Genomic DNA, 43,387 nt, shown 5'->3' with positions numbered 1-43,387 from the left:
GGTCGCCGGTGGGGACGGTGAGGGCGACGTGGCTGCCGGGGGCGAGGGGGGCGACGAGCGCGTCCACCAGGGTCTGGGCGTCCTCGACGAACTGGAGCATCGCGATCACGGTGAGGGCGACCGGACGGGTGAGGTCGAGGGTCTCGTGGAGGACGGGATCGCCGAACAGCGCGTCCGGCGAGCGCATGTCGGCCTGGACGTAGGCGGTGCGGCCCTCGGGCGTGCTCGTCAGCAGCGCACGCGCGTGGGCGAGGACGACCGGGTCGTTGTCGACGTAGAGGACGCGCGCGTCGGGCGCCGTCTCCTGGACGACCTCGTGCAGGTTCGGCGAGGCCGGGATGCCGGCGCCGACGTCGAGGAACTGCCGGACGCCGAGGCCCGCGAAGTGGCGGGCCATCCGCCGCATGCAGGCGCGGTTGGCGAGCATCGAGGTGCGCAGCCCCGGCCAGCCCTCCAGCGCCTTCGCGGCGGTCTCGCGGTCGGCGGGGAAGTTCACCGAGCCGCCGACGATGTAGTTGTAGACCCGGGCGGAGTGCGGACGGTCCGTCCGCAGGTCTGGCTCGTCCGGCATGGGTGTTCCGCCCTTCGCTCGCGGCTCTCGTCCAGCGGTGGACTATAGCCCCGGAGCGTGAAGGGGTACCGCGCCGTGGCGGCCCGGTCGCCTTGCGGCGAGTGTGGCCGGGCCGCCACGGCGCTCAGGGCGGCGACCATCGCGGGCCGCCCTGCGTTCGCGGTGTCAGGACGAGACGGCGCACCGGCCGCGGTCGGCGCGGCGCGGGCCATCGGCCGTCGGGCGGATGTCGAAGTCGAAGATCTCGGTCGGCAGGTAGAGCGAGCAGCAGGCGTTCGGGATGTCGACCACGCCGCTGACCCGGCCCTCGATCGGCGCGGCGCCGAGCAGCAGGTACGCCTGCTCGCCGCTGTAGCCGAACGTCTTGAGGTACTCGATGGCGTTCAGGCAGGCGTTGCGGTACGCGATGGTGGCGTCGTTGTAGTAGTTGGTGTTGGTGTCGTGGTCCACCGAGATGCCGATGAACGACACGAACTCCGAGTAGCGCGGCTCGACGTTGCCGGGCATGAAGATCGGGTTGGTCGTCACGCCGTACTTCTCCATGCCGCCCTTGATGAGGTCGACGTGGAAGTCGATGAAGCCGCCCATCTCGATGGCGCCGCAGAAGGTGATCTCCCCGTCACCCTGGCTGAAGTGCAGGTCGCCGCCGGACAGCAGGCCGCCGGCCACGTGCACCGGGTAGAACACGCGCGCGCCGCGGGTGAAGTTCTTGATGTCGTGGTTGCCGCCGTTCTCTCGCGGCGGGACGGTGCGGGCGCCCTCGGCGGCGACCTGGGCCAGCGCGTCCCCGGTGAGCGGGCCGGCGAGCGTCCCGGCCGGGAGGGGCGGCAGCGCGAGCGGCGGCACGCGCGTCGGGTCGGTGTCGATGAGCGCCTGCTCGCGGGCGTTCCACCTGGCCAGCAGGTCCGCGGACGGCGCCGTGCCGAACAGGCCGGGGTGCGTGATCCCGGTGAACCTGACCCCGGGGATGTGCCGCGAGGTGGCCTGCTGGCCGTGGAAGTCCCAGATGGCCTTGTAGGCGTCGGGGTAGTAGTCGGTCAGGAAGCCGCCACCGTTCTGCTTGGCGAAGATGCCCGTGTAGCCCCAGCCCTGCCCGGGCTTCGGGCCGGTCTCCTGCGGGACGGGACCGAGGTCGAGGATGTCGACCACGAGCAGGTCCCCGGGCTCGGCGCCCTCGACGGCGATGGGCCCGCTCAGCATGTGGCAGGGCTGCAGGTCGACGTCGCGCACGTCGTTCGCGGAGTCGTTGTTGCCGATCTGGCCGTCCGTCCACTCCCGGCATTCCACGCGGAACTCCGACCCTGGACGGACGGTCGCCGCCGCGGGGATGTCCGGGTGCCACCGGTTGTGGCCGGGAACGTTCTGGTCGCGCATCGACCGGGCCTGGTCGACGCTGAACACGACTTCTGGCATGAATGCCCTCCCAGAGTTGTTGCGTTGAACTTTGAGGATCTTTTTGCGGATCGGCGGTCGCGGCTCAGGCGGGGCCCGCCGGTTCGGCCGGGGCGGCCGCTCCCGTGCGCCGGGTCAGCGGCCACAGCGCGACGACGATGACGACGGTGCAGACAGCCCAGATCACGGCGTACTTGCCCGCGCTCGAGTAGTTGTCGGTCAGCAGCAGGAACGCGGGCAGCGTCGTCGTGCCCAGCGCGTTGGCGAGGGTCACCCATCCGGTGTAGTCGTTCAGCTCCGCCCGCTTCAGCCCCAGGAGGAGGAAGAACAGGAACCACAGGAAGGACCACGAGAGCCAGATGACCCCGAACGGGTAGTCCTTGACGTCGAAGAAGTTCACCGCCGAGAAGACGATCGCCGAGAAGGACACGAACAGCGAGAACCAGCCGACGCCGGTGGAGTCGATGCCGGCCAGGGTGCCGATGCCGACGTACAGGTAGGTGAAGCCGAACAGGTAGATGCCGGCCGCGAAGCTGATCGCCGCGGTGTCGGTGCCCGCCTGGACCAGCAGGATCGTCGGGAACACGACCTGCATCGCGCCGACGAACAGGTTCATGATCGCGGCGGCGCGCGGCTCGACGCGTCCGAGCAGCATCACCGCGTTGACGAAGAGGACGGCGCCGACGTACAGCAGACCCACGCTTGCCATGAGATCCCCCTAGGGCCGTGGTAGCAGCGCGTGGCGCGGATCGGACGGCGGGGCCGGCCGGCGCTCCGCCCGGGGCGCCGTCACCACCTGCGGCTCGTGCCGGCTGGCCTCCTGGGCGTCCAGCGCCCGCGTGAGCGAGGCGCCCGGACGGGTGAGCGACGGGGCGGTGTACACGCGGCGGGCGTCGCCGTCGCACTTGGCGCAGCGCTCCTCGGGGCGTGCCCGGCCCATCGGCAGCGCGAGGTCGAAGGGGCCGCAGCGCGCGCAGCGGTATTGATAGGTCACCATGACGGGCCTCCCGGCTGCCCAGAATGCTTACTTTCTGAAGAAAGTATTTCTTCCGGAAGCATCCGTCAATGACGTGATGTGGGTCTTCCCGATCCGAGGGCGCCAAACCGGGTCGCGGCGCGGATTCGGCACCGCGGCCGCGGCCCGGGTCACGGAGTGCGGGCCGGAGCCGTCTGATGACGTCCTGTTATGAGATGTCGGCGGCCCTCGCGAGCCGTGTGCGAGCGCCCGCCGCGGCCGGTCCGCGCGAGCGGGGAACGGGCGTCCGGTCCTCGCGGGACGGTGGTCGACGGCGCGGTCGTTCGGGCCCTAAGTACTGTCGATCAAAATATTTCTAAAATGAACGGTGTCCGGGCCCGCCGAGGGTCCGGCGCGCCCGGACACCGTCCGGAAGGGGTCAGCCGACGGGCTTCGGCATGATCGGAAGCGTGATCGAGGACGGGTGCTCGGCGTCGTGGAAGATCGTCTGATCGGCGACCCTCGTCCTGGTGTCGGTGCCGAACGTCTTCCCGGTGTTCGGGTTGCGGTCGAACATCGGGAAGTTGCTGCTGGAGATCTCCAGGCGGATGCGGTGGCCCGCCTTGAACACGTTGCTGGTGGGCCACAGCTTGATCGTGTACTCGTACACCTTCCCGGGACGGATCAGCGACGGGCGCTCCAGGGACACCCGGTACCGGGCCCGCTGGATCCCGTCCCGGATCATCATCGAGCCGCCGTCCGGGTGGACGTCGGTGAGCTTCGCCGTCCAGTCGGTGTCGCGCGCCGAGGACGACGCGTACAGCTTCACCGAGATCGGGCCGGTGACCTCGGTGTCCTTCTCCAGCGGCGGCGTGCTGTAGACGAGGACGTCGCGCCGCTGCTCGATGAGCCGCTGGTCCTGGACGCCGCCGGGCACCGAGCTCTGGAACCGTCCGCCGAAGCTCGGCACCGGGTTCTCCGGGTCGTACCGGTAGCGGTCGGCCGCCTCCTTCGCCGGCCGCCCGGTGCTGAGCGTGCCGCCGCCGGTCAGCGTGTTCGCGTCACCGTTGCTGTGCAGGTAGTACGTGGTGTACGCGGTGCCGGGGATCGGCCAGGCGTCCGCCGTGCGCCACTTGTTCGCGCCCATCACGAAGATCTTCACGGCGGGGTCCTTGTCCACGCCGTTGCGCTCGCCCTTCAGCCAGTGGTCGAACCAGCGGAGCTGGACCTCCTCGATCGAGACGACGGCGTCCGGCCCGAAGTCCATCGCGCCCGCCCTGCGGCCCGAGCTTCCGTGGCCCCACGGGCCGATGAGCATCTTCGCGCCCTCCCGGGCCGCCGGGGACCCGCCCTTGGCGCGCATCCCCGCGAAGTTCTCGACCGTCCCGTTGAGGAAGATGTCGTACCAGCCTCCGTAGTTCAGCGCCGGGACCGTGACCTGCGGGTACCGGTCGCGGATGCTCCACCGCTTCCAGTAGGCGTCGTTGCTGGGGTGCTTGACCCAGTCGTAGTAGTAGGGCGCGACGCGCTCGTCCTCGGGGTACAACGGCGGGAACTTGTTCAGCGGCAGGGACCAGTACCACTTCCGGAACAGGTCCCGGGACGCCTGGCTCATCTCAGCGCTCAGCTTCGCCCCGTCGGGCAGGCGGTCGACCGCGCTGTTGGCCAGCGAGAACAGCGGCCAGTCCTGGGTGAACGACTGGTACATCGCGCCGCCCTCGTACGTCCACCCGTCGTAGGCGTCGGACGAGGTGAACGCCGGGACGATGGTGACCAGGTGCGGCGGACGGAGCGTCGCCGGAAGCCACTGCGTCAGCCCCGGATAGGAGAAGCCGTACATGCCGACCTTGCCGTTCGAGTGCGGCAGCCGCGCCGCCCACTCGATGGTGTCGTAGCCGTCGGTGGCCTCGTCGCGGTAGGGGTAGAAGGTGCCGTCCGACTTGTACTGCCCGCGGACGTCCTGCGCGACGACCATGTAGCACGCGGCCGCGTAGAAGTCGGGGTCGGCGTAGAAGATGTTCTCCGCGCGCTCCTTGTTGTAGGGCAGCCGTATCAGGATGACCGGGGAGCTCTCCTTCCCCTTCGGGGTGAACACGTTGGAGCGCAGGACCGTGCCGTCCCGCATGGTGGTGGGGACGTCCTTCTGGACGGTGAACTCGCACTTCTCGCCCGCCGCCGCCGTGCCGCCGGCCGCGCTGGCGCCGGGGGCGGCCGCCGCGCCGGCCAGCACCACGACCGCCGCCCCGAGGGACAGCTTCCGGCCCGGGCCCGCTCCGGCCGCTCCGCCGACACGTCTGATACGCCGTCTTGATCTCATCCCCGCATCCCTTCGGTCGATCACTCGACGTCGTCGGGCGGAGCATCACATGATCACGTGACCTGGTCAGGAGGGCGGGACGGCGGCTGCGGCGAACAGCCGGCCAGGCGCGTCGAGCATCGGGGGCGGCTGCGGCGAGCGGTCGGGAACGCACGATGAACCGTGCGATTTGCGTGGATTGTCCTGATCTGCCGGATGAGCGGCGGCCGGAAGCGGAGATTCGACCCCGAACGACCGCCCGTCGCAGAGATCCGACCGCTCATCGATCCACGACGCCGGTCGCCGCTCGCAGGTGGCCGCTGGCCGAACACGGCGGCACCGGACTCTATCCGGTTTCAAAACACCAATTTAATCTTCGATCCATCTGCGATCATGATGCGCGCGCATCTCATCCGGCGGAAGTAAAGGCGCTTCTGCCCTCGTCGGCCCCAGAGACAGATCCGTACCCCGCTCGTCACGCCACCCTTCCGGACAGGAGAGCGTCCGGCACATTGCCGTTTTCCCGGTGGCGTGGCCGACTTCCCGCGACCATGGCGCCCCCATTCCCTTGACGGCGCCGCCCATTCCCCCGCGCGAGAGAGAAGGTCGGCATGGAGCCGAAGAAACTCCGATGGTTCGCGATTCTCGCGGCCGCGGCGGCGGCGATGATGTTCACCGCCCCGCCGTCCGCGGCCCGCACCTCCCCCGCGTCCTCGACACTGTCCAAAACGGCCGAGGCGGCCGAATGCGCGCCGGGCACCACCGTCGACACCGACAAGGGACCCGTGTGCGGGACGGTCTCCAACGGCGTCGCGTCCTGGCTCGGAATCCGGTACGCCGCCGCGCCGGTCGGCGACCTGCGCTGGGCGCCGCCCGCGCCCGCACCCGCCTGGACCTCGACGTTCCCGGCCACCGAGCGGGGCACCAACTGCCCGCAGGCGGACGGTCTCGGCGCCGGGTCGACCAACGAGGACTGCCTGAACCTGAACGTCAGGGCTCCGGAGAACGCCGGTTCCAAGCGGCTGCCGGTCATGGTCCAGATCCACGGCGGCGGATTCAGGTTCGGCACCCCCGCCGACGGAAGCCATCTCGTCCGGTCCGGGAACGTCATCTCCGTGGAGCTGCATTACCGGCTGGGCATCTTCGGATTCATGGCGCACAAGGACCTCGGCCGCAACTCGGGCAACTACGCGTTCCAGGACCAGCAGGCCGCGCTTCGCTGGGTGCAGCGGAACATCACCAAATTCGGCGGCGATCCGGGCAACGTGACCATTTTCGGGGCGTCCGCCGGCGGGTCGAGCGTCTGCGCCAACGCCGTTTCCCCCACCGCGAAGGGACTCTTCCACAAGGGAATCGCGCAAAGCGGCGAATACAACTCGCTGCTCGGCACCACCAACACGTCATGGCAGCCGCAGGACTGCAAGTCCGAACTGCCCACCGCGGACGAGGCGCACCGGATCAATGAGCGGTTCGCGGCCGCCGTCGGCTGCGGCGACGCCGCCGACACCGCCGCCTGCCTGCGCCAGGTGCCGGTGAAGACGCTGCTCGACAAGTCCGGCAACGGGATGGGCCCCGACCAGGGCACGATCGCGCCGGTCGTCGACGGCAAGACCCTCACCATGTCGATGGCGAAGGCGTTCGCCACCGGCCGCGTCAACGACGTCACGCTCATGCACGGCGTGGACCGCGACGAGACCCAGCTGGCCTCCGCCAACACGCCCGCCGACTACCAGCGGATGGTGCGGGAGCAGTACGGCCGCTACGCCCCCCAGGTGTTCGCCCGGTACCCGCTCGACCGGTTCCCCGACCCCTCGGCGTTCATCGCCTACCGGACGCTCGTCGCCGACTCCAACTCGGTCTGCCCGTCCCTGCTCAACCACCGGCGGATGTCACGCCACATGACCGTGTACGCCTACCAGTCCGACAACGCGGACGCCCCGCCCGCGAGCTTCCTCGACCAGACCAAGCCGAACGGCGCGTTCCACGTCCTGCTGAACCAGTTCCTGTCGCCCAGACCGGGCGCGCAGCTGACCCCGAACCAGCAGGCGTTCGGCGCGCAGATCACCGCCCAGTGGACGGGCTTCGCCCGCACCGGCAGCCCCACCGTGAAGGGCGCGCCGCTGTGGCCGAAGTTCACCACCCGCAACCCGGACGTCATGTCCCTGGCCCCGGCCGGCGACAGTGAGCTGACCCGCGAGATCGCGCGTCAGCACCACTGCGACTTCTGGGACAAGCTCACCCCCTACAACCGCTGACCTTCGACCCGGGTCGGGTGCCGGCGTCCTGCCGGCACCCGATCCGCTCATGCGGTCTTCCTGGCCACTCCGCCCCAGGCGTCCACGACCGCCGAAGGGGCGAACGGATTGTGTTCGGGACGCCACCGGTGAATCTGCACGACGCCCGGATCGACCGGTTCCAGGCCGTCGAGGAAACGGGTGATCTGCTCGGGGCTGCGCAGGTGGTAGGGGACGGATCCGCCCTCGTTGTAAAGGCGGATGGCCTCCACGTAGGCGAGGTCGGTATCGGTGCCGTCGTAGACCGCCAGGAAACTTTCCGGCGGCAGTTCGGCCGTGAGCCTGCCGATGATCGAACGGGCGAGCCCGTCGTCCTCGGTGATCGGGACGTGCCCCATGACGCCCATCAGCATCAGGGCGATCGGACGGTCGAAGTCGAGTTTCGTGCGGGCGACGTCGAGAATGGCCTCCGGCTCGTTCACATCGGCGTCGATGTAGTCGGTGCCCTCCACGTGGTTGCTCCTCAGCAGGACCCGTGCATGGGCGAGGACCAGCGGGTCGTTGTCGACGTAGACGATCCGGGACTCGGGGGCCACCCGCTGCGCGACCTCGTGGGTGTTGTCGTGGCTCGGCAGCCCGGTGCCGATGTCGAGGAACTGCCGGATCCCCTCGTCGCCGGCCAGGTGGCGGACGACCCTGGAGATGAAGTACCGGGAGACGCGGGCCATGTCCTTGATGGCCGGATAGATCGCGGCGAACTGCTCGCCGGCCTCCTGGTCGATGGGATAGTTGTCCTTTCCGCCCATCCAGTAGTTCCAGATGCGGGCGGAGTGCGGCACGGACGCGTCGATCCCCGCCAGCAGATCCTTTTCGGCCTCGCGCCAGGAGAACGAGTCATCGCCGGAACTCATCGCAGCCTCCATCGATGCGGCCCGCCGCCTTCACCGGGGGAAGCGGGGAAGCGGGGGCCTCACGGGAATCCATTCCGCGGCCAGGAAATCAAGGGTGCGCCGGGGTGGCAACCCGCTGGACCGCCACTTTCCACAGGTCACTTCTCGGAGCAAAGGCGGCGCAGCATGTCACGGGTCTCGCCGGGAGTTGCGGCCTCGATGCTGAGCCGGTCGAGTACCTGGCCGAAATGCAGCATGTCCGCGGGTCCGGTGGGGTAATCGGCGCCGCCGAGACGTTCGAGATAGATCACATCGGGCAGCCGTTCCTCGGCGAAGCGAAGCGCGGTGATCGGCCCGCCCGCCGCGGCGTACCCGCCTTTGCTCAGCGGCATCACCTGTATTCCGACATTCGGCAGGCAGGAGACCTTCAGCAGGTACTCCAGCTGAGCGCGCATCGTGGCGGGACCGCCGTATTCGCGGCTCAGCATCGCCTCGTCCAGGATGGCCCACAAACGCGGCGGGTTGGGGCCCAGCAGCCTCTTCTGCCGCAGCATTCGCAATTCGACACGGCGCTTGATCTGCGCCTCGGGAGCCGTGCCGTGTTCCAGGCGGATGACCGCCTCGGCATATTCCGGCGTTTGCAGCAGGCCGGGAACGAATTGGATCTCATACGCCTGGATCAGCCGTGCCGCCCGCTCCAGGTCCAGGTAGAGCTCCGCCCACCCGGGCACCACGTCCCGGTACCGGTGCCACCAGCCCGCCGTCTTGAACCGCCGCGCCAGGGCGTGCAGCCCGGCGTGCTCCTCCATCACCTGGCCATGCCCCTGCGGCCCGCCAGGCGAGCGGCTTCCGGGGCGGCGGGGCTCCGGCCGGACATCCCGGACGCCCGGCAGCGGGACGCGCCACGGCGCCCCTGACGCCGCCGCCTCACGCGGCTCCCCGCGCACCGCCGCGCCATCCCGGATTTCGCCGGTCGCGGGGCGTTCTCCGGTCGCGGAAAGCTCGCCGGTCGCGGGGAGTTCGCCGGTGGAGGACGGCTCCTCCCGTGGACGTCCGTGGAACCGGCGCCACGCCTCCTCGTACCTGGCCTTCCACTCGTCCAGCGTGCCCAGACCGTCCGGGGCGACCCCGTTCTGGGACGCGATCACCCGCAGGACGGTCACCAGGGACGCCACCCACGGCCATTTGGGCAGCGTCTTTCCTTTCCGCGACAGGATCCGCTGGAGCGTGGACCGCTTGAGCTCCTCCACCCGCAGCGTGCGTCCCTGCACCGGAGTGGCGAACTTCCGCGACAGCGCCTCCACCTCCGCGTAGCTCGGCGGCCCGGCCTTGATCCAGATGTCGTTGAGGCCCGCGAGGAAACGCGCGAGAACGACCGCCGGGTCATCACTGGACGATTCCATGATCCATTTCCGCTCGGCGCCGATCGGTGAGCCACGACGGAATCATGATCCGTCTTCCGTCCATCGTCCTGGATAACGGTACACATTGACCACTTGCGGCAGGATCGGGAATTCCGGCCTATCGTCACCCCGCAAACACGGACAAAGAGGGCAATTGCGATAAACATCAGAATTTTGAGCCGCATCCCAACTCATCCCACCCACACGCGCGTAACCGCGCCCCACCGCCACAGTGGTGCCCGCACTTCGAGCGAAGGAGAAAATGACCATGCTGCGGGACGCCGCTCCGCCACTGCCGCTGCCGATGCGCCCCCCGGGCGATCACGGACGACCAGGGGAACCCCGCTGGTCGTCCACCGACACGACGGTGCTGGCGATGTCGTTGTTCACCACCTGGGCCGCCCGCACCGGACGCGTCCTGCGCAATGCCCCGATCAGCGAGCTGACGCCCGCCGAACTGATCGAATTCTGGGCCGACGATCAATTGGAGGATATGCGGCCCGGTCCTTTCTCCGCCTTCCGCGCGCGCACGACGCTGATCGCCGTCGACGTCGTCGGCTTCGGGCGGCGCTGCCGGGACACCGCGTCCCAGCGGCGCGTCCGGCGCGAGATGTACGAGCGGCTCGGCGAGGCGTTCGCCGTCGCGGGGCTGCCGTGGCGGGACTGGCCCCGCGAGGACCGCGGCGACGGGGCCTTGATCGTCGCGCCCGCCGGCGTCGATCCCGTCCACTGCCTCGACCGGCTGGCGCACCACCTGGCGGTCATCCTGCGCCGCCACAACCGGTTCGCGGGCGACGCCGCCCTGCTGCGGCTGCGCATGGCCGTCCACCACGGCTACGTGGAACGCGACGCCTACGGCGTCTTCAGTCCCGCCACCATGCACCTGTTCCGGCTCCTTGAGGCGCGCTCATTCAAGGACGCGCTCCAGGCCGCCGGCACGGACCTCGGAGTGATCACGTCCGACACGTTGTACACCGAGGCCGTGCTGCGCGGCGGCGGCCCCGCCACCCTCTCCGGCTACCGGCCGCTCCAGGTGAGCTGCAAGGAGGTCCGCCGCGCCAAGTCCTGGCTCTGGCTGCCATCCGGCCTGGTCACGGGCCTGGAAGATCGTTAGAATCGGCGGGATGCGCTTCGCGATCTCGATTCCGCAGGACCTCCCCGACGGTGAGTTCGACCCGGCCGCCTTCCGCGCTTTCCTGCGGCGCGCCGAAGCGCTCGGCTTCGACGGCGCCTGGACGCAGGAGCAGGTCCTGGGGTCGGCGGCCCGGTCGAGCCCCCTCGAAACGATGACCTACGCCGCCGCGTGCACCGAGCGGATCCGGCTCGGCTGCGCGGTGTTCGTCAGCACCCTGCACAATCCCCTCCACCTGGCCAAGAGCCTCAGCACGCTGGACCAGCTCAGCCGGGGCCGCGTGGACGTCGGCGTCGGGGTCGGCAACGCCGGTCCGGCGCTCGCGGCGTTCGCCGTCGACCCGGACAGCCGCGTCGCCCGGTTCACCGAGGGGGTGGAGCTGATGAAGGCGTGCTGGACGCGTCCCAGCATCACCTTCGACGGGCGCTTCTGGCGGCTCGACGGAGCCGCGATGGAGCCCAAGCCGTTCCAGAAGCCCCATCCCCCGCTCTGGTTCGGCGCCCGGCATCCGAACGCGCTGCGGCGCGCCGTCCGGCATGGCGACGGCTTCTTCGGCGCGGGGTCCGCCACGACCGCGCAGTTCGCCGACCAGGTGCGGACCGTCCGGGAGGCGCTCGCGGAGCAGGGGCGCGACGCGGCGGGCTTCCAGATCGCCAAGCGCATCTACATCGGGGTGGACGACGACACGGCCCGCGCGCGGGAGCGGACGGCCGCCACCCTGCGGCGGTTCTACGCGCGGGACGACCTGCTCTCCGTCGCCGTCTTCGGCTCCGCCGACGAATGCGTGCGCGGGGTCCGCGAGGTGATGGACGCGGGCGCCGAGATGGTCCTGTTCACCCCGCTGTTCGACGACGCCGAGCAGATGGAGCGGCTCGCCGCCGAGGTCATGCCCCGGCTGCTCTGAACGGCGCGGCCGGGGAACCCGTGACGGGTTCCCCGGCCGCTCATTCGGCGTTACCGCGAATGCTTGCGCAGGAACCTGCGCAGGGTGGGGTTGTAGACGTCCGGCCGCTCCCAGTGCGGCGCGTGCCCGCACTCGTCGGCGACGAACGTCTCCACGTTACGGAAATGGCTCGCCATGACCCGCTGCACGGACGGCGGGCTGTAGAGGTCGCCGTCCCCCCACAGCAGCAGGGTGGGCACCCTCAGCCGCTCCACGTCGGCCCAGGTGGGGCTGGTGGCGTAGGGCTGCCCGACGTCGCTGGTCGAGGCCCGGTCGTGGATCTCCTCCCAGGCGTGCATCCCCTCCGGGTTGAGCGCCCGGTAGGACGGCCCCAACTCGATGAAGGACGCCGGCATGTCGTTGAAGCCGGTGGGCCGGAGCCGCCGCAGCATGGCGACGTAGTCCGGGTTCGTCACGCTGGTCAGGCTGCCGCTGATGGAGAGGCTGAGCAGCCTCGCCTCACGGGTCAGCGCGTAGTCGAGCGCCACTCCTCCGCCGTAGGCCACACCGACCAGGTGGAACCGGTCGATGCCAAGGAACTGGACGAGCGAGTGCAGGTCGTCCGCGCCGGTTCCGGGGTTGGCCGGGTCCGGTGCGCTCGACCCGAACTTGCCGCGCATGGAGAAGCCGATGACGCGGTATCCGGCCTTGGCGAAGTAGGGCTGCTGGTAGGGCCAGATCTCCCCGCTGCCGCTGCCGGGGTGCATCAGGATGATCGGTGTCCCGCGGCCTCCGGTGTCCCAGTACCAGAGGCGCCCGCCGGGGACGGGTGCGTACCCCTCGCGGGCCGGGACCTGCTCGGGAACGGGGATGATCGTGAGTGGGGGCTGGTCCGGCCCGCCCGCGGCGGCGGCCGCCCCGCCGCCGGCGAACACCGCGCCACTGGCGGCCAGCACCGTGGCACCTCCCAGCAGTCCTCTGCGCCCGATTCTCGGAGCGGACGTTACCCGCTCGGCTCTGTCGTCGTTGCTCGTCACTCAAGACCTCCCAGATCTTGATATCGGCTGACTTTCCCCCGAGCTCGTGGGTGGCGGGAACTGGCGGGCGGGAGCTGGGTGACGGGGAGCTACCAGGCGGGGAGCGGCGCCGCGGCGGGCCGGACGGGACGGTCGCCGGCGGGACGCACCTCGGGGAGCCGGCCGAGCGTGGCGGCGTACTCCTCGACGAGCAGCCGGACGATCCGCGCGGCGGGCAGGACGGCGTCCACCAGACCGGCCGACTGGCCCATCTCGACCTTGCCGCCCGCGACGTCGCCGTCGACGGCCGCGTGCCTCAGGCTGGACGCGGTGAACGCGGCCCGGCGCCGTTCCAGGTCCGTGCCGGCGTTCTCCATCTCCGCCATGCGGTCGGCGAAGTCGTTGGCGAGGACGCGGATCATGCCGAGGCCGCGCCCGACGGTGCGGGTGTCGCCGGTCCCGGCGGCGAGGACGGCCTCCTTGTAGGCGGGGTGGACGTTCGACTCGGCGCTGGCGATGAACCTCGTGCCGAACTGCGCGGCGCCCGCGCCCAGGGACAGCGCCGCGGCCAGCCCGGCCCCGTCGGCGAACCCGCCCGAGGCGACGATCGGCGCCGCCGGGAACCGCCGGGCCACCGCCCTGACCGTGACCAGCGTGGACACGAGCCCGGCGGGCGGGTGCCCGCCGGCCTCGGCGCCGACGACGATGAGGCCGTCCACGCCCGCGTCGATCGCCTTGGCCGCGTGCTCCTCGGTGGCGACGACGTGCAGGCAGATCGTCCCGAGGTCCTGGAAGCGCCGCAGGTAGCGTCGCGGGCCGCCCTGGGACGCGATCAGGATCGGGATCCGCCTGGCCGCGAGCAGGTCCATGACCTCGTCCGCGCCCTTGCGGTACAGCGGCAGGTTCACCGCGTAGGGGCGGTCGGTGCCCGCCGCGACCTCGGCGACGGCCCGGTCGAGGTCGGGCAGCCGCATCGGGCCCGCGCCGATCACCCCGAGCCCGCCCGCGTTCGACACCGCGAGCGGCAGCGCCGAGTTCGACGAGGCCCACGACATCCCCGCCTGGACGATCGGCAGGTCGCAGCCCAGCAGCCGCGTCACGGCCGTCTCTATGCGCGCGCCGCCGGTCATCCCGTCTCCACCGAGTCGAGAAGCCGCCGCGCGTGCTCGGCGAGATGCCGCTTCTGCACCTTGGAACTGGCCGTCATCCCGAACTCCTCGAAGCCCGTGACCACCCGGACGTGGTGCGGCACCTTGAAGCGGGCGAGCCGCTCGCGCGTCCAGGCGATGATCTCCTCCGGCTCGGCCGTGCAGCCCTCCGCGAGGACGACGAACGCGAACGGCACCTCCATGAGGCGCTCGTCGGGGACGCCGACCACCGCCGCCTGCTTGATCTTGGGGTGGCCGTGCAGGACGTCCTCGACCTCGGTCGGCGCGACGTTCTCGCCGCCGACGCGGATCAGCTCCTTGGCCCGCCCGACGAACTCGAGGCGGCCGTCGGCGCCGAGCCTGCCGAGGTCGCCGGTGCGCAGCCAGCCGTCCGGCGACAGCGCCTCCGCGGTCTCCTCGGGCATGGCGTAGTAGCCGCGCATCACGTTCCAGCCCCGGACGAAGATCTCCCCGACGTCCCCGGCCGGGAGGTCGCGCCCGGTCCCGGGGTCGTGGACGCGGACCTCGACGCCGGGCTCGGGCAGCATCCGGCCGCCCGCGCGGACGTCCTCGGGCTCCCACCACGCCGACTGCGCCACGTTCGGCGACGCCTCCGACAGGCCGTAGCCGACAACGCACTCGGACGCGCCGAGCTCGTCGATGATCCGCCGGACGACGGCGGGCGACGCGGCGGCCCACGCGCCCCGCAGGCTGAGGCGCCGCCTGGACCGGTCCGGATGGTTCAGCAGCATCAGGGCGATCGTGTCGTTGCCGGAGAAGTGGGTGCAGCGCTCCTCCTCGATCAGCCGCAGCGCCTCCCCGGCCTCGAACCGGTCCATGGTCACCACCGTGGCGGCGTGCTGGACGCAGGCCAGGACCGTCAAGGTGCTGCCGGCGGCGTGGAAGAAGGGCCGGACGCTGTGGAACCGGTCGCCCGCGCGCAGCCCGAGCCGCTCGCCGGAGAAGAACGCGTCACCGCACATGTTGAGCTGGGTCAGCAGCACGCCCTTCGGGTGGGACGTCGTCCCGGACGTGTACTGGATCAGCAGCACGTCGTCAGGCGTCCCGCACGGCTCGACCGGGCCCGTCGCACCCGCCTTGAAGTCGTCCCAGGATCGCGCGGCGGCGGGGAGGTCCGAGCCGAGGACGACCACGGACCGCAGGTCGGGCAGGGCGGCGTCCGGCAGCTCGGCGTCGACGGCGGGGCAGATCTCCCGCAGCATGGCGATGAAGTCGATTTTCAGGAACCGGTCGGCGACGAACAGCGTCGAGGACCGCGACTGCCGCAGCGCGTAGGCGATCTCCGGCGGGCGCCACCGGGTGTTGATCGGGACGGTCACCGCGCCCAGCGACCCGATGGCCAGGAAGAGCGCGACCCATTCCGGGCCGTTGCCCAGGCAGACGGCCACATGGTCGCCGCGCCGGACGCCCGCCGCCGACAGCGCGGCGCGGACGGCGGCGACCTCGGCGTCCAGCGCGCCGTAGGTGATGCGGCCGTGCGAGGCGACGACCGCCTCGACGTCCGGCCCGATGGCCGCCGCCCGGCGCAGCGCGTCGTGGACGGTCAGCGGGCACACCCCGTCCAGCACGCCGTACGAGCCCGTCGAGCCCGTCGATCCGGCCGATCCCGTCGGTCCCATCGGTCAGCTCCCCTCCTGCGCCGCCGCCCGGCTCCGGCTCTCGCGCATGGCGGTGGCGAAGTCCTCGACGCCGCCGCGCCAGCCGCCGTCCGCGAGGCAGCGCTCGATCGCCGCCATCTCGATCCGGATCCCCTTGGGCAGGTCGGTCTCCGAGCCGAGGTCGATCGCCTGCTTGGTCAGCGACATCGCCAGCCGGGGCGCGCTCGCGATCGTCGCGCCGATCTCCTCGCCGGTGGCCAGCAGCGCGGCGGCCGGGACCGTCCGAGCCACCAGGCCCACGGCCGCGGCCTCGTCGACCGCCATCGTCCGGGCCGTGAACAGCAGTTCCTTGGCGCGGCGCTTGCCGATGACGCGCTGCAGCCGCTGTGTGGCACCGACCGTGCCCCAATGCGGCTCGGGGAAACGGAACGTGGTGTCGTCGGCGGCGACGACGAAGTCGCACGACATGGCGATCTCGCCGCCCGAGCCGACGACCGCGCCGTGCACCAGCGCGACCACGGGCTTCGAGCACCGCTCGATGGCCTCGTACGCGGCGAACGAGGCGAGGCGGCGGCGCCGCACCCACGCCTCGTCGCGCCCCTCGCGCTCCTTGAGGTCGGCCCCGGCGCAGAACGCGGGCCCGTCCGCCCGCAGCAGGACGGCCCCGACGCCGTCGTCGGCGTCCAGGCGCGCGAACGCCTCGCTCAGCCCGTGGCACATGGGGAGGTTCAGCGCGTTGCGCGCCTCCGGCCTGTTGAGCACGACGTGCGCGACACCGTCGGCCTCGTGCACCAGCACCGGATCTTCGTCGCTCACCGCTAGATGGTCCCTTCTTCGCGTAGCCGGGCCAGCTCGGCCTCGTCCAGTCCGAGCAGCCCGGACAGCACGGCGTCGGTGTCGGCTCCGAGCAGCGGCGGGACGCCCGGCTCGGGGTATTCGGTCTCGTCGAGGCGCAGCGGCGTCCGCAGGGCGGAGAACCGGCCCTCGGTGGGGTGGTCGAACTGGCCGACCATGCGCCGGGCGTCGATGTGCGGGTCGCTGAGCGCCTCGCGCGCGGACTTCACCTCGCCCGCGGGGACGTCGACCGCCCGCAGCGCCTCCGCCAGCTGGTCCCGGGGCCAGCCGGCGACGGCGGCGGCGAGTTCGGCCTTCACCCGCTCCCGCTGCGCGAGCCGGCCCTCGTTCGAGGCGAGCGCCGGGTCGGCGGCCAACTCGTGCAGGCCGAGCACCCCGCACAGGGGGGCCCAGTGCTGGTCGCTGCCGCTGATGTGCAGCCAGCCGCCGTCCGCGCACCGGAACGCCTCGGACGGGACGCGGCCCGGATGCGCCGTGCCGGTGCGTCCGGGGTCGTCGTCGAGCGCGAAGATCCGGGCGGCGGCGAGGGCCAGCAGGCTCGCCTGGACGTCCATCATCGCCAGGTCGACGTGCCCGCCCCGCCCGCTGTTGCGCCGCTCCATGAGCCCGGTCAGGGCGGAGATGACGATCCACAGCCCGGACGTCATGTCGGAGACGGGGATGCCGACCTTGGCGGGCGGCGTGTCCGGGTGGCCGGTCAGCGACATGATCCCGGACAGCGCCTGGAAGACGGTGTCGTACCCCTTCCGGTCGGCGTACGGCCCGGACTGCCCGAAACCGGTGCTGGAGATGTAGATCAGGCCCGGGTTGAGCGCCTCCAGCGCCTCGTAGCCGAGCCCGTGCTTGTCCATCGTGCCGGGCATGAAGTTCTCCACCAGCACGTCGGCGCGGGCGGCCAGGCCGCGGGCGATCTCCTGCCCGCGCGGGGTCCGCAGGTTGAGCGTGACCGACCGCTTGCCCCGGTTGAAGGCGAAGAAGTAGGCGCTCTCGCCGCCCGGCAGCCGCGGCTCGAAGCTCCGGGACTCGTCGCCGCCGCCCGGCCGCTCGATCTTGATCACCTCGGCGCCGAGGTCGGCGAGGATCTGGGTGGCGAGCGGCCCGGCGAGGACCCGGCTGAAGTCCACCACGGTGACGCCCTCCAGGGGCCTCATGAGCCCGCCCCCCGGAACCCGCGCATGATCGTGTTGACGTCGCCGCCGGTTCGCATGGCCTCCGCGAACGGGAGGTCGGCGACGCGGTAGAACAGGTCCTTCGCGGCGGCCATGGCGAGAGGGCTCACCTCGGCCCAGCCGGCCGCGATCTCCAGGCCGGCCTTCTCGGCGTCCGCGGGGGCGGCGACCCGGTTGGCAAGGCCGAGCTCGGCCAGCTCCCGAGCGTCCAGGACGCGTCCGGTGCTGATCAGCTCGAAGGCGAGCTTGCGGCCGAGGTTGCGCTGCAGCCCGGTCATCACGATCGCGGGGACGATCGAGTGCCGCACCTCCGGGTAGCCGAACTTCGCGTCCGTGGCCGCGACCATCATGTCGCAGCCGATCGCGAGCCCCGCCCCGCCGCCCATGGCCGGGCCGCGCACCACCGAGACGATCGGCTTGGTGAGCTGCTGCAGCATCATCTGGGCGCGGGTGGTCAGCTCGGCGCGGCGGATGACGGCGTGCTGGTCGGCGGGCGTCAGATCGGCGAACTCCCCCAGGTCGGCGCCGGAGCAGAAGCCCCGTCCCGCGCCGGTGAGGACGACGGCGCGGACCGCGTCGTCGGCGTCGGCGGCGCGCAGCGCGTCGTACAGGGCCCGGGTCAGCTCCGTGTTGAGCGCGTTGAGCTTGGCCGGACGGTTCAGCCGCAGCACCCGGACCGCGCCGTGATCCTCGACGATCAGCACCTCGGACTCGGACTCAGGCATTCCGTATCACCTCTCCGCCGATCAGGCCGAACCCGGCCCGGGCCACCATGCTGTGCAGGGGGCGTCCGAGCGCCCGCTCGCACCGCTCCGACGCCGCCATGACCTTGCCGAGGTCGAGCCCGGTCGCGACGCCCTCGGACTCCAGCAGGTTCACCAGGTCCTCGGTGCAGACGTTGCCGGTCATGCCGCCGCCGTACTCGATCTGGGCGGGATGCCCGCCGACGCCGCCGAGCGAGCTGTCGAAGTCGCGGCAGCCGGCCTCCAGCGCCGCGACGCAGTTCGCGAGCCCGCTGCCGCGGGTGTTGTGGAAATGGGCGACGACCCGCGGCGCGGACCCGCCCGCCGGGATCCGGCGGAACATGTCCCTGACGGCGGACGGCGTCGCCAGGCCGGTGGTGTCGCCGAGGGTGATCATGTCGACGCCGAGATCGGCGAACCGGGCCGCGTCGGCCGCGACCACGCCGGGGTCGACCGCGCCCTCGAAGGGGCAGCCGAACGCCACGGAGATCACGCCGACGAGCCGGAACCGCCCGGCGGCGAGCCGCACCATTTCGGTCACCCGCTCCCACTGGCGTTCCCGCGTGGTGCGCATGTTGCGTTCCGTGTGCGACTCGGTGGCCGACACGAGCAGGCTCAGCTCGGTGGCGCCGTGCCCGGCGTCGAGATCGGCGATGGCGCGTTCCACCGCCCGGGGATTCGGACAGGTAGCCTTGTACGCCACGCCGGCGGGACGGGGCAGCCCCGCGAGCACCTCGCTCGCGTCGCGGAAGGCCGGAACGCGCTCGGGGTGGCTGTAGCTGGTCGCTTCGATCCGCGCGAAACCCGCGTCGGCGAAGGAGCCGATCAGGTCGAGCTTCACATCCGTCGGGACGTGGGCCGTCTCGTGCTGGAGCCCGTCGCGGGCGAAGCACTCGCAGATCGTGGCGCGGTCGGCCATGCGCGTCCGCCTCCTAGGGGAGCGTCGATGTCGTCAGGGCGAACAGGTCGTCACAGCAGGAATATAACCTACTGTTGACAACATCAACACCCGGACTCGACCGCGGCCCCACGGCGGCGGGGACCGGATCAGCGCTCCGAGCGCTCCAGGGCCTTGGCCAGCGTGGCGAGCTTGCGCAGCGCCGAGTCGAGAACTTCCTGCTCAAGAGGGGTCAGGCAGACGAGGAAGGCGTTGTTGCGCTCGTTGGCGGCGGCGATGAGCCCCTGGTAGAGGGACTGTCCGCTGCGGGTCAGGGTGAGCTGGGTCGTGCGGCCCGGCCCCGGCTCCCGCTCGACCAGGCCGGCCGCCGCGAGCTTGGTCGCGACCCGGCTCATCTGGGCCTTGTCCAGTCCGGCCAGCCGGGCCAGCCGGTTGACGGTCAGCGGCTCGTCCGCCCCGAGGAGCGCGATGGTCCGCCACTCCTGCAGGCTGACGTCGAATTCCCGCCGGTAGCGGAGTGCGGCGCTGCGGGAGAGCGCGTTCGCCACCCGGTGCAGCCGGTACGACAGCAACTCCCTGATGGGGATGAGTTCGGAGTCCTCGGCGGCGGGGTCCGCTGAGCGGGACGGTAGGGCGTTCATGCCCCCACTGTAAGACCGCGCGGAACCGGGCACGTTCCCTCTGGTCAGGTGTTGACAAATACAACACCCAAGGACGAGACTGACGCGAAATCGATTACGGTCGGCGTAACCGAAGGCACAGGGAGGTCCGCAACATGTCCGCAGACCCGTCAGCCACACTGCTCATCAACGGGGTGTGGCAATCGGGAGCCGCGACCTTCGACGTGACGGATCCCGCGACGCTCACCGTCGTCGCCCAGGCCGCCGACGCCGGGCCGCAGGAGGCGCTCGCCGCCCTCGCCGCCGCCGACGCGGCCGCCGAGACGTGGCGCCGGACGACCGCCGAGGAGCGGTCGGCCGCGCTGCGCGCCGGAGCGGGCCGGATCCGCACCCAGGCCGACGCCCTCGCGGCCCTGATGACCAGCGAGAACGGCAAGCCGCTCGGGGAGGCCCGGGGCGAGGTCCTGGGCTCGGCCCGGATGCTCGAATGGGCCGCCGAGGAGGCGCGCCGGACCAACGGCCGGGTGGCGCCGGACGCCGCCGGCGGCCCCGGGATGGTGCTGCGGTCCCCGGTCGGCCCGGCCCTGGCGATCACGCCCTGGAACTTCCCCGCGAGCATGCTCGTCCGCAAGGTCGGCCTCGCGCTCGCCGCCGGCTGCCCCGTGATCGTCAAGCCCGCGGAGCAGACCCCGCTGGTCGGCACCGAGCTGGTCCGGCTGATCGCCGAGGCCGGGGCGCTGCCCGCCGGGGTCCTCCAGTCGCTCACCACGACCCGCCCGGCGGAGGTGGCGGGCGCGCTGCTGGCCGACCGCCGGCTGCGCAAGGTCAGCTTCACCGGCTCCACCGAGGTCGGGCTGAGCCTGCTCGCCTCCACCCGCGACCACCTGCGCCGGACGTCCCTGGAGATGGGCGGCCACTCCCCCGCCATCGTCTTCGACGACGCCGACCTGCCCGCCGCCGCGGCGTCCGCCGCTGCCGCCAAGTTCGCCAACGCCGGGCAGAGCTGCATCGCGATCAACCGGCTGTTCGTGCACCGGTCGGTGCACGACGAGTTCCTGGCCCTCCTCCTGGAGAAGGTGGCGGCGCTGCGGCTCGGGCACGGCGCCGCCGAGGGCACCACCACCGGCCCGCTGATCGACTTCGCCGGCCTGGACAAGGTCGAGCGGCACGTCGTGGACGCGGTGAAGCGGGGCGCCGAGGTGGCCGCCGGCGGGCGCCGCTGGGTACCGGGCGACCCCGCGCTCACCGGCGCCTTCTACGAGCCGACCGTCCTGACGGGCGCGGACGACACCATGCTGATCAGCACGGAGGAGACGTTCGGCCCCGTCCTGCCCCTCTACGCCTTCGACGATGACGACGAGGCGATCGAGCGGGCCAACGCCACCGACTACGGCCTCGCCGCCTACGTGTTCGGTTCCGGGCTGGCCCGAGTGTGGCGGGCCGTCGACCGGCTGAGCTTCGGGGTGGTGGCGGTGAACGAGGCGTTCCCCGTCCGGCCCGAGCTGCCGTTCGGCGGCATGAAGAACAGCGGTCTGGAGCGCGAGGGCGGCAGCGAGGGCATCGATGCCTACCTGGAGTCCAAGTCCGTGGCGATCAAACTCTGAGGGCGACACCAATGGCGATCGAACAGCAGGCGACCACGACGATGACCGGGCGGGAGGACGACCGCGCCCGGCGGCTCGCCGACCTGGACGCCAGGACGATCATCCACCCGCACAGCGTCATCGGGGCACCGGCCGAGCCGCTGGTCCTCGACCGCGGTGAGGGCGCCGTGGTCTGGGACGTCCAGGGCAAGCCCTACATCGACGGCACCTGCGGCCTGTGGCAGTGCCCGGTCGGCCACGGCCGCCCGGAGCTCGCGGAGGCGGCCGCCGAGCAGATGGCGAAGCTGGAGTTCTACTCGTCCTTCGGGGACTACTCCAACGAGCCGTCCATCCGGCTGGCCGAACGCCTGCTGGAGCTGGCGCCCCCGAACATGCGCAGGGTCTTCTTCACCAACGGCGGGTCGGAGGGCAACGAGACCGCGATCAAGCTGGCGCGGCTCGCCCACCACCACGCCGGGCGGCCCGAGCGCTTCGTGATCCTCGCGCGCACCGGCGGTTACCACGGGATGGGCGGCGGCTCGCTCGCCGCCACCGGCATCGACCGGCTGCGCGCGGGCTACGGCCCGCTGATGCCGGGGATCGAGTTCCTCGCCAAGCCGCACGCCATGCGCGGCGCGGACGTCACCGACGCGCTGGTCGCCGAGCTGGAGGAGCGGATCGAGCGCGTCGGCGCCGACAGGATCGCCGCGTTCGTCGGCGAGCCGGTGCTCGGCGTCGGCGGCATGGTGCCGCCCCCGGCCGACTACTGGCCGCGGGTGCAGGAGGTGCTGCGCCGCCACGACATCCTGCTGATCCTGGACGAGGTCGTCACGGCGTTCGGCCGGATCGGGCACTGGTTCGGCTGCGAGCGCTACGGCATCGAACCGGACATCATCGTCACCGCTAAGGGCCTGTCCAGCGGGTATATCCCCATGGGCGCGGTCCTCGCGGGCGAACGCGTGCTGGACCTGGCCGACGGCGCCTCGTTCCTGCACGGGTTCACCTACAACGGCCACCCGGTCGGCGCCGCGGTGGCCCTGGCCAACATAGGGATCCTGGAGCGCGAAGGGCTGCTGGGACGGGCCGACCGGCTCGGCCGCAGGCTGCTCGACGCGCTGAAGCCGCTCGAACGGCTGGACCACGTCCTGGAGGTGCGCGGCGTCGGGATGATGCTCGGCGTCGAACTGGACCCGGCCGCGAACGCGGCCGGGGTACAGGCCGCCGCGCGCGCCGACGGCGTGATCGTCCGGGCGTCCGGCGACACCATCGTCCTCTCACCGCCACTGGTGATCGACGAACAACAGCTGGACACGCTCGCCCGTGTCCTGACCAAGCACGTCGCGGCGGCCTGACGGGGCAGGACACGCGAGGCCCGTACACGACCTGCGGAGGAAATCGTGCGGCTCAACATAAGCAAGACCGGCAGGACGGCCAGATTCGCGGCCGCCGGCCTGGCCGTGACCCTGGCGGCCACGGCCTGCAGCATCGGCAACGCGAGCGATGACAAAGGCAACACGCTGACGTTCGTCTCGACGGGCGCGCCGTTCCAGGACTACCAGGCGGAGGCGTGGCAGAAGCCGTTCACCGCCGAGACCGGGGTGAAGTTCCGCAACGACGGCCCGGTCGACGAGGCCAAGATGAAGACGATGGTCGAGGCCAAGAAGGTGACCTGGGACGTCGTCGACACCAGCGCCGCCGCGACCGCGCAGTACTGCGGCAAGTACCTGGAGAAGCTCGACTTCTCGATCATCGACAAGAGCAAGTTCCCGCCGGGGACGGTCAACGACTGCGGCGTGCCCGCGTTCTTCTACAGCACGATCTTCATGTACAGCACGGAGAAGTTCGGCTCCAACCCGCCGACCAGCATCGCCGACTTCTTCGACGTGAAGAAGTACCCCGGCAAGCGGGTCGTCCCGCCGGAGATCTCGGTCGGCCTCCTCGAGGCCGCGCTGCTGGGCGACGGCGTCCCGCAGGACAAGCTCTACCCGCTGGACCTGGACCGGGCCTTCAAGAAGCTCGACCAGATCAAGTCGGTCACCACGTTCGCGAAGACCTACGGGCAGATGCAGCAGATGATGGTCGACAAGCAGATCGACATGGGTCTGATGCTCAACGCCCGCGCCTACCAGGCGCTGAAGGCCGGTGCCCCGTTCAAGCCCGTCTGGGACAAGACGATCGTGAACTGGGACGACCTGGTGATCCCCAAGGGCTCCAAGAACAAGGAGAACGCGATGAAGTTCATCGCGTCCGCGTCCGGGGACGAGCAGTCCGCCAAGATGGCGCAGCTGGCGTCGGTGCTGCCGATCAAGGAGAGCATCCAGCCGAAGTTCGACCAGTACCAGCAGCAGCTCAACGCGTACGCGCCGGAGCGCAAGAACAGCATCGTGCGGTCCGACTCCGTCTGGTGGGGCCAGAACTTCGACCGGGTCACCGAACGCTACACCGCGTGGCTCTCCGGGTGATCCGCCGATGAGCGCCCCGACCACCTCGGCGCCGCCGCCGGCGGCGGTCACCAACGGGGCCGGCCTCGCCGGCCGGCCCCGGCGGCGGGCGGCGGGCTGGTTCATCCTGCCCGCCACCGCGCTGCTGCTGGTGTTCTTCTGCTACCCGCTCGGCAACATCATCTGGCGCAGCTTCACCGACCCGTCCGCCGGGCTGGGCAACTACACCAAGCTGCTGGACGACGGCGTCTCCGTCACCGTGCTGACCCGGACGCTCGTCACCGCGCTGATCGTGGGCGCCTGCACCCTCGTCATCGCCTACCCGTACGCGTACGCGATGACCAGGGTCACCCCGCGCACCCGGAACCTGATGACGGTGGTGGTCCTGCTGCCGTTCTGGACGTCGATGATGGCCCGCAACTTCGCCTGGTACATGCTGGAGCAGCGCGGCGGCCTGATCGACGACGCGTTCTCCGCGATCGGCATCGGCGGCGTCGTCCTGCTCGGCTCGGTCGCCGGGGTGGCGGTGGCGATGGTGCAGGTCATGCTGCCGTTCGCGGTGCTCCCGCTGTACAGCGGGATGGAGGGCATCGACAAGCGGCTGCTGGACGCGGCGACCAGCCTCGGCGCGCCGCGCTGGCGGGCGTTCGCCCGGGTGTACCTGCCGCTGTCGCTGCCGGCCGTGCTGTCGGGGTTCACGCTCGTGTTCATCCTGACGCTCGGGTTCTACGTCACCCCGGCGCTGCTGGGCTCGCCGCAGCAGTCGCTCGTCCCGCAGCTGATCGCGACGCGGGTGACCGACCTGCTCGACTTCGGCGGCGCGGGCGCGCTGGGCACGGTGCTGCTGGCGATCACGCTGCTGGCGCTGTTCGTGGTGTCGAGGTTCGCCAACCTCTCGTCCACGACCGAGAAGGCGGTGACCAATGAGTGAGAGCGCACTGAAGCCCGGCGTGCGGGCCGGGCGGGACGGCGGTCTCGGCTGGGGCCTGAAGATCGTCGTCGGCCTGATCGGGCTGCTGCTGATCGCGCCGACCGCGGTGGTCATCCCGATGAGCTTCTCCTCCGGGACCACGTTCCAGTTCCCGCCGGAGGGCTGGTCGCTGCGCTGGTACGAGTCGTTCTTCACCTCCGAGCGGTGGATGCGCTCGCTGCTGACGTCGGTGCAGATCGGGCTGCTCGTCGCGGTGACGGCGACCGTCCTCGGCGTCGCGGTGGCGTTCGGCCTGAACCGGGCGGGCTTCCGCGGGCGCGGCGCGATCCGCTCGCTGATGCTGGCGCCGCTGATCGTGCCGAGCATCGTGGTCGCGGTCGCGATCTACGGCGTGTTCCTGAAGTGGCAGCTCAACGGCACCGCCCTCGGGTACGTCGTCGCGCACACCGTGATGGCGCTGCCGTTCGTGGTGACGGTCATGTCGACCAGCCTGGCCGGCTACGACCGGACGCTCGACACCGCCGCCGCGACGCTCGGCGCCACCGCCTGGACGACGTTCTTCCGGATCACCGTGCCGCTCGTCGCACCGGGCGTGCTGTCGGGGTTCGTGTTCGCGTTCGTCATGTCGCTGGACGAGGTCGTCATCGCGCTGTTCCTGCAGACGCCCGACATCCAGACGCTGCCCGTCCAGATGTACAACTCGATCACGCTGGAGATCGACCCCACCATCGCCGCGGCGTCCAGCCTGATGGTGGTGGCGACCAGCATCGTCCTGCTGATGCCGCAGTTCGTTCGCCGCAAGCGGAGCACATCATGAGCCAATCCGACAACAGCAGCAGCCCCGGGATCCGGATCGCGGGCGTCTCGAAGGTCTACTCGGGCACGTCCCGGCCGGCCGTGGACGACGTCTCCCTCGACATCGCGGACGGCGAGTTCATCACCCTGCTGGGCCCGTCGGGGTCGGGCAAGACGACGATGCTGTCGATGCTCGCCGGGTTCGTCTCGGTGTCCGGCGGGAAGATCGAGATCGACGGGCGGGACGTGTCCCGGCAGAAGCCCCACAAGCGGAACCTCGGCGTGGTGTTCCAGCAGTACGCGCTGTTCCCGCACATGACCGTCACGAAGAACATCGCGTTCCCGCTCCAGCAGCGGAGGATGTCGAAGGCGCAGATCGCCGCCAAGGTGGGCGAGGCGCTGAAGCTCGTCCACCTGGAGGAGTACGCGGACCGGCTGCCGAGCCAGCTGTCCGGCGGGCAGCAGCAGCGCGTCGCGCTCGCCCGCGCCGTCGTGTACCACCCGCGCGCCCTGCTGATGGACGAGCCGCTCGGCGCCCTGGACCGCAAGCTCCGCGACGAGCTGCAGCGCGAGATCGCCAGGATGCACCGGGAGCTGGGCATGACGTTCATCTTCGTCACCCACGACCAGCACGAGGCGCTCACCCTGTCCGACCGCATCGCGGTGTTCAACGAGGGCCGGGTGGAGCAGGTCGGCACCCCGTCCGAGCTGTACGAGCGGCCGGAGACGCTGTTCGTCGCGCAGTTCCTGGGCGAGTCGACGTGTTTCCGCGGCACCGTCGACGTTTCCGCGGGGGTGCTGCGGTGCGGCGGCTTCACGCCGCGGGCCCCGCGGCTGGACGCCCGGCTCGACGGCAGCGACGGGGTCGCCGTCATCCGTCCCGAGCGGCTCGAACTGCACACCGACGCGGCCGCCGTGCCGGCCGGGCACAACCAGGTGCGCGGCACCGTCACCGAGATCGTCTACGTCGGCAACCACCACCAGGTGGGGCTGCGGTTCCCGGACGGCACGAGCGGCTCGGCCATGCGCCTCGCCGGCCGGTCCCTCCCGGCGGTGCCGGGCGAGGAGGTCACGGTGAGCTGGGACCCGGAGCACCAGTCGATCGTGGCCGACCCCGCCGACGAGCCGACCTCGGGCCGCGCCGCCGAGCCCCTGGGCGCCCCCGCCGGTACCTGACCCCGACCACGAGGAGCTGGCTTTTCCTATGGGAGTCCCCACCGAGGACGCCAAACCCGATCAGCGCTTCGAGCGGATCACCGCGGGCGTCCCGGAACTCGCCGACGAGCGGCTACGGGAGATCCTGCGCGACCGTTACGGGCTCGACGCCGCGTCCCTGCGGCGGCTCGCCGGGGAGACGGACCAGAACACCCACGTCGTGGACGCCACCGGCGCCGAGTACGTCCTCAAGGTCAGCGGCCCCGCCGACCGCCGGGCGATCGAGTTCCAGACGGCGCTGCTCGCGCACCTCGCGGAGCAGGACCTGGGCGTGGTCATGCCCCGGGCCGTCGCGGACGTGTCGGGCGCGCCGGTCACATCGGTGTCCGACGGCGGGCGCGAGCTGCCGGTCCGGTTGCTGACCTGGGTTCCGGGCACGCCGCTGGCGGAGGTGGGGCGCCGGTCGGCCGAGCTGCTGGCGGACGTGGGCGCGGCGGCCGGGCGGCTGACCGCGGCCACGGCGGCGTTCGTCCACCCCGATCCCCCGGCGCCGCACTACTGGGAGTTCCCGCACGCGGGCGCGGTGCTGGCCGCGTCGATCGGGCACGTCGGCGACGCCGCGCTGCGGGCCGCCGCCGTCGCGATCCGCGACCGGTACCTGCCGCTGCTGGACGAGAAGTTGCCCGGGTTGCCGGTGGCGATCGTCCATCACGATCTCAACGCGTTCAACATCCTGGTCCGGCGGGACGGCGGGCGGCGCCGCGTCGCCGGCGTGATCGACTTCGGGGACGCGCTGCCGACCGCGCGGATCGCGGACCTGGCGGTGCTGGCGTCCAGCGTGATGCGCGGCACCGCGAGCCCCCTGCACGTCCTGGCGACGCTCGCCGTCGCCTACCACGACGCCCGCCCGCTGGCCGAGGCCGAGCTGGACCTGCTGTTCCCGCTGGTCGCGGTGCGGTCCGCGACGGTCGCGGTCACCGCCGCGCGGCTCGACGCGGAACGGCGGCACGGCGACCCGCGGCACCGGTCGGCCGCCGCCGCGGACCTCGTGCGCACGCTCTCGGAGATCCCGGCGGACGTGGGACGCGCCGCCGTCAGGCACGCCTGCGGGCTGCCCGCGCACCCCGCCGGGCCCGCGGTCACGGCCTGGCTGGCGGAGAACGCGGCGTCCGCGGTGGCCCCGGTCGAGGGCTCGCTCGCCCCGGTCGACCTCAGCGCCTCGTCCGCGATCTACGACGGCGCCGATCCGCGCGATCACGACGCGCTCCGCGCCGCCGCCGGGGCGGAGATCCTGCGCCGCCGTCCGGGCGTGCCGGTGGGACGGTACGGCGAGCCGCGCTTCCTGGCCCCGCGCCGCCGCCGCGGCACAGGGCCGGACGAGCCCGCCAACGTCCACCTCGGAATCGACCTGTTCGCCGGTGCGGGCACGGCCGTCCGCACGCCCCTGCCCGGCCGGGTCGAGGCGGCGGACATCGCCGGAGTCGACCTGGTCCTCCTGCACGAGCCCGTCGAAGGCGTCCGGTTCAGGACGCTCTACACGGGCCTGACCGACCCGGCGTCTGCCGGCGACGAGATCGCGGCAGGCGGTCGGATCGGGCGGATCGCGCCGGGCGGTGCGCTGCCTCCGCACGTCCGCGTCCAGGTGGCCGCCGCGCCGCTCGACGGGTGGACGGGCGTTCCCGCCGCCGTCCCCGACTCGGAGACGGCGATGTGGCAGGGCCTCTTCCCGGACCCGACGCCGCTGCTCGGCGCCCAGAACGCGGTCGCCCCATGGACGTCCGGGATCGGCAAGGCGCTGGAGGGCCGCCGCACCCATCTGCCGGACAGCCACCCGATGTACTTCAAGCGGCCGATCTCCATGGTCAGGGCCCGGGACTGCCGCTTCTACGACGAGGAGGGCCGCTCCTACCTGGACGCCCTCAACAACGTGACCCTCGTCGGGCACAGCCATCCCCGGCTCGTGGAGACGGCGTCACGCCAGCTCGGGCGGCTGAACACCAACACCAGGTTCGTGTACGACACGCTCACCGAGTACGCCGAGCGGCTCACCGCGACGCTCCCGGACGGCCTGGACGTCGTCTACTTCGTCAACTCCGGCAGCGAGGCCAACGACCTGGCGCTGCGCATGTCCCGCTACCTGACGAAGCGGGACGACGTCGTCATCATCGACGACGCCTACCACGGCTACACCTCGGTCGTCTCCGACGTGAGCCCGTCCCGCTACAAGCACTACGGCAAGCCGGACACCACGCACCCGACCCCGAACCCCGACCGGTACCGCGGCGCGTACGGCTACGACGACCCGGACGCCGGCGCCAAGTACGCCCAGCACGTGATCGACGCGTTCGACCGGCTCGCCGCCGAGGGCCGCGCCCCCGCCGCGTACCTGTTCGAGGCGCTGCTCGCGGGCGGCGGCCAGGTGGTGCTGCCGCCCGGCTACCTCGCGCCGATCTTCGCCGCGGCGGCCGAGCGCGGCGTGCTGACGATCGCCGACGAGGTGCAGGTCGGGTTCGCGCGGCTGGGCGAGGCGTTCTGGGGCTTCCAGACGCAGGGCCCGGACGTCGTCCCCGACTTCGTGACGATGGGCAAGGCCATGGGCAACGGCTTCCCGATGGCGGCCATGGTCACCACCCGCGAGATCTCCCGGGCGTTCGACCCGACCGGGCGGTTCTTCTCGACCTACGGCGGCAACCCCGTCGCCTGCGCGGTCGGCCTGGAGCTGCTGAACATCGTCGAGGACGAGGGCCTGCAGCACAACGCGCTGGTCGTCGGGCAGTACCTGCGCGACCGGCTGGCGGGGCTCGCCGAACGGCACCCGCTGATCGGGGACGTCCGCGGCCAGGGCTTCTACAGCGGCGTCGAGTTCGTCCTCGACCGCGCGACGAAGGAGCCCGCCTCGGACGAGACGCTGATCATCTGCGAGCGGCTCAAGGACGAGGGCGTCCTGGTGTATCCGACGGGCCCGGCCTGGAACATCCTCAAGCTCAAGCCGCCGCTGACGTTCACCCGGGCGGACGCCGACGAGTTCACCGACACACTTGACGACATTCTCGAAACGGGCTGGTGACATGGCTGAACATGCCGACAAGGTGCTGCTCGGCGGCAAGGTCCTCACCGTCGACGCCGGGTTCGCGGTCGAATCCGCCGTCGCGGTGGCCGGGGACCGGATCGTGGCGGTCGGCGACGACGACCACGTCCGGGCGCTCGCGGGGCCGTCCACCGAGGTGATCGACCTCGCCGGGCGGACGGTGCTGCCGGGGATCAACGACGCGCACCTGCATCTCGCGCTGTTCGGCCTGTCGGGGCCGCCGTTCTCGGTCGACCTGAACGGCATCGACTCGCTCGGCGCGCTGACCGAGGCGCTCGCGGGCGGGCCGCCCGGACCCGGCGGCAGCCGGTGGCTGATCGGCGAAGGCTGGCGGGAGGCGAACATCCCCGAGTTCGACGCCGACGTCCCCGGCCCGCACCGCTCCCTCATCGACGAGGTCACCGGGGACCGGCCGACCGTCCTGCACCACGCCTCCCGCCACTCGGTGCTCGTGAACAGCGCCGCGCTGCGGATCGTCGGCATCACCCGCGACACCCCGGACCCGGTGGGCGGGCAGATCGTCCGCGGCCCGGACGGCGAGCCGACCGGCCTGCTGCTCGAAGGGGCGAAGGGGCTGATCGACAAGCACGTCCCGGACCACTCCGAGAAGGAGCGGCTGGACGCGATCGAGACCGCGATGCGGAAGCTGAACGCGCTCGGCATCACCAGCGTCACCGACCCGATCGTCTGGCCCGAGCTGCTGCGCGACTACACCACCCTGCGCAGGGACGGCCGGATGACGGTCCGGGTGAACACGCTGATGCACTGGGACTGGCCTTCCCCTGCCAGCTCGTCCGACCGGCTGGAGAAGGCGCTCGCCTACGCGGGCCTGTCGACCGGGCTGGGCGACGACTGGCTCCGGGTCGGCGGCTGCAAGCTGTTCGCCGACGGCGTGCCCACGCAGTGCACCGCGTGGCTGCACGACCCGTACCCGTCCGGCGACCACGGCCACCTCATCACCCCCGGCGACGACGACGAGGCCCGCTACGAGGAACTCCTCCGCATGATCGAGCTGGCGCACCGGAACCGGCTCCAGGTCCAGGTGCACGTCACCGGCGACCGGGCGGCCGACGCCGCCACCGACGGGATCATCCGCGCGCTCAAGGCCGACCCGTGGCCGAGGGCCCGGCACGCGCTCCTGCACGGCACGCTCCTCTCCGAGGACTCCTACGCCCGCCTCGCCGAGCACGACATCAGCGTGATCACCAGCTCGCTGATGAAGTCGCACAGCGGCGCGTCCATGACGCGCGCCATCGGTGAGGAAAGGTGGTCCCGCGCGTTCCCTGCCGGTGCGCTGCTCGCCGCGGGGGTGCACGTCGCCGACAGCTCGGACGCGCCGGTCACCTATCCCGACTGGCGGCGCGGCATCGCCACGTTCGCGGGCGCGGCCCCCGGACCGTACTCGGACGTGCCGGCCGACCTGCGCCTCACCCGCGAGCAGGCGATCCGGCTCTGGACGACCGCCCCCGCCTACATCGAGAACGCCGAGGACCGCAAGGGCACCATCACCCCGGGCAGCCTCGCGGACCTCGTCGTCCTGGACGGGGACGTCCTCACCGCCGACGACGACGCGTTGCAGCAGATCACGCCCACCCTCACCCTCGCGGGCGGACGGGTCGTCCACTCCGCCTGAGCCGTTCCTCACGTCCGGGTCTCTTCTGGTTCTCATTCCTGCCCTGAACGAAACGCATGGGCCGCGGAGTACTGACCAGTGAGACCTGAGCGTGAGGAGCCCTATGAGTTACCCACGGCAAGCCGACCCTTGGTACGAGGACGCTCGATACGACCGGTACGACGACTCCCGGTTCGGGCTGGGCGAGCCGCGCGGCACCGGCTTCCTGTCGCCTCCGCCTCCCCGTACGTGGCCGCAGGACGATCCGTTCAGGCGTCCGGCGCCGACGGCCCCGTGGACGGTGCCGGCCTACGAGGAGCCGGGCCGGGACCGGGGCCGCGGCGCCGGGCGGGCGGTCGTCGCGGCCGTGCTCGCCGCTCTGCTCGCCGGTGGCCTGGCCGGGGCCGTCGCGGGACGGGTGACCGCCGGGGTCCCGGCTCCGGCGGCGCTGCCGCAGGCCGAGGCCGGGCCGGTGAACGGCGGGGCCGGGGACCTCAGCGAGGTGGCGGCGCGGGTGCGGGCGAGCGTGGTGTCGATCGAGGTGCGGTCGGGGGGCGCGAGCGGCACCGGGTCCGGGTTCGTGATCGACCGGCAGGGGCACGTGCTGACCAACGCGCACGTCGTCGACGGCGGCGGCGCGGTCACCGTGGTGCTGGCCGACCGGCGCCGCATCCAGGCGCGGGTGGCGGGCTCCGACCGCGCCCTCGACCTCGCCGTGCTGGCGATCCCCGCCGGTGCCAGCCCCGCGCCGCTGGCGTTCGGCCGCTTCTCCGACGTCCGGGTCGGTGACCAGGTCCTCGCGCTCGGCTCCCCGCTCGGCCTCCAGGGGACGGTCACCAGCGGCATCGTCAGCGCGCTGAACCGCAGGGTGCGCATCGGCCAGGGCGGCGTCGGGAACGCGCTGCAGACCGACGCGTCCATCAACCCCGGGAACTCCGGCGGGCCGCTGGTCAACACGCGCGGCGAGGTCGTCGGCGTGAACACCGCCATCGCGACGCTGATGCGGGACGGCGGCGGGTCGATCGGCATCGGCTTCGCGATCCCCGCCGACCGGGCGCGGGACGGCGCCCGCCACCTCGCCCGCTGACCGGTACCGATCCCCTCAACCCTCGCGAATCAGGCCAGATCGTGTAAGCATGGCGAGTCGACGGCCCCGACGCGGGAGGACGCGGGAGAACGTGATGCGCGGCGACGGCAGCACCACATCGCGGATCCCCGGACCGCCCCTGGAGGACGACGGCGCCGCCGCGATCGTGGCGGCGGGCGGGCTGCACACCTACCAGCTGAAGCTGCACGCCGAGTACGGGCCGGTCGTCCGGTTCCCGCTGCCCGGCGCGGACGTGGCGGTGTCGGTCGCCGACCCGGTGCTGCTGGAGGCCACGGCGAAGATCGACAAGCGGCCGGAGGAGCTGTTCGCGTTCCTGGCGCCGCTCCAGGAGTCGGGGAACCTGCAGACGATGCCGGCCGCCGAGCACGGCCCGTGGCGCCGGGTGATGCTGTCGGTGCTGGCCGGCCGTCCCTCGCACGAGGCGCACTTCGCGCGGTTCACCGCGCTGACGTCCGAGCTGGCCGGCCGCTGGGCCGCGCGCGCCGCCTCCGGCGAGGCCGTGGCGCTCCAGAAGGACCTGAGCGAGCTGTCGCTCCGCATGATCTGCGAGTACGCGCTCGGCAGCGGCCTGGAGTCGGAGGAGTCCGCCGGACGGGTCGTGTCCGCGTTCGAGGACGTCCTCACCGAGTACCTGGCGCGGCTGTACCACGCCGACGTGCCGGGGGACGCGGAGGAGCGCCGTGTCCGCGCCGACGAGGCGCTGGCCTACCTGCGCGCCACCGTCGACCGCGTCCTCGCCGCGCACGGGACGCATGGGACGTCCGGGGCGGCGGCCGATCGCAGCGACATGATCGCGGCGCTGGTCGAGGCGGGCGAGCCGCCCGCGCGGATCCGCGACTCGGTGCTGATGACCATGCTGGCCGCCCATCACACCACCGGCGTCGCCATCTCCTGGACGCTGTACCTGCTGGCCCGGCACCCGGACGCCGCCGCACGCGCCGCCGCCGAGCTGGACCGCGTCCTCGGCGGCCGCGCCGCGCCGGACTACGGCGACCTCAGGGAGCTGCCCTACCTGGAGAGGGTGGTCAAGGAGGCGATGCGGCTCTACCCGCCGGGCCCGTACGGCGCGCGGGAGACCACCGAGGACCTCGTGCTCGGCGAGTACACCGTCCCCGCGGGCACGACGATCTTCTACCCGTTCTGGGCCGTCCACATGAACCCCGGCTACTGGCCCGAGCCCGAGCGGTTCGACCCCGGCCGGTTCACCCCGGAGGCGTCCGCCGGGCGTCCGAGGCTCGCCTACATCCCGTTCGGGCTCGGCCCGCGCGGCTGCGAGGGGGCCGCGCTCGCCATGGTCGAGGCGGAGCTCGTGCTGGCCATTCTGCTGAAGCGTTTCCGGTTCCACCTGGTCCCCGAGCAGACGGTGACGCCTATCGAACGCTTCGTACTGTGGGCCGCCGAGGACATCCGCATGATCCTCAGGCCCCGCCCCAGCGCATGATCAGGACCAAAACCTGACGGCGAAATCCCGATACACGACAGAGTCAAGTCAGATATCACTTCGTATCGAACGACGATGCAATGATCAGGGCAGCCAGGTTTCCACACGGTCTCGACCGGAGGACCCCCAATGAGACCCAGCAAAGCCCTTAAGACGGCGCTGAAGGTGACGGCGTCGATCATCCTCGCCGGAGCCGGACTGACCGCGGCGAACACGGCGACGGCGGCCCCGTCCGCCGCCCCGCCGCCGTGCTCGGACGGCACCCTTGTGCAGACCGACAGCGGGCCCGTCTGCGGCCTCGACGGCGACGGGATCAAGAATTGGCTCGGCGTCCCCTACGCCGCCCCGCCCGTCGGCGCCCTCCGCTGGGAGGCACCGGCGCGACATCCCGGATGGACGGCACCGGTGCAGGCGACCGAACCGGGCAGCGCGTGCCCGCAGCCGGCCGACTTCCGCCCCGGCTCGACCGATGAGAACTGCCTGAAGCTGGACGTCCGCGTGCCGGAGGAGGCCGGCAGCGGACCGCTTCCCGTCATGGTGCAGTTCCACGGCGGCGGGTTCCGGCTCGGGACCCCGTCCAACGGGACCCGGCTCGCCAAGGTCGGCAAGGTCGTCCAGGTCGAGGTGCGGTACCGGCTCGGCATCATCGGGTTCCTGTCCCACTCCGCCCTGGGCGCGAACGCCGGGAACTACGGGATCGAGGACCAGCAGGCCGCGCTCGGCTGGGTCAAGCGCAACATCGCCAAGTTCGGCGGCGACCCGGGCAACGTCACCATCTTCGGCCCGTCCGCCGGAGGGTCGAGCGTGTGCGCCAACATGGCCTCGCCCACCGGCAGCGGGCTGTTCCACAAGGGCATCATCGAGAGCGGCGAGTACAACTCGCTGCGCGGCGTCCACGCCACCTGGCAGGCCCAGGACTGCGCGACCAAGCTGCCGACGCAGGCCGAGGCGCAGCAGGCCGGAGCGCGCTTCGCCGCGGCCGTCGGCTGCGGGAACGCCCCGGACGTCGCCGCCTGCCTGCGCCAGGTGCCGGTGCAGACCCTGCTCGACCAGGCCGGCAACGGGCTCGGCCCCGACAGCGGCACGCTCGCGCCCATCGTGGACGGCAAGACCCTGACCATGTCGCCCGGGCAGGCGTTCGCCACCGGGCAGTTCAACAAGGTCCCGGTCATCCACGGCGTGGCGAGGGACGAGTCGCAGATCCGTCCCGCCGAGACGCCCGCGGAGTTCGAGGCGCAGGTCCGCGGCCAGTACGGGGAGTTCGCGCCCAAGGTGCTGAAGCGCTACCCGCTGTCGCAGTACCCGGCGCCGGCGGCGTTCATCGCGGCGCGGACCGTCCTCGCCGACTCGACGTCGGTCTGCCCGGCGCTGCTGAACGACCGGCGCCTCGCGAAGCACACCACGGTGTACGCCTACCGGTTCGACGACACCAACCCGCCGCCGCTGCCCTTCGTCGACGCGACGAGGCCGGCCGGCGCGTTCCATGTCGGCGAGTTCAGCTACCTGTACCACGGCACGTTCCCCAACCAGCCCCCGCTGGACCCCAACCAGCTGGCCCTGCAGGACCAGCTCACGTCCCAATGGACGGGGTTCGCCCGCACCGGTGACCCGAACGTGAACGGCACCCCGCGCTGGGCGCCGTTCACCGCCGAGAAGGAGGCCCAGATGTCGCTGCTGCCCGCCGGGACCAGCCGCATGACCCGCGAGATCTCGGGGCCGCACCACTGCAACTTCTGGATCAAGCTCGCGCCGTTCACGAGCTGACCCGGTGCCGCCGGACGCTCCCGCCCTGCGCGGGGGCGTCCGGCGCCCGGTCACGGGGGTTCGCTAGTCGTAGGACGCGAGGGTGCGCGCGTGGACGCCGAGCACATGGGCCAGCAGCGCGGGGGCGCGTGAACCGTCGCCGGCGTCCGGGAGGACCTCGGGGGTGAGCGTCCAGTCGGTGCCGACCCACGAGTCGGCGATACTGCCCTCGCTGGACGGCAGGTTGTTGCAGTACTGCCGGACCCGTATCGCGCGGACCGTCTCGGCCGCCGGGGTGTCGGTCTCGACCATCAGCACCGGGACGCCGACCAGCGGGCCGTCCTCCACCAGGCGCAGCAGGTGGTGCGCGTCCTCGCCGTCGAGCGCGGCCCCGGCGTCGAGGATCACCGCGAGCCGCACCGGCGGCCCCTCCGCCAGCCCGGACGGCAGCTCGCCGTCCTGCCCGCCGCCGACCTGCCGCAGGTCCACCAGGTCGAGCAGGCGCCGGAGCCGCTCGGCCGCCGCGGGCCCGGTCGCCACGCCGCCGCCGAGCAGCCGGGTGCTGATCACCGGGTCGAACCCGTGCAGCCAGCCGGCGCCCGACAGGCCCGCCGCGTCGATCACCTCGAGGCCGACGAGCCCGGGCGGGACGGCGGCCAGGAACCGGGTCACCAGCGACCAGGCGTAGGCGGCGGAGTCGCCGGGCATCGTGCCCTGCGAGATCCACACGGCGCGCCGCCACGGCAGCCGCAGGATCAGCGGCACCCGGAGGTCGGGCAGCTCGGCGGTGGACAGCCGGCCCGCCAGCATCCCCTCGGTCAGGTCCACGCTCGGCTGCCAGGTCAGCCAGGACGGCGAGTCGAACGGCGCGACCTCGGCGGTGACCTGCGGCTCCACCCGGGCCAGCTCGTCGCGGAGCTGCCCGGCGTCGGCGCTCAGCCGCTGGTTGGCGGCCGCCATGAGCTGCTCGAAGCGGCCGTGCGGGGCCCGTCCGGCGATCTCCTCGTTGCGGAGGGTCAGCGCGTGCTCGGTGGACGCGCGGAAGGAGGCGAGCGAGCGGCTGGCGTCCTCCCAGACCAGCCAGCACCGTTCGAGGTAGCCGACCTCGTTCCCGGACGGCGGCTGCGCCGCCTGCGGCGTCGGCATCCCCTGCGGCGGCGGCGTCCCCTGCGGCGCCGTCCCCTGCGGCGGCGTCCCCTGCGGCGGCGTCCGCGGGGGCGGGGCTCCGACGGCGGGGCCGGGCGGTGGAGCGGCCATGGCGGGCTCCGGCGCGCCCGTACCGCTCGCGTCATCGGCGTCGCCCGGGTCGTCCACCTCGACGCCGTGCGCTTCGACCAGTTCGGCCAGCCCGCCGGCGTAGCCCTGCCCGACGGCGCGGACCTTCCACCGGTCGTCGCGCCGGTAGACCTCGAGCCCGATGATCGCCTTCTCCGGGCCCAGGCCCTGGACGGCGAACACCGCCAGCGGGGCGCCGCCGTCCCCGGTGAGCCGCACCTGCGGCGGCGGCATCGCCCCGAACGTCGACGCCCCGGTCAGGCTGACCGCGATCAGCACCGCGTGGGCGTCGGCGGGGACGGCGTCGAGGTCGAGGTCGACGCGCTGGCGTCCGCCGCCGTCCGCCCAGCGCACGCCGGGCGCCTCGGGGGCGTTGAAGAACACCAGGTCGGAGTCGGTGCGCACGCGCATGTCCGGGCCCACGAGCAGGGCGCTGACGTCCACCGGCACGGCGCAGGACACGGAGGCGGTCACCCGCCGGGCGGGCAGCGGCGCGTTGGCGCCGCGGGAGAGGTCGGTCATCGGGCGGTCAGGCGTGGTTGGCGATCACCGGCAGCATGTCCTCGAACGTGCGGCCGTGGCACGGCTCGCCGATCGCGTTCATCTTCCAGCCGTCGCCGTGCCGGTAGATCCGGGACATCACCATGGCCGTGTGGGCGCCGCCGCCGGTCAGCGTGTACCGGGCCATCTCGCCGCCGTCCATCTCGTTGACCAGCCGGCAGAACGCGTTCTCCACCTCGTTGAACGTCTGCCCGTTGAAGGAGCTGACGGTGAACACCAGCGACGTGACGTGCACCGGTAGCCGGCTCAGGTCGACGATGACGGACTCGTCGTCGCCGTCGCCCGCCCCGGTCAGGTTGTCGCCGGTGTGCCGGACGGACCCGTCGTCGCTGGTCAGCTTGCCGAAATAGACCACGTCCGCCAGGGCGCTGTCGGCGAAGATGACGCAGGACGCGTCGAGGTCGATGTCCCGCTCCCGCGAGCCGAAGAAGCCCTTCTTCTTCACCGCGTCCCAGCCCAGCCCCATCCGGACCATGCTCAGCGCACCGCCGGGCTTCTCCAGCGAGATCCGCTGGCCCTTCACCATCGAGACGGTCACAGCCGTCGCCTCCTTGATGTCCCTCGCCGCGCCGCGAGGCGCTCCGGCCTGAAGACACCCCGGCCACCCCGCGGGGGTGGCCGGAGCACGAGCAAAGCCTCGCAGCCTATCAGCCTCGTTGTCACCCGTTCCGGGACGATCCGGCGGGGCCGCGGCCCGGCACGGCGGCGCCGGCCCACCGTCCGAGCCCCTCGCGAAGCCCCGCTGGGACGGGTGGGCCGGCGCGTGACCGGCTAGATGACCGGTGTTCCCGGTGGCCCGCTACATGACCTGGCGCATGGCGGGCGGGACGTCAGCCGAAGTCGACGTCGATGCACTGGTAGAAGGCGTTACCGGTGTCGGCGATGTCCCAGACGGCGAGCAGGATGTGCCTGCCCTGCCGCTGCGGGAGCGCTCCGCTGTGGACGGTCGGGTTGGACGGCTGCCGCCCGCCCAGGTTCGCGGTGATGAACGGCGCGAGGTCCAGGGTGTCGCGGGTGATGGGCCTGGTGGTGTCCCAGCCGTCCTTGGTGAGGAAGTAGCGGAACGACGTGGTGGAGTGCGGGGCGGTGAAGCGCCACGAGATGCTGAGGTTCTGGCCCGCCGTCACCTTCGTCGCGGGCCAGCCGGTGCCGCCGCGCTGGTCGTCGAGCGGCGCCCAGCGCCCGTCGGCGGCGGCGCAGATCTTGCCGTCGGCCGGTCCGCGCGCCGGGAACCCCTTCGGGCCCTCGACGCCGTCCGGGTCCCACTGGACCTGGCCGCAGTTCTGGACCTTCCCCTGTCCGCACAGGTAGCTGCGGCTCGGCGGGGCGGTGGAGTATCCGTGCGACCACGCCGGCACGGTGAGCGCCAGCGGCAGCCCGGCGGTCACGGCCGCGGCCACGGCGATGCTGGTCTTCCTTGGCATCCTGCTTCTCCTTGGCGGGAGGTACGGCGTACGCGGCGTACCTGGAGGCGGAGGCGGGCCGGCCCGGTGACCGACCCAAAAGGAAACTTTCCTTTCAGTAAGGTGAACCCTGCGCGGCCTTCCGTCAACCCCGCCGTCACGGACGCGAGTCTTTCTGGCACGCAATGCATACTGCGGACGCCGGGGCTCGGCATACCCTGCAACCCTCTCCCCAGACGTCCCGGCCCGCCGGCCGCGCGCCCGCCCAGAGGCGGAGCGGAAACCCCGATTTTCCCGTCATTCGCCTATCGCATTAGCGATTCCGGTGCGAATTCGTGTGCTATCCTGTTGGCTGCAAATCATTGAAACAGCGTATGGCTTGTTGGTTGGCGTGTGGAGGCTGGCGGTGCGTTCAGGCAGGATTCTCAGGTTCGACGAAGTCCGCGGTTACGGATTCATCGTTCCGGACGGCGGCGGCGAGGACGTGTTCGTCCACGCGAACGAGCTTCTCGACGACAAGGCGGCGTTCTCGCCCGGCACGGCGGTCGAGTTCGAGGTGACCGAGGGCGAGCGCGGCCTCAAGGCGTTCGCGGTGCGCGCGGTGAGCTCGCCGTCCAACGGCTCCGCGTCCGCGGTCGACCGGGCCCCCGCGGGCGACGCGGGCGACTCCCCCGACGACATGCTGTGCGACGTCCTGTCGCGCAAGGAGCTCAGCCGGGAGATCGTCGACGTGCTGCTCGCCGAGGCGCCCGATCTCACCGGCGCCCAGATCGTCAAGATCCGCGGGAGCATCGTCGAGATCGCCCACAAGCACGGCTGGATCGACGACTGACCGCCGTCCCGCAAAGCGGATTTCCCTTTTCACCCGTCCATTCCCGAAGAATGGACCGGGCGTGGATTACGGGCCGCGGCATCCGGTATTTCCGGACGGCGCGTTCAGGCGCCGCCGAGTGCGGTGCGGACGGCCGCGGGGATCATGACCGCGCTCGGGCACGTGACGACGTCGCGTATGCGGATATGGCCGCCGTCGGCGTCACCTGACCCCAGGGCGAGCGCCGTGACGGCGCCGCCGCGCGGGTCGGCGACGCGCCGGAAGATGCGCACCGACTCCTCGAAGCACTCGATGGCGCTGGACGGCCGCCGCGCGCCGAGGTAGGCGACGGCGAGCCGGTTCAGGCTCCACGCCTGGCCGACCAGGTCACCGAGCCGGCGCTGCACGGCCAGGGCCTCGCGGTGGTGGCCGATGGCCTCGCCGAAGCGGTCCGCGTCGCCGCAGGCCATGCCGAGGCCGTTGAGCATGAACGCGACACCGCGCCAGTCGTCGAGCGTGCGCGCCGCGCCGAGCCCGATCTCGTACGCGGTGACCCACCCGTCCCGGCTCCGGCCGAGGCGGAAGAACGTCAGCAGGACGGCCGGAAGCCGCCACGCGACCGCGTGATGGCCGTGCTCGGCCGCCGCCTTGATCACGGCGGAGAAGTTGCTCGACTCGGCGTCGAGCCAGGCCAGCGCCTCCGTGCGCGTGCCGAAGGCGGGCACGGGGACCCTCCCGCCGCGCCCGGCGGGAAGCTCGATCGGGACGCCGCGGTCATGGGTGTTCAGCACCAGGTCCGCGGAATGGGCGGCGCGGAGATACCAGCCGAGCACGCGCGCGGCCGCCGCGTCGCGCTCGTCGGCCGGCTCGTGCTCGTGCGCCTTCCGCCTGGCGTGGACGCGCAGCAGCGGGTGCATCCGGTAGCGGCCCGGGGACGCCTGCTGGAGGAGGTTCTCGTCCAGGAGGGCTTCGAGCAGCGCCTCGGCCCGCTCGCCGGGCAGGCCGGTCAGCGCGCCGGCGGAGGACGGGGTGAAGTCCGCGCCGGGATGCAGGCCGAGCAGCCGGAACATGCGCTGCTGGTCGCGGGCCAGCGCGCGGTAGGACAGGTCGAACGACGCGCTGATGGAGCGGTTGCGGAACTCCAGCTCGTCCGGCAGCCGCCCCTCGTCCTCCAGGCGGGCGGCGAACTCGGCGAGCGTCCAGGCGGGACGGATCTGCAGCCGGCGCGCCGCCATGGTCACGGCCATCGGGAGCTGCCCGCACCGCTCGGCGATCCGCGCGGCGGCGGCGGGGTCGGCCATGACCCGCTCGCGGCCCGCGATCCGGCCGAGCAGGTCGCGGGACTCCGGCGGCGCGAACACGGCCAGCCGCAGCCGGTGGACGCCGTCCAGCCCGGCCAGGCTCCGCCGGCTGGTGATCAGCACCAGGCCGGTCGGGTCGCCCGGGAGCAGCGGCTCCACCTGGGCCTCGTCGGTGGCGTTGTCGAGGATCACCAGGGCGCGGCGGCCGTGCAGCCGGTCCCGGTACAGCGCGGCCCTCGACTCCAGGTCGGGCGGGATCCGCGCGGCGGGGACGCCGAGCTGCCGCAGGAACGTCTCCAGCACCTCGGCCGGGTCGGCGGCGGGGACCTCGGGGTCCATGGCGCGCAGGTCGGCCCACAGCTGCACCGCGCCGAAACGGCCGCGGGAGCCGATCTGGTGCGCGGCGCGGACGGCGAGGCGGGTCTTGCCGGCCCCGGCCATGCCCTCGATGGCGATCACCGTCAGCGCGGTGTCGCCGCGGCCGCCCGCGCCGTCGGCGAGACGGTTCAGGGCGTGCAGCTCCGCCTCCCGGCCGGTGAACTCGACGATGTCCATGGGGAACTGGCGCAGCGTGCCCGTCGCGGCGGGCGCCGGGCCGGGCGCCGCGCCCGGGGGCCGTCCGGCCCCCTCGCCGCCGTCACCCGCCGGGACGTAGCCGGGCCGGGGCGGCGAGCTGTCCAGCGCCGGGTCGCCGTTGAGGATCCGCCGTTCCAGCGACCGCAGCCGGGGCCCGGGGTCGATGCCCAGATCGTCGGCGAGATGCCGGCGGACCTGCGCGTACGCGTCGAGCGCGTCGGCGGACCGGCCCATCCGGTACAGGACGAGCATCAGCCGCTCCCACAGCCGCTCACGGAGCGGATGGCGCGCCACGAGCCGCCGCAGGTCGGGGACGAGCGCGTCCGAGCGGCCGAGCAGCAGGCACGCGTCGGCGTACTGCTCCATGAGGAGGAGCCTTCGCTCTTCCAGCCGCTCCACGTCGGCCTGCAGCGGGGCGCCCAGCGGCATCGCTTCGAGCGGCCGCCCCCGGTAGTGGCGCGACGCCTCGGCGAAGTCCTGCGCGGCCTGCTCCGCCCGGCCGGCGAGCAGCGCCTTCTCTCCCCTGGCGAACGCCTCCTCGAACCGGAACAGGTCGAGCTCGCCCGGCTCGACGCGGAGCAGGTAGCCGGGCGACCGGGTGACGAGGCGGTCCGCGGGCTCGCCCGCGGCGCGCAGCATCCGGCGCAGCGCGGCGATGTATCCCCGGACGTTCGCCCTCGCGGACGGGGGCGAGGTCCACCAGACGGCGTCCACCAGCCGATCGATCGGGACGACCTGGTTGGACGCCAGCAGCAGCGCGGCGAGCACCGCCTGCTGCTGCGGCCCGCCCGCACCGAGGGGACGGCCGTCCACGGCTATTTCCAGCGGTCCAAGGATGCGGAATTCCATCTGATCCCCTAACCGGCCCTGTCAGGAGCGATCACTCGTACCGCTCTTCGGGTTCCGGTCCCACCGTCGAGGATGACATCGGTCCTATACGGAAAATATACGGCACCCATGCGCCTTCCAGGGCAACCTGGTTAGCACGGATGATCAGCCAGGACCGGCAATAGTCACATTGCGAACACAAAACGTCATGACGGGGACTTCGGTATGGCGGGATACCACCGGGAACGTGTCGGGGGCTTGACCGGGAGGGAGCCGGATACGGGCGGCGGGCGGCCGGATCCGGCCGGAAAAGGAGCCGGGCGGGGCTCCTCCATTGCCCGTTGTGCGGGGGTTGCCCCTTGGGCAGGGGCCGGAGGACGGTGCGCGCGGAGCGGCGATGCCCGCGCGGCACCCAGGGCCCGGTAACCGCCCGGCTTCAGGCCACGCGACCCGTCCCCCCAGGTCACGGGGGACAGGGACATGCGCTCCGCCTCCGTAGCCCAACGGTAGAGGCATACTCCTTAAAAGAGTAGAAGTGTCGGTTCAAATCCGACCGGGGGCACAGAACTTCACCGTCGAGCGCATCATGACGGACATCTTCCTGTTTCGAGCGGACGGTCAGCGATCCAGGGCGCCCGGATGGCACCGGGGCGTCCGGCGCGTCCTGTTTTCGCCCGCCGCGCCCGCTTCCACTCCCGCGGCGGCGACGGTCGCGGCCGAGTCGAGTTCGGTTCACCCGCCATTACCCGGCCCGTATCCCAAATCCACCAGATGATCAGCTGAGCCGCCGGATAGGGGCGGCGGAGGCGAGAAAATGTGAAACTCATTCGGGTCAGGGTGGCCGGTCGCGCCGGCGCCCGGTGAGCCGGCTCCTCGCGCAGCCCTGCTCACTCCCTACCCCTCCCCTACGC

General features: G+C 72.0%; 34 protein-coding genes and 1 tRNA gene. 16 read left to right on the top strand and 19 right to left on the bottom strand.

Annotated features, from left to right (window positions below; genetic code table 11):
- From ETD83_RS11740 to ETD83_RS11720, 5 genes are all read right to left on the bottom strand, one after another.
- On the bottom strand, nucleotides 1-571 hold a 571-nt coding region (locus tag ETD83_RS11740), incomplete at its 3' end, for an SAM-dependent methyltransferase (protein ID WP_138645119.1).
- 165 nt (nucleotides 572-736) lie between these two features.
- Entirely contained in the window at nucleotides 737-1,984 is a 1,248-nt protein-coding gene (gene fmdA, locus ETD83_RS11735; RefSeq protein ID WP_138645118.1) for a formamidase, read from the bottom strand.
- 64 nt (nucleotides 1,985-2,048) lie between these two features.
- Complete coding sequence (locus ETD83_RS11730; RefSeq protein WP_138645117.1) at nucleotides 2,049-2,672, bottom strand: AmiS/UreI family transporter; 624 nt, start codon at nucleotides 2,670-2,672, stop codon at nucleotides 2,049-2,051.
- Nucleotides 2,673-2,681: 9 nt separating this feature from the next.
- A complete protein-coding gene (locus ETD83_RS11725) occupies nucleotides 2,682-2,960 on the bottom strand; it encodes a zinc ribbon domain-containing protein (RefSeq protein ID WP_138645116.1) in 279 nt (92 codons plus the stop codon).
- 397 nt (nucleotides 2,961-3,357) lie between these two features.
- Nucleotides 3,358-5,235: a CocE/NonD family hydrolase gene (locus ETD83_RS11720; protein ID WP_138645115.1), complete on the bottom strand. Its 1,878-nt coding sequence runs from the start codon at nucleotides 5,233-5,235 to the stop codon at nucleotides 3,358-3,360.
- Between the two features lie 590 nt (nucleotides 5,236-5,825).
- Here ETD83_RS11720 and ETD83_RS11715 point away from each other — a divergent pair.
- Nucleotides 5,826-7,469 (top strand): carboxylesterase/lipase family protein, encoded by a 1,644-nt coding sequence (locus ETD83_RS11715; protein ID WP_138645114.1) that lies wholly within the window; start codon nucleotides 5,826-5,828, stop codon nucleotides 7,467-7,469.
- Nucleotides 7,470-7,516: 47 nt separating this feature from the next.
- Here ETD83_RS11715 and ETD83_RS11710 read toward each other — a convergent pair whose 3' ends face one another.
- The gene (locus tag ETD83_RS11710) at nucleotides 7,517-8,359 is read right to left on the bottom strand and encodes an SAM-dependent methyltransferase (RefSeq protein ID WP_138645113.1); all 843 of its coding nucleotides are present in this window, start codon (nucleotides 8,357-8,359) and stop codon (nucleotides 7,517-7,519) included.
- Nucleotides 8,360-8,496: 137 nt separating this feature from the next.
- Nucleotides 8,497-9,741 carry a DUF5753 domain-containing protein gene (locus tag ETD83_RS11705; RefSeq protein WP_138645112.1) on the bottom strand — a complete coding sequence of 415 codons (1,245 nt, stop codon included), beginning with the start codon at nucleotides 9,739-9,741 and terminating at the stop codon, nucleotides 8,497-8,499.
- Nucleotides 9,742-10,003: 262 nt separating this feature from the next.
- Here ETD83_RS11705 and ETD83_RS11700 point away from each other — a divergent pair, with 262 nt between their 5' ends.
- A complete protein-coding gene (locus ETD83_RS11700; protein WP_138645111.1) occupies nucleotides 10,004-10,855 on the top strand; it encodes a hypothetical protein in 852 nt (283 codons plus the stop codon).
- A gap of 10 nt (nucleotides 10,856-10,865) precedes the next feature.
- Nucleotides 10,866-11,777 carry an LLM class flavin-dependent oxidoreductase gene (locus tag ETD83_RS11695; RefSeq protein WP_138645110.1) on the top strand — a complete coding sequence of 304 codons (912 nt, stop codon included), beginning with the start codon at nucleotides 10,866-10,868 and terminating at the stop codon, nucleotides 11,775-11,777.
- A 50-nt stretch (nucleotides 11,778-11,827) separates the two neighbouring features.
- On the opposite strand, the gene ETD83_RS11690 is transcribed toward ETD83_RS11695, so the two are convergent.
- The 8 genes from ETD83_RS11690 to ETD83_RS11655 all read right to left on the bottom strand — a co-directional run bounded on the left by ETD83_RS11690 (nucleotide 11,828) and on the right by ETD83_RS11655 (nucleotide 19,845).
- The gene (locus ETD83_RS11690) at nucleotides 11,828-12,712 is read right to left on the bottom strand and encodes an alpha/beta fold hydrolase (protein WP_205717599.1); all 885 of its coding nucleotides are present in this window, start codon (nucleotides 12,710-12,712) and stop codon (nucleotides 11,828-11,830) included.
- A 170-nt stretch (nucleotides 12,713-12,882) separates the two neighbouring features.
- Nucleotides 12,883-13,902 (bottom strand): NAD(P)H-dependent flavin oxidoreductase, encoded by a 1,020-nt coding sequence (locus tag ETD83_RS11685; RefSeq protein ID WP_138645108.1) that lies wholly within the window; start codon nucleotides 13,900-13,902, stop codon nucleotides 12,883-12,885.
- On the bottom strand, nucleotides 13,899-15,560 hold the full coding sequence (locus ETD83_RS11680; RefSeq protein ID WP_138645107.1) for an AMP-binding protein: 1,662 nt from the start codon (nucleotides 15,558-15,560) through the stop codon (nucleotides 13,899-13,901). The genes ETD83_RS11685 and ETD83_RS11680 overlap by 4 nt, the downstream gene beginning before the upstream one ends.
- Before the next feature lie 3 nt (nucleotides 15,561-15,563).
- Nucleotides 15,564-16,355, bottom strand: coding sequence for an enoyl-CoA hydratase/isomerase family protein (locus tag ETD83_RS11675; RefSeq protein WP_138645106.1), 792 nt, complete (start codon nucleotides 16,353-16,355; stop codon nucleotides 15,564-15,566).
- A gap of 2 nt (nucleotides 16,356-16,357) precedes the next feature.
- Nucleotides 16,358-17,545 carry a CaiB/BaiF CoA transferase family protein gene (locus ETD83_RS11670; protein ID WP_138645104.1) on the bottom strand — a complete coding sequence of 396 codons (1,188 nt, stop codon included), beginning with the start codon at nucleotides 17,543-17,545 and terminating at the stop codon, nucleotides 16,358-16,360.
- Nucleotides 17,542-18,288 carry an enoyl-CoA hydratase/isomerase family protein gene (locus ETD83_RS11665; RefSeq protein WP_138645103.1) on the bottom strand — a complete coding sequence of 249 codons (747 nt, stop codon included), beginning with the start codon at nucleotides 18,286-18,288 and terminating at the stop codon, nucleotides 17,542-17,544. The genes ETD83_RS11670 and ETD83_RS11665 overlap by 4 nt, the downstream gene beginning before the upstream one ends.
- On the bottom strand, nucleotides 18,281-19,225 hold the full coding sequence (locus ETD83_RS11660; RefSeq protein ID WP_138645102.1) for a hydroxymethylglutaryl-CoA lyase: 945 nt from the start codon (nucleotides 19,223-19,225) through the stop codon (nucleotides 18,281-18,283). The genes ETD83_RS11665 and ETD83_RS11660 overlap by 8 nt, the downstream gene beginning before the upstream one ends.
- Nucleotides 19,226-19,353: 128 nt before the next feature.
- On the bottom strand, nucleotides 19,354-19,845 hold the full coding sequence (locus tag ETD83_RS11655) for a MarR family winged helix-turn-helix transcriptional regulator (protein ID WP_138645101.1): 492 nt from the start codon (nucleotides 19,843-19,845) through the stop codon (nucleotides 19,354-19,356).
- A 134-nt stretch (nucleotides 19,846-19,979) separates the two neighbouring features.
- Here ETD83_RS11655 and ETD83_RS11650 point away from each other — a divergent pair, with 134 nt between their 5' ends.
- The 11 genes from ETD83_RS11650 (at nucleotide 19,980) to ETD83_RS11600 (ending at nucleotide 35,742) form a co-directional block, all read left to right on the top strand.
- Nucleotides 19,980-21,428 (top strand): NAD-dependent succinate-semialdehyde dehydrogenase, encoded by a 1,449-nt coding sequence (locus ETD83_RS11650; protein ID WP_138645100.1) that lies wholly within the window; start codon nucleotides 19,980-19,982, stop codon nucleotides 21,426-21,428.
- A gap of 11 nt (nucleotides 21,429-21,439) precedes the next feature.
- Nucleotides 21,440-22,759, top strand: coding sequence for an aminotransferase family protein (locus ETD83_RS11645; protein WP_230420838.1), 1,320 nt, complete (start codon nucleotides 21,440-21,442; stop codon nucleotides 22,757-22,759).
- Nucleotides 22,760-22,804: 45 nt separating this feature from the next.
- Nucleotides 22,805-23,869, top strand: a complete 1,065-nt coding sequence (locus tag ETD83_RS11640; RefSeq protein WP_171064151.1) for a polyamine ABC transporter substrate-binding protein — start codon at nucleotides 22,805-22,807, stop codon at nucleotides 23,867-23,869.
- A gap of 7 nt (nucleotides 23,870-23,876) precedes the next feature.
- Complete coding sequence (locus tag ETD83_RS11635) at nucleotides 23,877-24,779, top strand: ABC transporter permease (RefSeq protein ID WP_138645096.1); 903 nt, start codon at nucleotides 23,877-23,879, stop codon at nucleotides 24,777-24,779.
- Nucleotides 24,772-25,596: an ABC transporter permease gene (locus ETD83_RS11630; protein ID WP_138645095.1), complete on the top strand. Its 825-nt coding sequence runs from the start codon at nucleotides 24,772-24,774 to the stop codon at nucleotides 25,594-25,596. Before ETD83_RS11635 ends, ETD83_RS11630 begins: the two co-directional genes overlap by 8 nt.
- Nucleotides 25,593-26,750 (top strand): ABC transporter ATP-binding protein, encoded by a 1,158-nt coding sequence (locus tag ETD83_RS11625; protein ID WP_138645093.1) that lies wholly within the window; start codon nucleotides 25,593-25,595, stop codon nucleotides 26,748-26,750. Before ETD83_RS11630 ends, ETD83_RS11625 begins: the two co-directional genes overlap by 4 nt.
- Nucleotides 26,751-26,778: 28 nt before the next feature.
- Nucleotides 26,779-29,796 carry an aminotransferase class III-fold pyridoxal phosphate-dependent enzyme gene (locus ETD83_RS11620; RefSeq protein ID WP_138645091.1) on the top strand — a complete coding sequence of 1,006 codons (3,018 nt, stop codon included), beginning with the start codon at nucleotides 26,779-26,781 and terminating at the stop codon, nucleotides 29,794-29,796.
- A gap of 1 nt (nucleotide 29,797) precedes the next feature.
- A complete protein-coding gene (locus ETD83_RS11615; RefSeq protein ID WP_138645090.1) occupies nucleotides 29,798-31,450 on the top strand; it encodes an amidohydrolase in 1,653 nt (550 codons plus the stop codon).
- 103 nt (nucleotides 31,451-31,553) lie between these two features.
- Complete coding sequence (locus ETD83_RS11610) at nucleotides 31,554-32,516, top strand: S1C family serine protease (RefSeq protein ID WP_138645088.1); 963 nt, start codon at nucleotides 31,554-31,556, stop codon at nucleotides 32,514-32,516.
- A gap of 49 nt (nucleotides 32,517-32,565) precedes the next feature.
- Nucleotides 32,566-33,978 (top strand): cytochrome P450, encoded by a 1,413-nt coding sequence (locus tag ETD83_RS11605; protein WP_205717598.1) that lies wholly within the window; start codon nucleotides 32,566-32,568, stop codon nucleotides 33,976-33,978.
- Nucleotides 33,979-34,107: 129 nt separating this feature from the next.
- Nucleotides 34,108-35,742 carry a carboxylesterase/lipase family protein gene (locus tag ETD83_RS11600; protein ID WP_138645087.1) on the top strand — a complete coding sequence of 545 codons (1,635 nt, stop codon included), beginning with the start codon at nucleotides 34,108-34,110 and terminating at the stop codon, nucleotides 35,740-35,742.
- Nucleotides 35,743-35,805: 63 nt separating this feature from the next.
- Here ETD83_RS11600 and ETD83_RS11595 read toward each other — a convergent pair whose 3' ends face one another.
- The 3 genes from ETD83_RS11595 to ETD83_RS11585 form a co-directional block, all read right to left on the bottom strand.
- Nucleotides 35,806-37,518: a TerD family protein gene (locus ETD83_RS11595; RefSeq protein WP_138645086.1), complete on the bottom strand. Its 1,713-nt coding sequence runs from the start codon at nucleotides 37,516-37,518 to the stop codon at nucleotides 35,806-35,808.
- A gap of 7 nt (nucleotides 37,519-37,525) precedes the next feature.
- Nucleotides 37,526-38,095: a TerD family protein gene (locus ETD83_RS11590; RefSeq protein WP_138645084.1), complete on the bottom strand. Its 570-nt coding sequence runs from the start codon at nucleotides 38,093-38,095 to the stop codon at nucleotides 37,526-37,528.
- 292 nt (nucleotides 38,096-38,387) lie between these two features.
- Entirely contained in the window at nucleotides 38,388-38,981 is a 594-nt protein-coding gene (locus ETD83_RS11585; RefSeq protein ID WP_138645083.1) for a lytic polysaccharide monooxygenase auxiliary activity family 9 protein, read from the bottom strand.
- A 385-nt stretch (nucleotides 38,982-39,366) separates the two neighbouring features.
- Here ETD83_RS11585 and ETD83_RS11580 point away from each other — a divergent pair, with 385 nt between their 5' ends.
- The gene (locus ETD83_RS11580) at nucleotides 39,367-39,792 is read left to right on the top strand and encodes a cold-shock protein (protein ID WP_138645082.1); all 426 of its coding nucleotides are present in this window, start codon (nucleotides 39,367-39,369) and stop codon (nucleotides 39,790-39,792) included.
- Between the two features lie 104 nt (nucleotides 39,793-39,896).
- On the opposite strand, the gene ETD83_RS11575 is transcribed toward ETD83_RS11580, so the two are convergent.
- Entirely contained in the window at nucleotides 39,897-42,497 is a 2,601-nt protein-coding gene (locus ETD83_RS11575) for an AfsR/SARP family transcriptional regulator (RefSeq protein ID WP_138645081.1), read from the bottom strand.
- A gap of 468 nt (nucleotides 42,498-42,965) precedes the next feature.
- Between ETD83_RS11575 and ETD83_RS11570 the strand changes: the two genes are divergently transcribed.
- Nucleotides 42,966-43,038, top strand: a tRNA-Leu gene (locus ETD83_RS11570).
- Nucleotides 43,039-43,387: the final 349 nt, after the last annotated feature.

This window comes from Actinomadura soli (genome assembly GCF_005889715.1).
Lineage (GTDB): Bacteria > Actinomycetota > Actinomycetes > Streptosporangiales > Streptosporangiaceae > Spirillospora > Spirillospora soli.
This window is presented reverse-complemented; position numbering and strand designations above follow the sequence as displayed.

Excerpts from the sequence above, each read along its gene's own strand:
- fmdA (WP_138645118.1), bottom strand. The coding sequence starts at position 1,984 with ATGCCAGAAGTCGTGTTCAGCGTCGACCAGGCCCGGTCGATGCGCGAC.
- ETD83_RS11730 (WP_138645117.1), bottom strand. The coding sequence starts at position 2,672 with ATGGCAAGCGTGGGTCTGCTGTACGTCGGCGCCGTCCTCTTCGTCAAC.
- ETD83_RS11725 (WP_138645116.1), bottom strand. The coding sequence starts at position 2,960 with ATGGTGACCTATCAATACCGCTGCGCGCGCTGCGGCCCCTTCGACCTC.
- ETD83_RS11720 (WP_138645115.1), bottom strand. The coding sequence starts at position 5,235 with ATGAGATCAAGACGGCGTATCAGACGTGTCGGCGGAGCGGCCGGAGCG.
- ETD83_RS11715 (WP_138645114.1), top strand. The coding sequence starts at position 5,826 with ATGGAGCCGAAGAAACTCCGATGGTTCGCGATTCTCGCGGCCGCGGCG.
- ETD83_RS11710 (WP_138645113.1), bottom strand. The coding sequence starts at position 8,359 with ATGAGTTCCGGCGATGACTCGTTCTCCTGGCGCGAGGCCGAAAAGGAT.
- ETD83_RS11705 (WP_138645112.1), bottom strand. The coding sequence starts at position 9,741 with ATGGAATCGTCCAGTGATGACCCGGCGGTCGTTCTCGCGCGTTTCCTC.
- ETD83_RS11700 (WP_138645111.1), top strand. The coding sequence starts at position 10,004 with ATGACCATGCTGCGGGACGCCGCTCCGCCACTGCCGCTGCCGATGCGC.
- ETD83_RS11695 (WP_138645110.1), top strand. The coding sequence starts at position 10,866 with ATGCGCTTCGCGATCTCGATTCCGCAGGACCTCCCCGACGGTGAGTTC.
- ETD83_RS11685 (WP_138645108.1), bottom strand. The coding sequence starts at position 13,902 with ATGACCGGCGGCGCGCGCATAGAGACGGCCGTGACGCGGCTGCTGGGC.
- ETD83_RS11680 (WP_138645107.1), bottom strand. The coding sequence starts at position 15,560 with ATGGGACCGACGGGATCGGCCGGATCGACGGGCTCGACGGGCTCGTAC.
- ETD83_RS11670 (WP_138645104.1), bottom strand. The coding sequence starts at position 17,545 with ATGAGGCCCCTGGAGGGCGTCACCGTGGTGGACTTCAGCCGGGTCCTC.
- ETD83_RS11665 (WP_138645103.1), bottom strand. The coding sequence starts at position 18,288 with ATGCCTGAGTCCGAGTCCGAGGTGCTGATCGTCGAGGATCACGGCGCG.
- ETD83_RS11660 (WP_138645102.1), bottom strand. The coding sequence starts at position 19,225 with ATGGCCGACCGCGCCACGATCTGCGAGTGCTTCGCCCGCGACGGGCTC.
- ETD83_RS11655 (WP_138645101.1), bottom strand. The coding sequence starts at position 19,845 with ATGAACGCCCTACCGTCCCGCTCAGCGGACCCCGCCGCCGAGGACTCC.
- ETD83_RS11650 (WP_138645100.1), top strand. The coding sequence starts at position 19,980 with ATGTCCGCAGACCCGTCAGCCACACTGCTCATCAACGGGGTGTGGCAA.
- ETD83_RS11645 (WP_230420838.1), top strand. The coding sequence starts at position 21,440 with ATGGCGATCGAACAGCAGGCGACCACGACGATGACCGGGCGGGAGGAC.
- ETD83_RS11635 (WP_138645096.1), top strand. The coding sequence starts at position 23,877 with ATGAGCGCCCCGACCACCTCGGCGCCGCCGCCGGCGGCGGTCACCAAC.
- ETD83_RS11630 (WP_138645095.1), top strand. The coding sequence starts at position 24,772 with ATGAGTGAGAGCGCACTGAAGCCCGGCGTGCGGGCCGGGCGGGACGGC.
- ETD83_RS11625 (WP_138645093.1), top strand. The coding sequence starts at position 25,593 with ATGAGCCAATCCGACAACAGCAGCAGCCCCGGGATCCGGATCGCGGGC.
- ETD83_RS11620 (WP_138645091.1), top strand. The coding sequence starts at position 26,779 with ATGGGAGTCCCCACCGAGGACGCCAAACCCGATCAGCGCTTCGAGCGG.
- ETD83_RS11615 (WP_138645090.1), top strand. The coding sequence starts at position 29,798 with ATGGCTGAACATGCCGACAAGGTGCTGCTCGGCGGCAAGGTCCTCACC.
- ETD83_RS11610 (WP_138645088.1), top strand. The coding sequence starts at position 31,554 with ATGAGTTACCCACGGCAAGCCGACCCTTGGTACGAGGACGCTCGATAC.
- ETD83_RS11605 (WP_205717598.1), top strand. The coding sequence starts at position 32,566 with ATGGCGAGTCGACGGCCCCGACGCGGGAGGACGCGGGAGAACGTGATG.
- ETD83_RS11600 (WP_138645087.1), top strand. The coding sequence starts at position 34,108 with ATGAGACCCAGCAAAGCCCTTAAGACGGCGCTGAAGGTGACGGCGTCG.
- ETD83_RS11595 (WP_138645086.1), bottom strand. The coding sequence starts at position 37,518 with ATGACCGACCTCTCCCGCGGCGCCAACGCGCCGCTGCCCGCCCGGCGG.
- ETD83_RS11585 (WP_138645083.1), bottom strand. The coding sequence starts at position 38,981 with ATGCCAAGGAAGACCAGCATCGCCGTGGCCGCGGCCGTGACCGCCGGG.
- ETD83_RS11575 (WP_138645081.1), bottom strand. The coding sequence starts at position 42,497 with ATGGAATTCCGCATCCTTGGACCGCTGGAAATAGCCGTGGACGGCCGT.